The organism is Gluconobacter sp. OJB (assembly GCF_039638275.1).
Classification (GTDB): Bacteria; Pseudomonadota; Alphaproteobacteria; order Acetobacterales; family Acetobacteraceae; genus Gluconobacter; species Gluconobacter cerevisiae.
The window spans coordinates 631,796-689,466 of record NZ_JBDIWH010000001.1; the positions used below are offsets into that span (position 1 = coordinate 631,796).

General features: G+C 57.9%; 48 protein-coding genes (2 of these 48 running past the window's edge). 29 read left to right on the forward strand and 19 right to left on the reverse strand.

Going from position 1 to position 57,671, the window contains the following annotated elements:
- On the reverse strand, positions 1-163 hold the 5' portion of the coding sequence (locus tag ABDK74_RS02880) for an antibiotic biosynthesis monooxygenase (protein WP_346002631.1). It extends 152 nt beyond the left edge of the window; 163 of the gene's 315 nt are visible here — the first part of the coding sequence; the start codon lies at positions 161-163; its stop codon lies beyond the left edge, outside the window.
- A 240-nt stretch (positions 164-403) separates the two neighbouring features.
- Here ABDK74_RS02880 and ABDK74_RS02885 point away from each other — a divergent pair, with 240 nt between their 5' ends.
- Positions 404-1,561 carry an iron-containing alcohol dehydrogenase gene (locus ABDK74_RS02885; protein ID WP_346002632.1) on the forward strand — a complete coding sequence of 386 codons (1,158 nt, stop codon included), beginning with the start codon at positions 404-406 and terminating at the stop codon, positions 1,559-1,561.
- A gap of 30 nt (positions 1,562-1,591) precedes the next feature.
- Here ABDK74_RS02885 and ABDK74_RS02890 read toward each other — a convergent pair whose 3' ends face one another.
- Positions 1,592-2,182 carry an NAD(P)H-dependent oxidoreductase gene (locus ABDK74_RS02890; protein ID WP_346002633.1) on the reverse strand — a complete coding sequence of 197 codons (591 nt, stop codon included), beginning with the start codon at positions 2,180-2,182 and terminating at the stop codon, positions 1,592-1,594.
- 123 nt (positions 2,183-2,305) lie between these two features.
- On the opposite strand from ABDK74_RS02890, the gene ABDK74_RS02895 reads away from it, so the two are divergent.
- Entirely contained in the window at positions 2,306-3,229 is a 924-nt protein-coding gene (locus ABDK74_RS02895) for a LysR family transcriptional regulator (RefSeq protein WP_346002634.1), read from the forward strand.
- A 14-nt stretch (positions 3,230-3,243) separates the two neighbouring features.
- Here ABDK74_RS02895 and ABDK74_RS02900 read toward each other — a convergent pair whose 3' ends face one another.
- Positions 3,244-4,212, reverse strand: a complete 969-nt coding sequence (locus ABDK74_RS02900) for a LysR family transcriptional regulator (RefSeq protein WP_346002635.1) — start codon at positions 4,210-4,212, stop codon at positions 3,244-3,246.
- Positions 4,213-4,381: 169 nt separating this feature from the next.
- Between ABDK74_RS02900 and ABDK74_RS02905 the strand changes: the two genes are divergently transcribed.
- Genes ABDK74_RS02905 through ABDK74_RS02915 form a run of 3 tightly spaced genes read left to right on the forward strand, consistent with a single transcriptional unit; the run spans position 4,382 to position 8,645 of the window.
- Positions 4,382-6,046 carry an MFS transporter gene (locus tag ABDK74_RS02905; RefSeq protein WP_346002636.1) on the forward strand — a complete coding sequence of 555 codons (1,665 nt, stop codon included), beginning with the start codon at positions 4,382-4,384 and terminating at the stop codon, positions 6,044-6,046.
- 14 nt (positions 6,047-6,060) lie between these two features.
- Positions 6,061-7,137 (forward strand): HlyD family secretion protein, encoded by a 1,077-nt coding sequence (locus ABDK74_RS02910; protein ID WP_346002637.1) that lies wholly within the window; start codon positions 6,061-6,063, stop codon positions 7,135-7,137.
- Complete coding sequence (locus ABDK74_RS02915) at positions 7,134-8,645, forward strand: efflux transporter outer membrane subunit (protein WP_346002638.1); 1,512 nt, start codon at positions 7,134-7,136, stop codon at positions 8,643-8,645. The genes ABDK74_RS02910 and ABDK74_RS02915 overlap by 4 nt, the downstream gene beginning before the upstream one ends.
- Before the next feature lie 24 nt (positions 8,646-8,669).
- Here the strand turns inward: ABDK74_RS02915 and ABDK74_RS02920 are convergent, their stop codons facing one another.
- Positions 8,670-9,572: a S1/P1 nuclease gene (locus ABDK74_RS02920; RefSeq protein WP_346002639.1), complete on the reverse strand. Its 903-nt coding sequence runs from the start codon at positions 9,570-9,572 to the stop codon at positions 8,670-8,672.
- 538 nt (positions 9,573-10,110) lie between these two features.
- Here ABDK74_RS02920 and ABDK74_RS02925 point away from each other — a divergent pair.
- The 4 genes from ABDK74_RS02925 to ABDK74_RS02940 all read left to right on the forward strand — a co-directional run bounded on the left by ABDK74_RS02925 (position 10,111) and on the right by ABDK74_RS02940 (position 15,770).
- Positions 10,111-11,757, forward strand: coding sequence for a lactate permease LctP family transporter (locus tag ABDK74_RS02925; RefSeq protein ID WP_346002640.1), 1,647 nt, complete (start codon positions 10,111-10,113; stop codon positions 11,755-11,757).
- Between the two features lie 428 nt (positions 11,758-12,185).
- Positions 12,186-12,803, forward strand: coding sequence for a sorbitol dehydrogenase family protein (locus ABDK74_RS02930; protein WP_346002641.1), 618 nt, complete (start codon positions 12,186-12,188; stop codon positions 12,801-12,803).
- A 20-nt stretch (positions 12,804-12,823) separates the two neighbouring features.
- Entirely contained in the window at positions 12,824-14,461 is a 1,638-nt protein-coding gene (locus ABDK74_RS02935; protein WP_346002642.1) for a GMC family oxidoreductase, read from the forward strand.
- The gene (locus ABDK74_RS02940) at positions 14,454-15,770 is read left to right on the forward strand and encodes a cytochrome c (RefSeq protein ID WP_346002643.1); all 1,317 of its coding nucleotides are present in this window, start codon (positions 14,454-14,456) and stop codon (positions 15,768-15,770) included. Before ABDK74_RS02935 ends, ABDK74_RS02940 begins: the two co-directional genes overlap by 8 nt.
- A gap of 83 nt (positions 15,771-15,853) precedes the next feature.
- On the opposite strand, the gene ABDK74_RS02945 is transcribed toward ABDK74_RS02940, so the two are convergent.
- The 5 genes from ABDK74_RS02945 to ABDK74_RS02965 all read right to left on the reverse strand — a co-directional run bounded on the left by ABDK74_RS02945 (position 15,854) and on the right by ABDK74_RS02965 (position 21,307).
- Positions 15,854-16,117, reverse strand: coding sequence for a hypothetical protein (locus ABDK74_RS02945; RefSeq protein WP_228121156.1), 264 nt, complete (start codon positions 16,115-16,117; stop codon positions 15,854-15,856).
- 203 nt (positions 16,118-16,320) lie between these two features.
- Positions 16,321-17,850: a glycerol kinase GlpK gene (gene glpK, locus ABDK74_RS02950; RefSeq protein ID WP_346002644.1), complete on the reverse strand. Its 1,530-nt coding sequence runs from the start codon at positions 17,848-17,850 to the stop codon at positions 16,321-16,323.
- Between the two features lie 40 nt (positions 17,851-17,890).
- A complete protein-coding gene (locus tag ABDK74_RS02955; protein ID WP_194255064.1) occupies positions 17,891-18,787 on the reverse strand; it encodes an MIP/aquaporin family protein in 897 nt (298 codons plus the stop codon).
- Between the two features lie 35 nt (positions 18,788-18,822).
- The gene (gene glpD / locus ABDK74_RS02960) at positions 18,823-20,403 is read right to left on the reverse strand and encodes a glycerol-3-phosphate dehydrogenase (protein ID WP_346004145.1); all 1,581 of its coding nucleotides are present in this window, start codon (positions 20,401-20,403) and stop codon (positions 18,823-18,825) included.
- A 118-nt stretch (positions 20,404-20,521) separates the two neighbouring features.
- Positions 20,522-21,307, reverse strand: coding sequence for a DeoR/GlpR family DNA-binding transcription regulator (locus tag ABDK74_RS02965; RefSeq protein ID WP_346002645.1), 786 nt, complete (start codon positions 21,305-21,307; stop codon positions 20,522-20,524).
- 230 nt (positions 21,308-21,537) lie between these two features.
- Here ABDK74_RS02965 and ABDK74_RS02970 point away from each other — a divergent pair, with 230 nt between their 5' ends.
- A complete protein-coding gene (locus tag ABDK74_RS02970; RefSeq protein WP_408874458.1) occupies positions 21,538-21,954 on the forward strand; it encodes an RcnB family protein in 417 nt (138 codons plus the stop codon).
- A 9-nt stretch (positions 21,955-21,963) separates the two neighbouring features.
- On the opposite strand, the gene ABDK74_RS02975 is transcribed toward ABDK74_RS02970, so the two are convergent.
- On the reverse strand, positions 21,964-22,908 hold the full coding sequence (locus ABDK74_RS02975; protein WP_346002647.1) for a ribokinase: 945 nt from the start codon (positions 22,906-22,908) through the stop codon (positions 21,964-21,966).
- A gap of 284 nt (positions 22,909-23,192) precedes the next feature.
- Here ABDK74_RS02975 and ABDK74_RS02980 point away from each other — a divergent pair, with 284 nt between their 5' ends.
- Genes ABDK74_RS02980 through ABDK74_RS02990 form a run of 3 tightly spaced genes read left to right on the forward strand, consistent with a single transcriptional unit; the run spans position 23,193 to position 26,348 of the window.
- Positions 23,193-23,468, forward strand: a complete 276-nt coding sequence (locus tag ABDK74_RS02980; RefSeq protein WP_077802577.1) for a YtcA family lipoprotein — start codon at positions 23,193-23,195, stop codon at positions 23,466-23,468.
- 2 nt (positions 23,469-23,470) lie between these two features.
- Positions 23,471-24,520, forward strand: a complete 1,050-nt coding sequence (gene mdtN, locus ABDK74_RS02985) for a multidrug transporter subunit MdtN (protein ID WP_346002648.1) — start codon at positions 23,471-23,473, stop codon at positions 24,518-24,520.
- Positions 24,501-26,348, forward strand: coding sequence for an FUSC family protein (locus ABDK74_RS02990; protein ID WP_408874459.1), 1,848 nt, complete (start codon positions 24,501-24,503; stop codon positions 26,346-26,348). The genes mdtN and ABDK74_RS02990 overlap by 20 nt, the downstream gene beginning before the upstream one ends.
- Before the next feature lie 65 nt (positions 26,349-26,413).
- On the opposite strand, the gene ABDK74_RS02995 is transcribed toward ABDK74_RS02990, so the two are convergent.
- Positions 26,414-27,499, reverse strand: a complete 1,086-nt coding sequence (locus ABDK74_RS02995) for a glycosyltransferase (protein ID WP_346002649.1) — start codon at positions 27,497-27,499, stop codon at positions 26,414-26,416.
- A 308-nt stretch (positions 27,500-27,807) separates the two neighbouring features.
- Between ABDK74_RS02995 and ABDK74_RS03000 the strand changes: the two genes are divergently transcribed.
- Positions 27,808-30,015, forward strand: coding sequence for a TonB-dependent receptor (locus ABDK74_RS03000; protein WP_346002650.1), 2,208 nt, complete (start codon positions 27,808-27,810; stop codon positions 30,013-30,015).
- Between the two features lie 7 nt (positions 30,016-30,022).
- Here ABDK74_RS03000 and ABDK74_RS03005 read toward each other — a convergent pair whose 3' ends face one another.
- Entirely contained in the window at positions 30,023-30,664 is a 642-nt protein-coding gene (locus ABDK74_RS03005; protein WP_346002651.1) for a TetR family transcriptional regulator, read from the reverse strand.
- 79 nt (positions 30,665-30,743) lie between these two features.
- Positions 30,744-31,106, reverse strand: coding sequence for a hypothetical protein (locus tag ABDK74_RS03010; protein WP_346002652.1), 363 nt, complete (start codon positions 31,104-31,106; stop codon positions 30,744-30,746).
- A gap of 205 nt (positions 31,107-31,311) precedes the next feature.
- On the opposite strand from ABDK74_RS03010, the gene metH reads away from it, so the two are divergent.
- The 6 genes from metH to ABDK74_RS03040 all read left to right on the forward strand — a co-directional run bounded on the left by metH (position 31,312) and on the right by ABDK74_RS03040 (position 40,347).
- Positions 31,312-34,818: a methionine synthase gene (gene metH / locus ABDK74_RS03015; protein WP_346002653.1), complete on the forward strand. Its 3,507-nt coding sequence runs from the start codon at positions 31,312-31,314 to the stop codon at positions 34,816-34,818.
- 39 nt (positions 34,819-34,857) lie between these two features.
- On the forward strand, positions 34,858-35,736 hold the full coding sequence (gene purU, locus ABDK74_RS03020) for a formyltetrahydrofolate deformylase (RefSeq protein WP_346002654.1): 879 nt from the start codon (positions 34,858-34,860) through the stop codon (positions 35,734-35,736).
- A 101-nt stretch (positions 35,737-35,837) separates the two neighbouring features.
- Complete coding sequence (locus ABDK74_RS03025; RefSeq protein ID WP_346002655.1) at positions 35,838-36,284, forward strand: hypothetical protein; 447 nt, start codon at positions 35,838-35,840, stop codon at positions 36,282-36,284.
- A 148-nt stretch (positions 36,285-36,432) separates the two neighbouring features.
- Positions 36,433-37,851 carry an FAD-linked oxidase C-terminal domain-containing protein gene (locus ABDK74_RS03030; RefSeq protein ID WP_346002656.1) on the forward strand — a complete coding sequence of 473 codons (1,419 nt, stop codon included), beginning with the start codon at positions 36,433-36,435 and terminating at the stop codon, positions 37,849-37,851.
- A 56-nt stretch (positions 37,852-37,907) separates the two neighbouring features.
- Positions 37,908-39,407, forward strand: coding sequence for a malate dehydrogenase (quinone) (mqo, locus tag ABDK74_RS03035; RefSeq protein WP_346002657.1), 1,500 nt, complete (start codon positions 37,908-37,910; stop codon positions 39,405-39,407).
- Positions 39,408-39,528: 121 nt separating this feature from the next.
- Complete coding sequence (locus ABDK74_RS03040; protein ID WP_346002658.1) at positions 39,529-40,347, forward strand: DeoR/GlpR family DNA-binding transcription regulator; 819 nt, start codon at positions 39,529-39,531, stop codon at positions 40,345-40,347.
- A gap of 23 nt (positions 40,348-40,370) precedes the next feature.
- Here ABDK74_RS03040 and mntR read toward each other — a convergent pair whose 3' ends face one another.
- Complete coding sequence (gene mntR, locus ABDK74_RS03045) at positions 40,371-40,862, reverse strand: manganese-binding transcriptional regulator MntR (protein ID WP_346002659.1); 492 nt, start codon at positions 40,860-40,862, stop codon at positions 40,371-40,373.
- A 167-nt stretch (positions 40,863-41,029) separates the two neighbouring features.
- Between mntR and ABDK74_RS03050 the strand changes: the two genes are divergently transcribed.
- Positions 41,030-42,364 carry an Nramp family divalent metal transporter gene (locus ABDK74_RS03050; RefSeq protein WP_346002660.1) on the forward strand — a complete coding sequence of 445 codons (1,335 nt, stop codon included), beginning with the start codon at positions 41,030-41,032 and terminating at the stop codon, positions 42,362-42,364.
- Positions 42,365-42,368: 4 nt separating this feature from the next.
- Here the strand turns inward: ABDK74_RS03050 and ABDK74_RS03055 are convergent, their stop codons facing one another.
- Positions 42,369-43,325 carry a glutaminase gene (locus ABDK74_RS03055; RefSeq protein ID WP_346002661.1) on the reverse strand — a complete coding sequence of 319 codons (957 nt, stop codon included), beginning with the start codon at positions 43,323-43,325 and terminating at the stop codon, positions 42,369-42,371.
- Positions 43,326-43,467: 142 nt separating this feature from the next.
- Positions 43,468-44,907, reverse strand: a complete 1,440-nt coding sequence (cysG, locus tag ABDK74_RS03060) for a siroheme synthase CysG (RefSeq protein ID WP_408874460.1) — start codon at positions 44,905-44,907, stop codon at positions 43,468-43,470.
- Positions 44,908-45,283: 376 nt separating this feature from the next.
- Here cysG and ABDK74_RS03065 point away from each other — a divergent pair, with 376 nt between their 5' ends.
- Together ABDK74_RS03065 and ABDK74_RS03070 are read left to right on the forward strand one after the other, a co-directional pair.
- On the forward strand, positions 45,284-45,871 hold the full coding sequence (locus ABDK74_RS03065) for an HD domain-containing protein (RefSeq protein WP_346002662.1): 588 nt from the start codon (positions 45,284-45,286) through the stop codon (positions 45,869-45,871).
- A gap of 152 nt (positions 45,872-46,023) precedes the next feature.
- The gene (locus ABDK74_RS03070) at positions 46,024-48,684 is read left to right on the forward strand and encodes a hypothetical protein (protein WP_346002663.1); all 2,661 of its coding nucleotides are present in this window, start codon (positions 46,024-46,026) and stop codon (positions 48,682-48,684) included.
- A 6-nt stretch (positions 48,685-48,690) separates the two neighbouring features.
- On the opposite strand, the gene alr is transcribed toward ABDK74_RS03070, so the two are convergent.
- On the reverse strand, positions 48,691-49,794 hold the full coding sequence (alr, locus tag ABDK74_RS03075; protein ID WP_346002664.1) for an alanine racemase: 1,104 nt from the start codon (positions 49,792-49,794) through the stop codon (positions 48,691-48,693).
- 226 nt (positions 49,795-50,020) lie between these two features.
- Here alr and ABDK74_RS03080 point away from each other — a divergent pair, with 226 nt between their 5' ends.
- From ABDK74_RS03080 to ABDK74_RS03105, 6 genes are all read left to right on the forward strand, one after another.
- Positions 50,021-51,388, forward strand: coding sequence for a lipopolysaccharide biosynthesis protein (locus tag ABDK74_RS03080; protein WP_346002665.1), 1,368 nt, complete (start codon positions 50,021-50,023; stop codon positions 51,386-51,388).
- On the forward strand, positions 51,385-52,515 hold the full coding sequence (locus tag ABDK74_RS03085; RefSeq protein ID WP_346002666.1) for a sensor domain-containing protein: 1,131 nt from the start codon (positions 51,385-51,387) through the stop codon (positions 52,513-52,515). Before ABDK74_RS03080 ends, ABDK74_RS03085 begins: the two co-directional genes overlap by 4 nt.
- Positions 52,515-54,326 carry a fatty acyl-AMP ligase gene (locus ABDK74_RS03090; RefSeq protein ID WP_346002667.1) on the forward strand — a complete coding sequence of 604 codons (1,812 nt, stop codon included), beginning with the start codon at positions 52,515-52,517 and terminating at the stop codon, positions 54,324-54,326. The genes ABDK74_RS03085 and ABDK74_RS03090 overlap by 1 nt, the downstream gene beginning before the upstream one ends.
- A 128-nt stretch (positions 54,327-54,454) precedes the next feature.
- Positions 54,455-54,709, forward strand: a complete 255-nt coding sequence (locus ABDK74_RS03095) for an acyl carrier protein (protein ID WP_099285040.1) — start codon at positions 54,455-54,457, stop codon at positions 54,707-54,709.
- Entirely contained in the window at positions 54,706-55,899 is a 1,194-nt protein-coding gene (spt, locus tag ABDK74_RS03100) for a serine palmitoyltransferase (RefSeq protein ID WP_346002668.1), read from the forward strand. The genes ABDK74_RS03095 and spt overlap by 4 nt, the downstream gene beginning before the upstream one ends.
- 63 nt (positions 55,900-55,962) lie before the next feature.
- On the forward strand, positions 55,963-56,724 hold the full coding sequence (locus ABDK74_RS03105; protein WP_346002669.1) for an energy transducer TonB: 762 nt from the start codon (positions 55,963-55,965) through the stop codon (positions 56,722-56,724).
- 6 nt (positions 56,725-56,730) lie between these two features.
- Here the strand turns inward: ABDK74_RS03105 and ABDK74_RS03110 are convergent, their stop codons facing one another.
- Together ABDK74_RS03110 and ABDK74_RS03115 are read right to left on the reverse strand one after the other, a co-directional pair.
- Positions 56,731-57,669, reverse strand: a complete 939-nt coding sequence (locus ABDK74_RS03110) for a hypothetical protein (RefSeq protein ID WP_346004148.1) — start codon at positions 57,667-57,669, stop codon at positions 56,731-56,733.
- Positions 57,662-57,671 carry the final stretch of a diacylglycerol kinase family protein gene (locus ABDK74_RS03115; RefSeq protein WP_346002670.1) on the reverse strand. 956 nt of this gene lie beyond the right edge of the window, so 10 of the gene's 966 nt are visible here — the last part of the coding sequence; its start codon lies beyond the right edge, outside the window; its stop codon occupies positions 57,662-57,664. Before ABDK74_RS03115 ends, ABDK74_RS03110 begins: the two co-directional genes overlap by 8 nt.

Here is a 57,671-nt window from a genome sequence, read left to right on the forward strand (position 1 = left end):
GGGACGCGTACAGAACATATTCCTCAAGAACCGGCCCCCGCAGAAACTGGAAGCTGACAAACCCGGGGACGGTTCTGAGCAGGACATCCCGGCTCAGCCATTTCTGACGAAAGGCCTCTTCGCTGTCAGGCCGAACCTTGAAACGATTCATGGCAATGTACATCGCAATACCCTCATTTCGCGCTTCGCAGGATATGCCCATGCGCCCGGAAACAACGAACTGTCCGCAATGCGGTTTCCTTTCTGACAGAATGCACAATCCAAGACACTACGTCTGATGGTGATATTTTCCCGTCTGTGTCGAAACAGCGAAAAGCGTTAGGATCACGTCAGGTACATTCAGGCCGTAACGATCGCATTGATGACGGCGCAATCAGAAACACCCACTCTGAAGGCAGAAACCATGCAGAATTTTGAATTCTACAATCCCACGCGCATTATCTTCGGTGAGAACACGATCCCGAAGCTGGCGGAACAGATCCCGACCGATGCCCGCGTCCTGATCCTGTTTGGCGGCGCAAGCGCAGAACGCAACGGCACACTTCCAGCCGTCCGCGAGGCGCTGGATGGCCGCTTTACACGAGAATTCGGCGGCATCGAAGCCAATCCGACCTTCGAGACGCTGATGAAGGCGGTCGAACTGATCCGGAACGAGAAACTGGACTTCCTGCTGGCCGTAGGCGGCGGCTCCGTCATTGACGGCACCAAGTTCGTAGCTGCGGCCGTGGATTTTGAAGGCGATCCGTGGAGCATCCTCACGACGCATGGTGCAAACGTCAAAGCTGCGATGCCACTGGGAACGGTTCTGACGCTACCGGCGACCGGTTCGGAAATGAACAGCTTCAGCGTTATCACCCGGCATGCCACCCGCGAGAAACTGGCTTTCGGCAGTCCACACGTCTTCCCGCGCTTTTCGGTTCTGGACCCAACCCGCACTTATTCCCTGCCCGTCCGGCAAATTGCGAATGGCGTCGTGGATTCCTTCGTCCACATCATGGAACAGTATCTGACCTATCCGGCGGACGGTCTGGCTCAGGACCGCTTTGCCGAGGGGCTTCTGCTCAGCCTGATCGAAATCGGGCCACAAGTCGTTGCAGAGCCCGAAAATTACACGCTTCGCGCCAACTTTATGTGGATCGCAACACTGGCGCTCAACGGCATCATCGGCGTCGGTATGCCGCAGGACTGGTCCACGCACAGCATCGGCCACGAACTGACGGCGCGTTACGATATCGACCATGCCCGGACGCTGGCCATCGTCCTGCCGTCCATGCTGCGTGTCCGGAAGGACGCCAAACGCGGCAAGCTCCTGCAATATGCGGCTCGCGTCTGGAACCTGCATGAAGGCACGGAAGACGAGCGGATCGAATCTGCCATTGTACGGACAGAGAAATTCTTCGAAAGTCTCAACATTCCGACCCGCCTCTCCGCTTACGAGATCGGCGAAGACGGCATCGCCCCACTGGTCGCACAACTCGATGCCCACGGCATGACCGCACTGGGCGAACAGGCTGAAATCACGTTGGATGTCAGCCGACGGGTGCTTGAACTGAGCCTGTAAGGCAAGGGGCGGCTCAGGCCGCCCCTCCTCTCAAAACGCCGTCCCAATCACGTCTTTCAGATGCTGGTGATAGGCCGCGAGCGTCGCATCTACATTTGGCGCCTTCATCACGTCTGTCGCCAGAAACGTCGGCAGCGCGGACATTCCCAGAAATTCATGGGCCTTGTGAAACGGGAAATAAACCCCATCCACGCCACGCCCCTCGAAGAACTGATCCGGGTCCGTAAACGCGTCTTCCGGCGCGTTCCAAGTGGCTGACAGCATGTAATGCTTGCCCTGTACCAGACCGCCAGAGCCATATTTACGCTCGGGATGTGCACGGCTGCGGCCATCATTCGCATACAGTTTCCCATGACCAGCCGTCATGATTTCGTCCATGTATTTCTTGACGATCCAAGGCACGCCCATCCACCAGCCGGGGCACTGATAGATAATCAGATCAGCCCACAGGAAGTTCCCGACTTCCTGCTCCACATCGTATCCGTCATCGATCTTTGTCTGGCGGATATCGTGCCCGCTTTTGGACAGGATGTCGGCGGCAAAGGCCTGAAGTGTATCGTTCAGACGACCGTGAGAATGAGCAAAAACCTTGCCGCCATTCAAAAGAAGAATTCTTGTCATGATTGCATATCCATTATTGCCCCAGATCGGAGCTATTGGGCCATCATGAACTCCTGATACCCACTTGATAAGCGCCACGATCTCCACAAAATCTGTGAAGCAGTTTCACAGATGAGGCAGAAAATGGACAACCGTCTGGGCGAGATGAAAATCTTTCTCCGCGTCGTGGAGAGCGGCAGTTTTTCCGAAGCGGCGCGCCTCTCCATGATGACGCCCTCCACAGTCAGCAAACTGATCGGACGCGTCGAAAGTCGCCTTGGCGTTCAGCTTGTGGAGCGCTCGACCCGAAAACTGTCCATCACGTCTGAAGGACTGGCTTATTACGAACGGGCGCAGGCCTTGATTGCGGAACTGGACGATCTGGAGGGCTCCCTCTCCAGAAAAGCCGTCCAGTTGACGGGAATCATCCGGATCAATGCTTCCGTGGCGTTCGGAGCGCTGATGCTGGAGCCGCTGCTGCCGGAGTTCTGGACGACATATCCGGATATCGTCGTGGATCTGTCACTGTCTGACGAGATGGCAGACCTGTATCTGGACCGAACGGATGTTGCGTTTCGAGTGGGAAAGCTTCAGGATTCCAGCCTGATGGCCCGACATCTGGGAACCGTACCGCGGCTGATCGTCGGTGCGCCTGAGTATCTGGAACGCTTCGGACAGCCTGAGAGCGTGGACGATCTGGAGCGTCATCGATGTCTGGGTTTCAATTTCCAGCGCGCGGCTCCGGTCTGGCCATTGCAGGAACGCGGGCGGGTCGTGGATCGGATTATTCGAGGGCCGCTGCTCGCCAATAATGGTGAGACTGTCCGACGCGCGGCGATCCGGGGCGCTGGACTGGCACGGCTGGCGGAATATCATGTGCGCGACGATCTGAACACAGGGAGACTGGTGGAGGTTCTGGCAGATCGTGGTACGCGGGACGAAGAAGCCATCCACGCGCTTTATCAGAGCGGAAAACAGATCCCGCAACGCATCCGGGCTTTTCTGGACTTCGTGGTTCCACGTCTTCAGGTAAAACTCAAACCGACGATATCTTGTAAAAATCTGTGAAGAAAATTCTCTGATCAGGATTCAGGCGGACGCAATGGCTCATTTCTGAAACGGACGAGCTCGCGACGGATGACCTGAAACACCGTGTCGCGCAACCAACGATGAACGCCATCTGTGTCCACTCGGGGATGCCAGGCCTGAAAGGACGTAACGGGAGGAAGGTCGAACGGAAAATCGAACGCTTCGAGCTGGATTTGCAACAAGGGAAGACGGTCAATCACGATATCAGGCAACGGAAGGATCATGTCCGTCTCTCGCATGGTTTCAATCATGGAATGGTAAGTCGGGACAACCATGGCAATGGGTCGGGTTAGGCCGTAACGCTCCCGCAAAACAGTGTCGATCGGGCCATGGAGCCGCCCTTTTCGGGAGACGCTGATATGATCATATTCGACAAGCGTCTGCGGCGTGATCCCGCGTGCGAAAATGGGGTGTCCTTGGCGCACCATGGCGCGGAATGACGTCAGAAACAGGGTCTGGCGCATAATTTCGGGCCGCAGATCATCCGTAGCGCCGACATAAAGGTCGATCCTGCTGTTGCGTAGGGCGTCACTGGCCGGTTCTTCCGTTTCAGGAGCGAACACAACGCTGCAATTTGGGCACTCTCGCTTGAGGGCCATCAGGATGACATGCCCGAACGCACTGACGACAAGGTCATTGGCGCGGATCGTAAAGCGGGGCGAGAGATGGCGCAGATTAAGCGTTTCACTGTCATTCACCAGGGCATCGGCCTCACGCACGATGTTCTGGACCCGGTCACGAATGCGGCTGGCGAAGGCTGTGGCCATCATTCGGCGCCCGGACAGAACCAGAATAGGATCTCCGAACACGGTGCGCAGCGTTGCAAGATGGCGGCTCATGGCCGCGTCGCTCACCTTCAGCCGACGGGCTGCTTGCGAGACGCTTTCTTCTTCCACAAGAACCTGAAGATAGCGCAGCAGGTCGAGATCGTAGCGTCTGTGACTGTCAGTTCGTTTAGCCATCGCTCTCTCCGTTTCCTGCGGCTTTCTGGTATATTCCGTGCCTTTGCGCCGAAATGGAAGGGTTTTTTATAACCCTTGCGGAAAGTGAAAACGTCACCTGCTGCAAACGTGGGTTTTCGGACCACTCCGCTCTGGATAGTGGCTTTGGGGCAACGAAAGAGACCCCATAATGCAACCAGCAGCCTCGCCTTCGACGGGTGCGCCGCCCGCGCAGCCGTCTTACATTCCGCCTTTCGGCATGCGGACGATCGTCGGCTGTCTCGGGATGCTGCTGGCCGTGCATGTTGCCGGATTCAACGAACACATTACCGAAATCGGCCTCGCCGATATCCGCGGCGCAATGCATATCGGGCACGATGAGGGCACGTGGTTCACCTCGATCTACGAGGCCTTCAACATTGCGGCCATGGCGTTCACGCCCTGGTTCTACATGACGTTCTCGATCTATCGCTTCTCGATCTTCATGACCGCCGTATTAGCGCTTCTGTCGATCCCCCTGCCCTTCATGCCGGACATGATTTCGCTGTGCTTCCTTCGCGCAGCGCAGGGGCTGAGTGCGGGCTGTCTGCCACCCGTCCTGATGACGGTCATGCTCAAATACCTGCCTCCCCCCATCAAGGTGTTCGGCATTGGCGGCTATGCCATGAGCGCAACATTCGGCCCTAATCTGGGAGGTCCATTGGAAGCCATGTGGTTCGAGCATGTCGGCTGGCGCTGGCTTTACTGGGAAGTCATTCCCTTCAGCATCATCGCCATTGCCATGATGGCCTACGGACTGCCGCGCGATCCGGTGCATCTCGAACGGTTCCGGAATTTCAACTGGCGTGGCTTCTTTATTGGAGTTCCGTCCATCCTGTGTGTGGTGACGGTGCTGTACCAAGGAGACCGGCTGGACTGGTTTCGCTCGCCGATCATCTCCCATCTGACATTCTGGGGTGGTGCGTTGTTCGTGGGATTCCTGTTCCATGAATGGCACCATCACAGCCCGTTTTTCCGGCTTCAGTACTGGAAAAACCGCAACATCACGATGTCTCTGCTGACACTCGTAGGCGTGCTCATCATCTGCGGGCTGATGATGGAAGTCCCGATGACATATCTGGAAGCCGTGCGGGGATACCGACCGATCCAGGCAGCTCCGGTTGCGCTGACAGTCGCCCTGCCCCAGCTCATCATGCTGCCGCTGACGGCTGCGCTCTGCAACTCCGCGCGGGTGGATTGCCGCTATGTTCTGGCATTCGGCATGTCCTGTCTAACGCTTGCGGCCTTCCTCGGAACCTGGCTGACGCCGGATTGGGTGCGGGATAATTTCTATCTCCTACAGGCGCTTCAGATCCTTGGTCAGCCGATGGTCGTGATCCCGGTTCTGATGCTGGCGACCATGTCTCTCGGCCCCGCGGACGGGCCGTTCATCTCGGGCATGGTCAATATGCTCAAGGGAATGGCCAACGCGTTTGCAGCGGCCATTTTCGAAATCCTGCTCCGCCGTCGGGAACAGTATCACTCCACAATGCTGCTGGACCGGTCGGGCAATAACGCCACGGCTCTGTCCGGTATGGGCGATCCGATCCACGGAGTGATCAGCAACAGTTCGCCTGACGGCGACCATGTGGCGCGCAATACGCTTCAAATCTTCCACACCTATCTGCACGAGCAGTCGATCACGCTGGCACTGGTGGACATCTACTTCGTCGTGATGTGCCTCTGCATCGCCTATGTCGCGCTGACCGCCGTGCTGCCGAAACGGGTTTATCCGCCCGGCAAGGGGCCTGCTCCGGCCATGCCTGCTGCCGCCCGCGAACCCGATCCCTCCTCCCTTCCCGCCACCGCGCACTGACGGACCTGCCTCATATGATTTACGGAAAACCCCTTCTTCTGGCCGGATGTGCGGTCGTCCTGCTGACCGGCTTCGCCTGGACGGCGGATCGTTTCTTCGTGGGCGACGGTATCCGTCAAGAGACCAACGATGCCTATGTCACGGCCGATTTCACGACCGTAGCGCCGAAAGTCTCGGGCCGCATCGACCGCGTGCTGGCCGAAGACAACGAATATGTCCATGCCGGGGAAGAACTTGCCCATATCGAGGACGACGATTACCGCGCGGCTTTGGATGCCGCGCGTGGCGATACGGCTGCGGCTGAGGGCGATGTGAACAATCTTCAGGCCCTGCTGGACCGTCAGGGTTCTATCGTCGACGCGGCGAAATATACCGTGCAGTCCGACGAAGCGGCGCTTGCTTTTGCGCGGCAGAATGCGGCCCGGTATCGCAATCTGTCAGCAGGGGGTGCCAGCACGATCGAACAGCAGCAGGGTGCGGAAGCCCGACAGCTTGAAGCGGTTGCGGCCCTTGCCCGCGACAAGGCCGGAACCAGTACCGCTGAACAGCAGATCGGGGTGCTGAAGGCTCAACTTGAAAAGGCTCAGGGTACGCTTCTGAAGGCAAAAAGTGCCGAGCATCAGGCCGAACTGAACCTCTCTTACTGCACTATTCCCGCGCCGGTGGACGGCGTGGTGGGCGAACGCGGCGTGCGTGTCGGTGCCTATGTCCATCCGGGCACGGGGCTTCTGGCGGTCGTGCCGGTCCGCAAGGCCTATGTGCTGGCGAATTTTCAGGAAACACAGTTGACGAAAGTCCAGACCGGACAGAGTGCGACGGTCTGGGTTGATACGTTTCCCGGTCATCCGCTCAAGGCCCATGTGGACAGTCTGGCCCCGGCCACAGGTGTCGCATTCGCAGCCATCCAGCCCGACAACGCGACCGGAAACTTCACGAAAGTGGTCCAGCGCGTCCCCGTCAAGCTGACTTTTAATCCCGACCAGCCTCTGGCGGAAAAGGTTCGTGTCGGCATGTCGGTCGAAGCGCGTATCGACACCTCTTCCACGCCCGAGGGCACCCATTCCCATGATGCACGGTATCTCTGGAAATGAGATATCCCCTGTCCCACACCTCACGTTGCCTTCTTCTGGCACTCACCGCGCTGTCTGCCTGTACGGTTGGGCCAGACTATCACCGCCCCGACACGCAGGCGCCCGCGCACTGGCATCAGAGCCTCTCTCCCGAAGCCAGTCATCCGCAGGAGACATCCATTGTCGATGCACAATGGTGGCGGATCTATCGCGACCCCACGCTGACGGCGCTGGAAGAAGACGTAGCACGCAACAATCTCGATCTGCGTGAAGCCGCCCTGCATTTCACGGAAAGTCAGGCGGAGCGGCGGATCGCCAGTGCGGCCCAGATGCCACATATGGAGGGTGCTGCCTCCTATGCCCGTGAACGCGCCAGCACGAACGGTATTCTCGGCCTTCTGGGAACCATGCAACAGGCCGGGCCCGGCGAGATTGCCAGCGGTCAGCAGGGCTTTGGACCGGCTGCAATGGATGGCGCGAAAGGCAATCCGGCATTCAACCTCCCGCAATACGGGCTGAGTGCGTCATGGGAGGTCGATTTTTGGGGACATGTAAGGCGACAGGTCGAGGCGGCTACCGCAGCCATGCAGGAAACGGAAGAACTGCGCCGCGATGTGCTGGTCTCCCTCATGGCGGAAACTGCGCAGGATTATCTGAACCTGCGAAATATCCAGACGCAGATCGGTATCACGCAGCAGAGCATCGCTATTGCAGAACACAGTGTGAAACTGACGGAGCTGCGTTTTACTCAGGGTACGGCTACGAAGCTCGACGTCGCCTATTCCCACGGTCAGATGCATGGTTTTGAGGCGCGGCTTCCTGTTCTGAAAAATCAGGAAGTGCATCTCCTGAACGCATTAAGTTTCCTGACGGCACAGCAACCGGGCGCGCTGAAAGACACGCTCGGGTCTGTTCAAGACATCCCGTCCGTCCCTGCTGAGATTCCGGTCGGTCTGCCCTCCGAACTGGCTGAACGCCGACCCGATGTGCGAGCGGCAGAAGACCACCTCCATGCCGCGACGGCGAGTATCGGCGTGGCAGTCGCGGATTTTTTCCCGCGCGTAACACTATCTGGCAGTCTGGATATTCAGGCGTTGCAATTCAGCGGGCTGGGCTCATGGGCATCGCGTCAATACGGGTTCGGTCCGACCATGACGCTTCCCTTGTTCGAAGGCGGTCGCCTGACCGGACAGCTTCATCTGCGCCGCGCCCAGCAGAAGGAAGCGGCGATTGCGTTGCAGTGTACGCTTCTGAAAGCATGGGAAGAGGTCGATGACTCAATGGCGGATCTGAGCGCCGCGCAGGAGCAGCGCAACAGGCTCGCAGAGACGGTCGCGGAAGACGAAACCGCCGTTCATATCGCGCAGCTCCAGTACGGTCAGGGAGCCGGAGACTTCCTCAACGTCCTGACGACGCAGAATGCCCTTCTGGCCAGCCGAAGCGCTCTGGCTGATTCGAGCGCGAACGTCTCGATCTCCGTCGCCCATCTATACCGGTCTCTGGGAGGAGGCTGGATGCAGAAACCCTGACATCCAGCGAATGCAGCGTCGTCCTCAGCCGTTATTCAGAGCGGAATTGAGAACGGCTGCCAGACGCACACCAGCCTGTTCGAGACGCAGTTGCATGATCGGCCATGTCAGCTCGGTGTAGGCCTTGCCTACATCGGCACCCTTGTTTGCCGGAAGCGCACCATAAGCCACGCTGCGGGCCAGTGAATGGCTTTCATCGGCCCAGTTGACGGTCGCGTCGTGAACGTCGCCGCCTTCCAGATCCTGCACCCAGTATTGCGCTTCATCAGGCGTAATCAGGGCACCGAGACGATCCGCCTCCTGCTTCGCACGGGCGGGATCGATGCTGTAGAACGGCCCGACATGCAGGTTCGCTTCATGGTCGATCACTCCTTCATCCCACAGGGAATGCAGGTTCATGTGACCATTGGCGTTATTACCGAAATACGTCAGGTGAATTGCGTTGCCGCCCATATCCTTGTTGCGCTCGGCGGCATGCAGGGGTTGATGGATATCGCCCATCAGATGAACGACCCATTTCAGAGCGGTCAGACGGTCCTGAGGCGATGCATGCGTATCGGCGAGGATTTTGATTTCTTCAGGAAGCTTTTCCACAACACAGGCATGGTCCGGACAGTCGCGGGCCTGATCATAAGCCGGATGAGACACGTCGATATCAACGTAATGCCATTTCAGCGTCTCGGGCGCGCCTCCCTTCTTCTTGGGAACATGGCCGATCGTATCGGGCCATGAGGCGACCTGATCAAGGGTCTGGTGGTTTTCAAGCTTCAGCAGGGCTGTCGCCGCTTTGCTGGCCTGAGGCGTCAGGCGCTCCTGAGCGATATCCGCCACGATAGCGTGACCATAAGGCCCCCAGGCAAATGCACTGGAAGAAAAGGCAAGCATGCCTGCCCCGATCAGGGACGCACAGAGAACACGAAACTGCATGGAAAACCTGACTGCCCATTGCTGGAAATAATGTTCCCTCTGTTTCTCACCCTTTCGGGAGCACCACAAGGCATTCCAGCGCGACGTCATACCTCGCGTTCGACCTGCGATCACAGGAAAGAAATTCTACAATAAAAATCTTTGAAATTTCCTGATTTCATTTAAGTTTTTAATTTTATAAACTAACTTCTCTCCCATGAGAAATTATAACGCTCAATATTCCACATTAGACCATAATTTTTATTTCATATCATCCAATTTTACTTCATAATTTACAATGATCGAGATGAAATAATTCATAAATTCTTCAATCTCAAACTACAAACTTTACCGATAAACATCATGGTTTATTCGAATTTATCAAAGGATGTATTCTCATTTATCCAACTATTAAAAACAGTATGTCATAAAATTTACCATAACTTTCGAAATACCCTCATTGCTATTATTATTCCCAAAAAATACGATCCATTTGTGAATGCAAGAGAAATACAAATTTTTCTTAAGATCACTTAATTTCTATTTTGGAGGCTCCAGAATGTCATCCTGGGCACAGGTTTACGATCCAATAGGCAACATCTGGATTTCTGGAGCAGTCGCCCTTATTCCAATCCTGTTTTTCTTTTTCGCCCTTCTTTACCTGCATATGAAGGGCCATATTGCCTGTACCATTACTGTGGGAATTACTTTTGCACTGGCTGTCCTGTTTTATGGCATGCCTTTCCTCACGGCTGTAGCAGCCTGTCTGTATGGCTTTGCTTACGGATTATGGCCGATTTCCTGGATCATTATCGGGGCGGTCTTTCTGTACAAGATTTCCGTCCGGACGGGTCAGTTCGACATTATCCGCCATTCCATTTCCACGGTTTCAAAAGACCAGCGCATTCAGCTTCTGCTGGTCGCCTTTGCTTTTGGGGCCTTCCTGGAAGGAGCTGCCGGTTTTGGCGCGCCTGTAGCTATTACGACAGCACTGCTCGTCGGGCTTGGTTTTCCGCCGATCTACGCCGCCGGGCTGTGTCTGATCGCCAATGCGGCACCTGGCGCATTTGGGGCCATGGGCATTCCCGTAATCGTCGGCGCGCAGGTCATCGGGGCCGAGCCTTATGCCGTGGGCCGACTGGTCGTGATGCAGTTGCTAGCGATCGGCATCATCATTCCATTCTGGCTGGTCGCGGTTGTGGACGGGGTGCGGGGCATCCGTGAAACGTGGCCCGTTATTCTTGTTGCAGGAGTAACCTTCACCGTCACACAGTCTCTGACAGCCCTGCTGATCGGGCCGGAACTTCCTGATATTATTGCGCCACTGGTGACGATGGTTGCCATCCCGGTCTTTCTGCGCTTCTGGAAGCCGAACCGGGTTTTCCGTTTCGAAACCGGAGATGTCCCTGCCGATGCCGTGATTGACAACACGTCTTACACCTCATCGCAGATTATGCGGGCCTGGTCTCCGTTCATCATCCTGACGGCCTTCGTTGCAATCTGGAGTATCAAGCCCTTCAAGGCGCTGTTTGCCGCTGGTGGCCCGCTAAACTGGACGGTACTCGTCATCCAGTTTCCAGGACTGCACAATCTGGTCCTGAAAACGGCCCCGATTGTCCCCAGCCCGACCCCGTATGCCGCAATTTTCAAGCTAGATTTCATTTCTTCGGTCGGAACAGCCATTCTGCTGGCCGGCATTGTGACCGTCCTGTTCCTCAGGATGCGCCCTACAGACGCCTTGGCGACATTCCGCGACACCCTGCGTGAACTGCGCATTCCAATCTATGCCATCGGCATGGTGTTGGCTTTTGCGTTTCTCGCAAACTACTCCGGCCTTTCCACCACGCTGGCTCTGGTCCTCGCTATGACCAAGGGTGCCTTCACGTTCTTTGCACCGCTTCTCGGTTGGCTCGGAGTGTTTCTTACGGGGTCCGACACGTCTTCCAATGCGCTGTTCGGCGGTCTTCAGGCGGCAACCGGACGGCAGATCGGAGTCAGTGGAGAGCTTCTGGTAGCCGCAAATACGGTAGGCGGCGCTGTGGGAAAAATGATTTCCCCACAATCCATCGCTGTAGCCTCGGCAGCCGTCGGGCTGGTGGGACGCGAAGGCGAACTGCTTCATTTCACACTGAAATGCAGCATCATTCTGGCCGTTCTGGTTGGACTGGTCACGACGGCGCTTGTTTTTATGGGGGTGGGCGCCTGATCCTTTATTGATCTGAAAGCTATGATGATCGGGCGCAGGAATATTTCTGCGCCCGTTTTCTTGTTCAGGGCCTGATGAGATTGCGAAATTCTGCTTCTAAAAATTAATTAAGAAGCATTCGCAACAACACTAAACACTGCTGCGGAAGCATCTTGGCGAATCCCCTCTTCTGCACGAAGAATCACCACAATAGAGCTCGGTAAAAATCTTCAACATTCTTCGGAAACCACAATAAGACAACAAGCGTTTTCGATTTCTATCCTTTCGCAATATCGTTCGAAAACTTTGTTTTTCAGGAGATTATTTACCGATAATAAGCTCTCCGTGGTTGCATGATCACACGACGTCTGTAGGTTGCGGACCTTTGTAAGGTGACACTGATCACGGTCATGTCATCCGTCTCGAGTGTATGCGAAGAGTGATTTTACATGACGAAAGATCGTCACTGCCCTCTTGTTGACCTCCATACGTCCTCCCCCAATGCCATGCGTCTGAACCGGCTGACGCGAATGTCGCGTCGCGATACGCTGATGACGGGCATGGCGGGCGTAGGCGTTCTGGCGGTTGGAAATGTCGCGGCCGCAGACCCTGCGACTGGCGCCGATCCAGAACTTGAACGCTTCATGAAGGTGTCAACGCGTCTGACCGATCGCGCCTCTCTCGATCCCCGGATCGGAAAGGCTCTGTACGAGCGCATTCTTCAGTCTGGGCCAGAGCGCAAAGCGCAGCTTTCTAAGCTGGCGACGCTGCTGGAAAGCGGAAATTACGAAAACGCCTCCGCGTTCGCCAAGGCCGCCGAACAGGCTGATCCGGCGTTCAAGGATGTCAGTCATGATATCATGACTGGCTGGTATCGCGGTGTCGCGGACGGCAAGGTTGTGGTCTATCGCTCCGCCCTCATGTTCGACGTCACCAAGGACGCGATCTATCCCAAGACCTATGCCGCAGGCGGCCCGTTCTACTGGACGACTCAACCGCCTGATGTCGACAAGCCGACTGGCGCCCCTGCGCTGTCGCCGTCCAAGTTCGACGTGGAACCTACCTGAGAGCGGGAAAAGCATCTCCTATGTCTTCTGATCAGAATCTCTCCGCCGATGTCGTGATCGTCGGCTCCGGCGTCGCTGGCAGTTCCATTGCGAACGAACTGGCGCGTGCGGGCATTTCCGTCATCGTGCTGGAAGCCGGACCACGTGTGGACCGGCAGCATTTCGTGGATAATTTCCGCAATCTGGAAAACAAGCCGTCCTATCAAGGCCCCTTCCCCTCCACGCCCTGGGCTGTGCATCCGCCCAACCAGATGACGCCGAACGACTATCTGCATACGAGTGGCCCGAATGCTGAAGCCTATCAGCAGGTCTATCTGCGGATGATGGGTGGCACGACCTGGCACTGGGCCGGATGTGCATGGCGTTATCTGCCGTCGGATTTCGAACTCAAAAGCCGCTATGGTCAGGGCCGCGACTGGGCACTGAAATACGACGATCTCGAGCCGTTCTATTATCAGGCCGAAGTCATGATGGGTGTGTGCGGGCCGGACCCGAAGGTCGAGGATCTGGGCTCCCCCCGCCAGCAGCCCTATCCGATGGAAGCGCTGCCAATTTCCTATGCAGCGCAGCAGTTCCGCAAGCTCATCAACGAAAAAACACCCTACCGTGTCGTACATGAGCCACAGGCCCGCAACACGCGGCCTTATGACGGCCGTCCGACCTGCGAGGGGCACAACAACTGCATGCCGATCTGCCCGATCGGGGCGATGTATAATGGCGGCTATTCCGTTTATCACGCCGAGGCTGCCGGGGCGAAGTTCGTACCTAATGCTGTAGTGTACAAAATCGAACGTGACAGCGCGAACAAGAAGGTGACGGCCGTTCACTATTACGATCCGGACAAGGGATCGCACCGCGTGACGGGCAAGTATTTCGTTATCGCGGCGCATTGCATCGAGACGGCCAAGCTGCTTCTGGTTTCGGCCGACGAACAAAGCCCCGATGGTATTGCCAACAGTTCGGGCCATGTCGGCCGGAACATGATGGATCATACGGGCGTACAGGTGACGTTCATCAGCGGCGATAAGGCTCTGTGGCCGGGACGTGGGCCACTTGAAACCAACGTGATCGACAATTTCCGCGATGGCGACTGGCGTGGCGATCGCGGCGCATATCTCGTGCACATGGTTGACGACAATCAGGTCGATTTCGCAACGCAGCTTGCAATTTCAAAGGGTTATGTCGGCAAGGATCTGGAAGATCAGATCCGTTATCTGGCCTCCCATACCGTCCGCCTGTTCAGCCATAACGAAGCCCTGCCCGATCCGGACAACCGCCTGACGCTGAGCACGACACACAAGGATGCGCTCGGCATTCCGCACCCGGATGTCTATTACAAGCTGCCGGAATACACCGTCCGCAGTTGCGAGCATACGCGCGGACTGTTCAAGAACCTCATCGGCCTGATGCATGGCACGGACGAGCAGTGGACGCCGGGCTATTTCCCGCAGGATCATCCCTCCGGCAGCACCATCATGGGTGTGGACCCCAAGGATTCCGTCGTGGACGGGCACTGCCGGACGCATGACCACGAAAACCTGTTCATCGCAAGCTCGTCCGTGTTCTCCACGGTCGGGACCGGAAACATCACCCTTACCGTCGCAGCCCTTGCGCTTCGTGTTGCCGATACGCTGAAAAAAGAACTGCTCCATGCCTGATTTCAAAACCGTTTTCTGGTCTTTTCTTGTTGGTGGAACGGTTCTGGGCGGACTGTCTTCTTTCGCTGCGCGGGCGGCGGATGTGGATCAGGACGTCATGAACCGTGGCGCCTATCTCGCCACGGCTGCGGACTGCATCGCCTGTCACACCAAGCCGGGCGGCACGCCGTTCGCGGGTGGTCTGAAGATCGCCACACCCATGGGCGACATCATTTCCACGAACATCACGCCCGATACCGATCATGGCATCGGGAAATACTCCGAGCATGACTTCGAACAGGCCCTGCGTCGTGGCAAACGTCGTGATGGCGAGAACCTGTATCCCGTAATGCCGTATGTCTCTTACGCGGCCATGACGGATCAGGACGTTCATGCGCTCTATGTATGGTTCATGAACGGGGTCAAACCTGTCGCGCAGACGCCCCCCGCAACCCAGCTCAGTTTCCCAAGCAATATTCGCCTAACGCTCTCAGGCTGGAACATGCTGGCAGGAACCGAGACGCAGGAAACGGGCGATTCTGCGACTTACGACAAAATGCGGCGCGGTCGATATCTGGCCACAGCGCTCGAACATTGTGGAACATGCCACACACCACGCAATGTCATGCTGATGGAGAAATCCGACCAGTATCTGGCGGGTAGCCCGCTATCTGGCTGGTACGCGCCGAACATTACACCAAGCAAAACGGGCGGAATTGGAGACTGGAGCGAAGACGATCTCGTCCAGTATCTGCGTACCGGTCGGGTTAAAGGCAGGAGTCAGGCGGCTGGACCGATGGGCGAAGCTGTCGAACACAGCACGAGCCATCTGACAGACGAAGATCTGCACGCTCTCGCGGCGTTTGTCCTTCAGGTCAAACCGATCGACGATGCGGCTGACCATCAGCCGCGTGACGGTTTTGGCAAAGCGAACGATATCCCCGATCTACGCTCGGGCGAGCTGACCCGCATCGACAACCTGTCCCAGAAAGCCCCGGAGAACCTGTTCGATGCCAACTGTGCCGCCTGTCATGGGCAGAACGGCGCGGGAACCGTCGATCAGTATGCGCCGTCGCTCTATAAAAACTCCGTGGTCGGTGCAGGACGCCCGGATAATCTGATTATGACGATCCTGACGGGTGTGAACCGCAAAACGGCGGACGGTCACGCGAGCATGCCAGCTTTCGGCAGCACCTCGGATGTACAGCGTCTGGACGATGCGGAAGTCGCCAGTCTCGTGAACTATGTCAGCAAGACCTTCGGCAGCGGCACCTACACCGTAACCGCAGATCAGGTCGCCAAGGTTCGTAAAGACCACACACCGCACTGACCCTGCGTCAGTCACACATGTTCATCAAAAAAGGGGGGAGCCGGATCTGATTCGGCTCCCCCCTTTTTTATGAAAACCCAGATTCACCCTTCGCTGGAACGACGCTTCATCAACAGCAGGACGAAATACGGCACGAAAAAATAAAGGCCAATCATCACCATGAGCGGACCAAGTAGCCAAGCCATGTTTTCGTGAAACAGCGACTGGCTGAAGAGGTTGCCGAGCCCCATCATACAACTGACGCAGAAAAAGCCACCCAAATTTGCGAGAAATCCGCGGTCCCCATTAATTTGACGCAGCTGGTTGAAAACGGAACTGGATTGCTGCGGGACGGTCATTGCGGACATGCTTCCTGTTTCCCAGCAGAAAATAGAAAAAGAACACGCCAGTCGTGGCTTTCCATCCTGTTGGAGTGTCGGGAAGGATACTGCCAAGTCCCGCAAGATCAAAGCCTCAACTCCACAAAGAAGAGCCGCACGCGGTTCTGTCCGACATTCAATAAAAAACCGGCGCCTTTGCAGGCGCCGGTTTCCGAAAAATTATTGAACGCTCAAGCGGCCTGACTGGAAACCGCGGCGGCAGTCGGCTCGGCCGGAGGCGTGAGCGTGCGGCGGACCGCGTCATGCCAGCCATCGATCATGATACGACGCTGCGCCGGGTCCATCTTCGGTGCGAAAACACGCTCCTGTTTCCAGGTCGCCGCAACTTCGTCCAGACTCTTCCACAGCCCGACCTGCAATCCGGCGAGGAACGCCGCACCGAGAGCCGTGGTCTCGATATTGACCGGACGTTCGACCTCAGCCTTGAGCATGGAGGACAGGAACTGGGCGAACCAGTCATTGACCGCCATGCCACCATCGATACGCAGAATGCTGGTGCGCATAGCACCATCTTCACGCATGGCGCGGATCAGGTCATAGGTCTGGTAGGCCACGGATTCCAACATGGCACGTGCAATATGCGCCTGCGTGGAGCCGAGCGTCAGGCCGCAAATCAGGCCGCGTGCGTCGGGGTCCCAGTGCGGAGCGCCAAGGCCTACGAAGGCCGGAACCATATAGACGCCGTGGCTATCGGGAATACGCGTTGCCATGTCGTCGGTCTGGGAGGCGTGCGTTATCAGTTGCAGGCCATCACGCAGCCACTTGATGCCCGCCCCAGCCACAAAAATGGAACCTTCCAGCGCGTAAAAGGTCTTGCCGCCGATGCGATAGGCAATCGTGGTCAGCAGACGGTTGTTGGACATGATCGGCTTCTCGCCGGTGTTGAGCAGCATAAAGCAGCCCGTACCGTACGTCGCCTTGGCCATGCCTTCATGGAAGCACGCCTGTCCGATGACAGCAGCGTGCTGATCGCCTGCCATGCCGCCAATGGCAATCTTCTCACCAAACAGCTTGGCTTCCGTCTCTCCAAAATCGCTGCTGTTGTCGCAGACTTCCGGCAGAAGGGCGCGCGGGACGTTGAAAAGCTCCAGAAGTTCATCATCCCACTGCTGGGTATGGATGTTGAACAGAGACGTGCGGCAGGCATTGGTAATGTCGGTCGCGTGTTTGCGTCCGCCCGTCAGGCGCCACAGCAGGAAGCAGTCGATCGTGCCCGCTGCGAGTTCTCCGGCTTCCGCACGACGACGCGCCTCGGGAACGTGATCGAGAAGCCACGCGATCTTGCTTGCCGAGAAATACGGGTCCAGCAGCAGTCCGGTTTTGTCACGGACGACGGCTTCCTTGCCCTGCTGGCGCAGAGCGCTGCATTCATGGGCCGTCCGGCGATCCTGCCAGACGAGCGCACGATGGATGGGGCGGCCCGTTTCGCGGTCCCAGATGACGACAGTTTCGCGCTGGTTGGTAATGCCCAGAGCCGCAATCCGCTCCGGACCGCCGACATCGTCAATGGTCTCCCGCGCCGTGGCGAGCACGTCACGCCAGATGTCCTCGACGTCATGCTCCACCCAGCCGGGCTCAGGGTAATGCTGCGGAAACTCACGGCGGGAAATGGCCAGAGCCTGCGCATCCTTTCCGAAAATGATGCTACGGGTCGAGGTCGTGCCCTGATCAATGGCGAGGATGCAGTCTTTCTTGTTCATGATAGGCTCTCCAATAAAGGTTCAAAAATTCAGACTGATGTCAGGACACTCGGTTGACGACCGGGAAAGCAGGGTCGCCAGGATTGGACACGACCAGAACCGGCTCGGCGGGATTAATCCCCTCGGGCGCTACGATGACGGTCTGCTCCAGGTAGCGTGGCATGAACGGACGCAGGCCAAACTGGTAAATGGCGGCACCGATCGGACCACCGATCAGAGGAGCAACGATGGGCACCCAGAAGTAGTTGCCCGGTGCTGGCAGTGCGCTCTGTCCCCATCCCGCGAAGAAGCAGAACAGACGCGGGCCGAAATCACGGGCCGGATTGATCGCCCATGCGTCCAGATAACCGCAGGATGCACCGATGATCGCGACGAGCAGACCAATGATCAGCGCGCTGGAATTCGCCTGCGGAGCCTGCGTGTTGTACTGGCAGGTAATCGCGAAAATCCCGAAAACCAGCACAGCCGTCAGAACCAGCTCGTCCCAGAACGCATGCGACACCGTGACGAAATCGCCGGGATGGGTGAAGAACACGCCTGCAGCACCGCCATCGACGGCACGCGTCAGATTATGCGCCAGATTGAAGTGGTCGATGACCGGCACATACAGCGAGTAAATCACTGCCGCACCGGCAAAACCGCCCAGAACTTGAGCGCTAATGTACGGAAGCACTTTCTTCCACGAGAAGCCGCGGAACATGGCCAGAGACAGCGTAACAGCCGGGTTTGCATGCGTTCCGCTGATCGCGCCGGTAGCATAAATCGCCACCGTCACGCCCAGACCCCAGACGATACACACGCCCCAGTAGGCCGTTTTGTACGGACTGGGATCATAGAGCGAGTACATGGCCGCAACACCGTCTCCGAAGAGGATGATGATTGCGACTGCGAAGAACTCCGCAAGGAGCTCACCAAGGTAACGTCTGTTTTCTGACATGACTGATATCCGCCATGAAAATGAAGCAAATGTGGTCAGGCGACGTTCTGGCGCGCGACCGGATCGGAATTGGAAACAGAGGCGACGACCGCTGGCAGGCGGCCCTCGACATAGGTCTGAAGGGCCGCGCGATCAGCATCGTTGACGAACAAGCCAAGCCGTGAACGACGCCACAGGATGTCCTCGGCAGTACGGGCCCATTCGTTGTCGATCAGGTAATCCACTTCCCGCGCGCTGAGCGTATCGCCGAACATCTGGCCCATGCCCTCGGCATCGGCAGTGGCGATTTCGAAAGCCCGGAGCCCATAATTGCGCATCAGGCGCCACGAACTGCGCTCGGACAGATGCGGTGCGTATCCCCGGAAGCGACGAAGCTGTGCGTCGAAATCCTTTGGCGCGAACTCTCCACCGGGAAGCGGGGTGCCATCCGTCCAGCCCGCCTTGTGCAGGACGGGAAGATGTGGCGCGAGCTTCTCCACGGCATGTTCGGCCAGCTTGCGGAACGTCGTGATCTTGCCGCCAAAAACGGACAGGATTGGCGCGGCTGTCGCGTCCACATCCAGCACGTAATCACGCGTCACGGCCGAGGCATTACCCGAATTGTCGTCATAAAGCGGACGCACGCCCGCATAAGTCCAGACGACGTCATCAGGGCTAACGGTTTTTGTGAAATAGCGATTTACGCTCTCGCACAGATAGCTGATTTCTTCAGGCGAGATGTCGACCTTCCCCGGGTCCTTCTCCCACGGAACATCCGTTGTGCCGATCAGGGTGAAGTCCTGCTCGTAGGGAATAGCAAAAACGATCCGCTTATCCGGGTTCTGGAAGATGTAGGCCTGCGAACCCTCAAAGACGCGCGGAACCACGATATGGCTTCCCTTGACCAGACGCACCTTGTTGCGGCTTGGCACATTCAGGCGATCCTGAAGCAGCTCGGCTACCCAAGGACCGGCAGCGTTTACGAGCGCTTTGGCCTGAACCGTATGCTGCTCGCCCGTCTGGGTGTTTTCAATCGTGGCTGTCCAGACCTGCGGACCACGGACGGCCTTGACGAGACGTGTGCGTGTCTGGACATTGGCACCAACGCGCACGGCATCCATGGCGTTGAGAACCACGAGCCGACTGTCCTGCACCCAGCCATCCGAATATTCGAAACCACGCACATATTCCGAACGCAGCGGCTTGCCCGCCGGAGCCGAACGCAGGTTCAGCGCCTTCGTCTTGGGAAGCGTCATGTTCGGGCACAGATGGTCGTACAGGAACAGTCCCGTACGCAGGAGCCAGGCCGGACGCAGCATTTTCGAGTGCGGCAGAACGAAGCGCATCGGCCAGATGATGTGCGGTGCGATCTTCAGCAGACGCTCACGCTCCATCAGGGCCTCGCGGACCAGCCGGAATTCGTAATATTCAAGATAGCGCAGACCACCGTGGATGAGCTTGGTGCTGGCAGATGACGTATGACTTGCAAGATCATCCTGCTCGACGAGAAGCACATTCGCCCCCCTGCCCGCGGCATCTCTTGCAATCCCGCAGCCATTGATCCCGCCGCCCACAACCAGCAGGTCGTAAGGCACGGACGGATTGGCCGCAGATGAAACCTCGTGAATCGATGACATCATGATCTCCTGTCATCACGCTCCAAAACGAGCGGTCGATGTTCGTTTTGGAGCATGTTGAGCGATAAAGAAAGGGGTTAACGTGATTCGTAACGTAATAGTGTTAAAGAGTTTTGGTTTATCCGTGATTTTCAGCCACGTGCAGCGTGACGCCCGCACTGTCCAAAAGCCGCTGAAAGGATTCGGAGACCGGGCGATCGGTGATCAGGTCGTCGATGTCGCGCAGATCTCCCACCCTGCCCAGTGGATGACGCGCGAACTTCGTATGATCAGCCAACAGCAGAACACGGCGTGAGTTCCGGATAATTGTCCGTGCGCACTGGATTTCCTCCAGATCGAAATCCAGTAACGTACCATCTTCCTCAATTCCGCTGATCCCGATCACGCCGAATTCCGTGCGAAACGAAGACAGGGTTTCGATGGCTGTGGCACCGAGAATAGCGCCGTCCTGCGGGCGCAACTGTCCACCCGCAATAATGGTATGAAAATCTGCCCGCCCCGAGACAAGAGACGCCACATGCAGGTTATTCGTCACGATCCGCAGATCCCTGTGGCCCGTTAGAGATCGTGCAAAAGCCTCCGTCGTGGTGCCTATGTTGATAAACAAGGACGAACGATCGGAAATCAGGGCCGCAGCATAACGCCCGATCGCATCCTTGGCAGAGGAATTGAGGATCTGGCGTGCATCGTAATCCAGATTTTCAACCGTGGAGACGGGCGTCGCGCCCCCGTGATGGCGGCACAGCAGACCAAGCTCCGCAAGATGGGTCACATCACGGCGAATGGTCTGAACCGCAACGCTGAAATGCTGCGCCATCTCTTCATTGGCCATATAGCCCTGACTGCGAACCAGACGCACGATCTGGTCCTGTCTTGGGCTGGTGGAGGGTGGATCGTGAGGCATAATGGAATATCCGGGCGCGGAATGTAAGAAAACGAACATAAGCGCACATTTACGCACACGGAAAGCCCGTTACACTCTGCAAGACCCTTTATTACGGAAACGGCAAAGCAAATCCGAAACATTACAAGCCGTTACAGATCGTGCCCCAAAAGCCATATTCCGGCCATGTCAGAAGACTTACCTAAAACCGTACGTGCCCGGAATAAAACAATCGGGCCTGAAGGTGAGTTATGAAGACAAGAGTATTCGCAGGACTGATGGCCGGTTGCCTCCTTGCCGCAGCCCCGTTCGCTTCCGCTGATCCGCGAAATTCCGGCCCTCAGGGTGGACCCGGATGGCATGGTGGTCCGGGAAGGAATGGCGATTATCGCGAAAGCGGGCGGCGCGGTAGTCCTGACCGGGTGTGGCGTCGTGGAGACCGTTATGATGGTCCCCGTGGTAATCGCTGGGCCGTCAATAACTGGCGCAGCTATCGTGGTCTGTATGCCCCGCCGCCCGGCTATTACTGGACACGTTATGGAAACCAGTTTCTGCTGACAGCTCTGGCAACGGGTCTGATTGCGGGGGTTGTCAGCGCCAATGTGATGGCCCCACCGCCAGGATCGCCCCCGCCACCTCCTCCCGGATATGGACCGGGACCACGCTGAAAGAGTGACTTACTGCTGAATAAGCGCCGCGACCTCACTCCATTCCGGCGCGGCGTCTGCGGCGCCCCGGCGGGTCGTGGCCAAAGCCCCACAAGCGGAAGCAACCCGGGCCGCTTCCGGCAGGCTCTCTCCGCGGGCCAGTGCAACCGCCAGCCCTGCATTAAAGCAGTCTCCGGCAGCCACGGTATCGATCGGAGTTACCTGAAATGGTGGAATATGGCCTGATGATGTTCCATCGTGCCAGAACACGCCTTTCGCTCCCATCTTCACCAGAACGGCGCGAACACCTTTCGCCAACAGAGCTTCTGCGGCCTTCTTTGCCTCTTCAATGGTTGTAGGCCGTATGCCGGTAAGGCTGAACGTTTCGCTTTCATTCGGCGTAATGATATCGACCTCGGTCCACAAAGCATCGAGAAGCCCGTGTTCGGGCGCAGGGGCCGGATCAAGCACGACGAAACCGCCCGCCCGCTTCGTCCGGTGTGCAGCAGCCAAAACGACTGTCTGCGGAATTTCCAGCTGAAGCAGCAGAACCGCTGCCCTGTCCAGCCAGGGCGATGCCGCTCTGACATCCGTTTCGTCCACCGCCATATTTGCCCCACCAGCGACGATGATGCAGTTCTCCGCCGATGCATCGATCCCGATCAGGGCAATGCCAGTCGGATGATCAGGGTCATCACGCAGCGGAGACAGATCCACACCGAAACCCTCAAGACTGACCCGCGCCTGCGCCCCAAAAGCATCACATCCCACACGTCCGGCGAGAGCGACATCCACGTCGAACGCTTGCGCAAGCCTCGCAGCAGCGGCGGCCTGATTACTGCCCTTCCCGCCCAGCCCGATCGCATAACTGTCGGCGTGAACGGTTTCTCCCGGTCGGGGAAGCCGCTGGCTGCGGGCCGTCAGATCAATATTGATACTGCCGAAAGAAAGGATCATAGGCGTCCGCAAGGTCATGTCCATCAGGCCGGGAGCTGGAGAATAGGAAGATTTTTCAAGCCTGCTTATCGGATGCCTCAACACCCTTCAAGCAGATCAGCGGGAAGATCCGTCGCAATGAAGCATCAGAGCATCATTGCCCGGCCCAAATCCGGATTCGTTTCTTCTCTGTGCAACTTTTCGCAGAAGCAGAAGTTTTCTTGGCTCGACTTCCATACCGGGTCGACAGGACTGTGCCTTTCACAAATGAATGTGATAGGCTCCACGCCTCCTGATGGCCGCGCGAAAGTTTCCTGTCCCCAATGCGACCTGCCCGCCTCCGATCCTGCATTTCCGGCCCCGCTTTTCTCCTGACGGGCGGATGCACTCTTCGCGGCGCTCCGGCCTTTCCGATCATGGGAGCCTATTTCCCAGGCTGGATGGCCTGCGCCCTGATCGGCGTGGCAACGGCTGTCGGCCTGCGTGTCCTCTTTCTGCTGACAGGGCTTGATGCGCTGCTCAGCTTTCGTCTCTTCACCTATGTCGCCCTCGGCGTCATCGCCGCACTCACGGTGTGGACGCTGGTATTCGGACCCTGATCGTGCAGCGCATCCCTGTCTCCAGCAAAAAACCAGTCGGCATCATCATCGCGGTCCTGTGTGTGGGAGCGGCCACTGCTTTTGGCATCCACGTCTCCCATGAGGACAGTGCGCATCCCTCCTCCGATAGCGGCATCATTGATGCAGAAGTGGTGCATATCGCTTCGGTGGTGGGAGGACGCCTCAAAGCACTGAACGTGTCGGTCAACCAGCGTGTGCACAAAGGCGATGTTCTGTACCAGATCGACCCCGAGCCTTATGAACTGACGCTTCGACAGGCAAAGGCCAATCTGGATCTGGCCAATGCGGAAGTGGAGAACCAGACGCGTCTGCTCAGCGTCAAGACATCCAACGCCGCCACGGCCGGCGATCAGGTCTCCCGCGCCCAGACCAACCGGGATCTGGCAGCACGGACAGTAGAGCGGCTTCAGCCTCTGGCGGGAAAATCCTATATCCCCTGGCAGCAATACGATCAGGCCCGCGTCGCCCTGCATGACGCTGAAATCTCGCTGGCCCAGTCCCGCATCCAGTCCACAGCAGCCACAACTGCGATTGGTGATCTGAAAAGTTCGATCGCCGCACGCGATGCCAGTCAGGCAGCGTACGACCGCGTCCGGTATGAACTGCGACAGACCACGGTCATTGCCCCTGCGGACGGGTATGTCACGAGCCTCCGCGTCAAGGTCGGTGAGGTTCTGGCGCCCTCACAGTCTTTGTTTACCCTGATCGCGGATAATGAGTGGTATGCGATGGCGAATATCCGGGAAGGCGATCTTGAGGCCGTAGGGGTTGGGGATTGCGTGACAGTTCACTCCATGATTGATCGGAACACACCGATCCGAGGCCATGTCGAGAGTATCGGCTGGGGTGTTCTTTCGATGGATTCCTCCGGGATCGCCCGTTCGCTTCCCCTCGTGCCACGACAGATGGACTGGGTGCATGTGGCGCAGCGTTTCCCGGTTCGTATCCAGTTGGAGAAAGCGAACCCGCTTCTGCTGCGGCTCGGTGCCACCGCGACAGTCGAGGTCCGGCATGGCGCTGCCTGTCCCTGAAACCTCCCCTTCCCCGGACGTTTCGGATCGGGACGTGATCCAGTCCGCATCGCCTCTTCGCACCCTTGGGCTGGCGCGGATCTGGCGTCTGATATGGGACCCGGCTCCGGGGCGTATGGGCTATGCGCTGCGCATGGCGGCTGGCTGCACGACCACTGTTCTGGTCGGAGAAATCTGGCAGGTTCCCGATCTGGGTGTTCCAGCACTCGTGACGATGGCGCTGTGGCAAAAAGACCGAGTCACCAATGCCCTCGTCGGGGTGCTGGTGAACATCGTGGTGGTGTTTCTGCTCCTGCTTATCTACGGCCTGATCAAAATTACGCTGGATCATGCGATGGAACTGGTGATCGTGATCGCCCTCCTGTCGTTCGGGTTTTTCTTTCTGGGATCAGCCAGTAAACTTAAACCCGTCGCCTATATGTTCGGCCTGATTACGGTGTTCGGACTGGTCGTGATTGACCAGGTCCCGGTCGGGGAAGTCATCACGCGGGCTATTCTCTATACGGATCTGTTCCTGGCTGTGCCGGGCGCCGTCATGATCATACTCGGTCTGCTGATCTGCCCGTCTCCCCGCAGGGTGCTGACCGATGATATTGCGGCCCGTCTCCGCATGGCATGTCGTCTGTTGCGCGGCGCAGATGATCGCACCTACGAGCAGGCAACGGACATGCTGCGTAGTGGTACGACAGACATGATGAAGTCTGCGAAGATGGCCAGTCTGGAAAAAATCTGGGCTGCCAAGGATCTGGCCTGTCTCAGACAGTCCGCCAGCAGCAGCGTGGCTGTCCTCGCCCTTGCCGATGAAGCCAGTCGAAACAGAATATCAACCGAAGACGCAGTCTGCCTGATAGAAACTCTTGAAAAAATGGCCGCCATTTTCGCGGATGGTGACTATCCTGCCGCTATCGAAAGGCCGGCCGTCAGTTCAGGCTCCCCCGCAGGTGCCGCTCTGGCCGATATACTGCCGGATTTCGCGACGCCATCCGCGGAAGATGAAAAAACTGCTCCAAAAGAGAAAAAATCCGGCTTCTTTGCAGACGACGCCTTCAGCAACCCCGAGCATGTGCGTTTTGCAGTCAAAGGCACGGCAGGGGTGATGCTGAGCTATCTGGCGTTCATGGTACTGGACTGGCCCGGCATCCACACCTGCATCATCACCTGTTTCATCGTTGCACTACCGACGATGGGGGAAATGGTTTCCAAGCTGACTCTGCGTATCTCAGGAGCACTTGTGGGGGGCGCGATTGGCATTGGCTCCATCATTTTCATCATGCCTCAACTGGATGGAATAACCGGTTTTCTGATTCTGATTTTCGTGGTGTCCCTGCTCGCGGCATGGGTCAAAACCGGCGATGAACGCATTGCCTATGCGGGATTTCAGATCGGTCTCGCCTTTTACCTATCGGATCTGAAAGGCTTCGGCCCCACCAGCGATATGGAGACTGCACGAGACCGGATCATAGGAATCATGCTGGGCAATTTCATCACCTATGCCATGTTCACGAGCTTCTGGCCGGCCACCGCCCGGGACAGAATTGGAGAAGTTCTGCGCAAGCTGGCGCAAGCCCTTCAAAGACAGTCTCAGGCCTTCACACCTCAAGCCCGCGCAGAGGCCATTGCCAACACCCAGTCCGCCCTTTCGGAAAGCGAACGCACGCTGGAATATATCATGGCGGAACCGATCAACACGCGCGTTGACCTCCCCCGCCTGAGAGAAACGAAACATGCGCTTGATGACGCGGGGTGCCTTTCGGAAGACCTGCTTGTTACCCCCGAGAGAACAGACCTGTCCGATCACACCGCGCGCCTGGAACGACTTGCCGGGTAAAGAGCAGTAGTGTTGCCATAAGGTGGTTTCCACTCACGTGAGAATATCCCCATGGAAACCAAAGATTAAGCGTCTAGAAGTTCTTTTGAAAGCTCCACATGCTTCCGGGCATATTGCACGGAATTAATGGTATTTTTTACGCGCTCCTGAGCAGTTTCAGTCCTTTGCAAAGCGCCAGACGGGTCGGCACGCACAGCAGAAATCGCCTCCGCAAGCGCTTTCGGATTCTTCGTCGGCACATAAAGCACGGAATCTGAGTCGAAATAATCCGTCAGCCCACCACAGTCTGAAGAAATGACCGGGACCCCAAGAATAATGGCTTCCTCTACCACTGTGATTCCAGAAGCATGTCGATTGGATTGGAGAGGAACAACAACGATATCAGCCTCAGAGTAAAGACCAATCAACTCGACATTATCTTTCGCACGCACAAGTGTGACGTTTGAAATATTCTTCGATGCCTCAAATGCAGCGCGGGCACTGCTCGCAATACTGAATTCAACATCCGGTAATGCCTTTGCAGCAGCACAGAAGGTTTTCCAGTCTCTATGCTCGTCGTTGCCAAGCGAAAGAACCTTGAGCTTTTTGCCTTGGCAGGTTTTGCGAGCAGGCTTCATATCATCTGCTCGGATACCGAAACGCACCTGCTCGATCCACAGATTTGGAAACAGGCGCTGTCCGTCTTCCAGATTGCAGACTGAATGGACCGTCAACAGATCGAGATGTTGCATAAGAAACCGAAAGAACCACCGTCTCCAGAAAGGCTGTTTGCGCCACCGATCCATCAACCAGACGACCTGCCCAAGAATTTTCGGTCTGTGTACAGGTTTCAGAATTCGAAAAAGCAGAAGAACAGACAAAGTCTGCGATTCTGTATGTGTCCAGACCACATCAGCTGCGAGCATTTTTTTGCGATTACGCCATGCGTGGACGAAATCGAAACCGAATACGGCTCGCACACTATAACGTAATAATTTCTGAAATGGATTTTCGTGCTGGTCTTCTGAATAGACGATTTTTACGTCGTCTGAAGCAACTCGGGAATAGCCATAAGCCTGTTCCTCGTTCAGCCCCAGAATGCGGCCTGCTTTCCACCTCTCTCGCCAGGTTTTTCCTCCGAAACCGTACGCAAGCTGCACAAAAACTTTCATAAACAATATCCAGTTGTAATACCTAAAAAAATGCTTAATTTTTACGATAACATCAACAAGAAATCATAGGAAATATAAATCCCATCCGGTTTTGCCGAACGCTGAATGGCCTCATTTTCTGACTGGAATGAAAACCAGATTCGTTTTTTTGTGTTCAGGCTGGCTGTTCGTGTCTGTGTCTTTAGAGAAACAGTCGTAGCGAAACGTACCGCATATCAGCGCTAAAATTGGCGAATCATTTTGACACTCAGTGCCATAATGTGGACAGGAGACTTCAGCCTACCCATACCGACTGATCAGGATCGCTCATGAAATCCGCACGCCTGCTGCTTTGTCTTCTTTCCGGATCTGTCCTGAGCAGTATGCCCGCTTTCGCAGCGGAGACACAACCATCCTCCAAAACCAAAACAGCCGTCCCCGCACCCGCATCTCGTGCCGGATTGCGAGCGCCCAAAGCCGAGACCATCACAGTTCGCAGCCGCAACGGCTCTGGCACCGCTGCGGATTATCTGAACAAAGACGTGGCTCTGGGGCCGCTCGGCACGCGCTCCGTACTCGATACGCCGATGTCCATCATGGCTGTGCCGCATGATGTTCTGGTGAACCAGCAGAGCCGCAACATCAATGATCTTGTGGCGTATGTGCCGTCCGCACAGCTTGAAATGCGCGGCGATCCGAACACCAGCCGCCCGCAGTCCCGCGGCTTCGAGGGCGATGTGATTGCCAACACCCGCATGGACGGGTTGAACATGGTCATCACCACCCCCTACGCCGCCGAACAGTTCGACAGCCTTCAGGTTCTGAACGGTCTGGCGGGTGCGCTTTACGGACCACAGAACCCGGCGGGTACGTTCGACTTCACGCTCAAGCGCCCGACAGACCGCATGACCGAACGCTTCGTTGTAGGAACGGATTCCATCGGCTCTCCGCTGGAAAGTGCCGATGTTTCAGGACGCGTCGGCAAGAACAAATGGTTCGGTTACCGCCTGAACCTGCTGAACCAGAACGGCGAAGGCTATGTCGAAGGTTCGCATCTGCGGCGCGATCTCGTCAGCGGCGATTTCGACATTCACCTCTCGGACAAGACCGTCATCCAGCTTGATGCCAGCCAGTACACCTATGCCGAGCGCGGCTATCCGGGCGGTTTCGCCTACAGCACCGCGATCCAGCTGCCTCAGGCACCGGATCTGAGCCAGAAAGGTTATGGCCAGCCGCAGGCGGGCTACAATATGGAAACCGATACGGCCATGGCCAAAATCATCCATAATTTCAATGACAACTGGAGTCTCAAGCTCGGCGGACTGTGGCAGAATGCGGCGCGCAACGTCTTCAGCACGTCCAACCAGCTCCTCAATTCCTCAGGCCTCTACCGCCAGACGATTTCAGCAGCTCTCACGGCCAATGATTTCGTCGCGGGCAGCAACATGGCCTATTTGAACGGTAAATTCCGCACCGGATCGCTACGACACCAGATCGAACTCGGCACGAACGGTTATATGATGGGGAATTACAACCCCACCTCCTCCACCGGAACCATCACTCTTGGGGAAGCCACGATTGGCCACCCCAAGAGCTTCTCAAGCGTGCAGCCTTATTATTCCGGTCGCTACAAATCCGCTGATACGATGAACCAGTCCCTGCTGGCAGGCGATACCATTTCGCTGGGCAAACACTGGTCGATCATGGGCTCCCTCGCCTGGAGCTGGCTGAGCACGAACAACTACGCCAAGACCGGCACCAAAACATCCAGCTACACCCGCTCGGCCGCCTTCAGTCCGATGACGAGCCTGATGTACAAGCCAACGGACAGCCAGACGTTGTATTTCACATGGGGGCGCTCCCTTCAGGCGGGAACGACCGCACCCGTGGGGTCGGTCAACGTGAATGACGTCACGGCGCCGCTGCGCTCGGAAGAATATGAAGTCGGCTATAAAATCCTGATTGCCAAGCGCATACAGGTCAATATTGCCGGTTTCCGCATGTCCCGTCCGTTCGGCTTCACGGACCCGGTCACAAAAGTCTATGCCAATTACGGCACACAGCGGAATTATGGCGTCGAATTTCAGGCATCGGGCAACATTACCGATAACCTGACATTTCTTGGTGGCATGACATGGCTGGACGCGCAGATGCTGGGCACAGGTTCGTCGCTGACAACCAACAAGCAGGTCGTGGGCGTGCCTCCGCTGATGGCGAACGCACTGCTGGATTATCGCCTGCCGTTCCTCAAGGGCGCGGCCGTCAACGCGAATGTTCATTATATGGGCCGTCGCGCTGCCAATGTTTACAACACGACCTTCGCGCCGTCTTACGTCACGCTGGATCTGGGCGCACGGTATGCGACACATGCCTATGGCCAGCCGCTGGTGTTCCGCTTTGGTGTGAACAACGTGACGAACCAGAGCTATTGGGCGTCCGTCTATCCGTCCAGCATCAACGGCGTCAGCAACGCCACGAACTCCGCCGTGGCCGGTCTGCCGCGGACATACCATTTCAGCATCGAACTGGACCTCTGAGCGAGGTTCAGCCTGAACTCATCGGGAAATCGTTCTGCCACAGCAGAGGCTGAAGCGTGAATGTCCGGCGCAGGATGGTTTCCAGATCCGACCGGCCTTCGGTTTTGACCCATTCGTCCAGAGCCGTCCGGAACGTCGCAATCGCCGTCCGGGCCAGCAAGCGGGCCACGAGGGACGGCATTTCGGTGGCGGGCAAGCGGGCGATCAGGGCGGAAGCGAGCGTTTCCTCCCATTCGGAATAGCGACGCAGGGCCATGTCACGCAGCGCGGGCGTCTGTTCCACCAGCCTGACGACCCCATAGGCATCCATCCGGTCGGACGAATAACAGGCGACGACCGGCACAAGCCCTGCCAGAACGGCGTCCTGTAGCGGAACATCCAGCGGCACGGCGCGAATGGCATCGGTCAGGATCGTGGTAACGCCGTTGGTCCAGGCGAGAATGATATCGGCCTTACCCGGAAAATAACGAAAGAGCGTCCGACGCGAGATCTGCGCGGCTTCTGCGATTTCATCGACGGATGTTTCTTCATAACCATAAGTCGAAAACAGGCGCATGGCTTCGCGCACCAACGCGGCATGGGTGCGGTCCTTCTTGCGCTGCCGCAGCGGTCCGTCCTGTTCGCCATGCTCTTGTGCGTCTATCGTCATGCCGTCCAGTTATCCCGAAGTCCGCAACCAGCATAGACCCGAACTGCTGAAGCGTTCCAGCAGGCAGAAACCACCGGCTTCAGGACACGAGCCGGTAACGCGCCCGGACCAGCACGTCATTTTCAAGCTGCTGCCGGAGCGCCGACATCTCCTGCGGGGCAGTCAGAACCGCCACCTCGTGAAAAAACGGACGCCTGCCCGTCACGCGGTCCTGAAAAACCTGCGCCAGAACCATGGCCACCGGATCACGACTGCAACACAGGCACCCCGTAGCGTGGCGGTTCCTAAAGGGCGACGGCGCTGAAATGGCGGCGACATCGCCCCATACCTCCTCAGGCCGTGCGTCGCCGATGAGCAGCGCATGACGTCTACGCTCTTCCGGCCATGAAGAGGCTCCGGACAGGAAACTCAGGGGGATCAGAGACGTGCGGAACGAGGTCATTCCGTCCTCTGTAGCAGGCCCGGCACACCCGGGCAGCATTTTCATGTCCCGATTTTATGCCCCGTTTTTCCCGCTCAGGATTCTTTGCCGCCTCGCAGGCGTTTTGCTACACCGTCCCTGCCTCTCGCTGCGTATGGAGGCGCTGCCTTGATCGCGGGTTCCCGAACCCGCCTCCCGTCCTTTCCAGCTACAGAGCCTGCTGCCCATGTCTTCACGCCCCCATCTGCTTGACGCCCTCACCGATCAGGTCCTGCTCTGTGATGGCGGTATGGGGTCCCGGGTGCAGATGCTGGATCTCGAAGTCGAGCGCGATTATTGGGGACAGGAAAACTGTACGGAAATCCTGAACCTCTCGCGCCCGGAACTCGTCCGCGAAATCCATCGCGGCTATTTTGAAGCCGGGGCGGACATGGTGGAGACCAACACATTCGGCGGCTCCATTGTCACGCTGGCGGAGTTCGGACTTCAGGACCGCACACGCGAAATCAACCGCACGGCTGCCACGCTGGCCCGTGAAGCGGCCGAAACCTTCTCCGACGGACGGTACCGGTACGTCATGGGTTCCATCGGTCCGGGCACAAAGCTGCCGACGCTGGGCAACATTGCCTATGACGACCTCGAAGCCGGTTTGGTTGAACAGTGCCGCGGCCTGATCGACGGCGGCGTGGACGGATTCCTGATCGAGACATGTCAGGACACGCTTCAGATCAAGGCGGCCGTGAATGCTGCCAAGATTGCGCGGATCGAACTGGGTTCGGATGCGCCGATCTTCGTGCAGGTGACGGTCGAGACCACTGGCACGCTGCTGGTCGGCCCCGATATCGCTGCCGCCGCCACAACCGTTCAAGCGCTGGACGTCCCCTCGCTCGGCCTGAACTGCGCGACCGGTCCACAGGAAATGGGCGAGCATGTCCGCTGGCTGTCAGAAAACTGGCCTGGCCTCATTTCCATGCAGCCCAATGCCGGTCTGCCGGAGCTTGTGGACGGCAAGACCGTCTATCCGCTCAGCCCCGAGGAAATGGCCGTCTGGATGGAGCGCTTCGTCAAGGAAGACGGGCTGAACCTGATCGGCGGCTGCTGTGGCACGTCCACGCCGCATATTCAGGCGCTGGACGGGATGCTGCGTCGCCTTGGCGGCACGAAGCTGCGCCCTGCCCCGGTCAAGCGTAGTACGGTCTGGATGCCGTCGGTCTCCAGCCTTTATACCCAGACGCTGCTGCGTCAGGAAAACAGCTATTTCTCCATCGGCGAGCGCTGTAACGCCAATGGCTCCAAGAAATGGCGCGAGCTTCAGGAAGCCAACGACTGGGACGGCTGCGTCGCCATCGGGCGCGAACAGGCCGCCGAGGGTTCAAACGCGCTCGATATCTGCACGGCGTTCGTCGGACGGGATGAAGTCCGCGAAATGAACGAGGTCGTCACGCGTTTCACGTCGTCCGTGAATGCGCCGCTGGTGATCGATTCAACCGAAACCCCCGTTATTGAAGCTGCGCTCAAGCTGCATGGCGGCAAGCCGATCATCAACTCGATCAATTTCGAAGACGGTGAAGAACAGGCACATGCCCGCATGGAGCTGGCGCGCAAGTTCGGCGCGGCGATGATTGCACTGACGATCGACGAAGTCGGCATGGCGAAGGAGCCGCAGGACAAGCTGCGCATTGCCGAACGTCTGGTCGATTTCGCCTGCACCCAGTACGGCCTGCCACAGTCTGATCTGATGATCGACCCGCTGACGTTCACCATCGCAACGGGCGTGGAAGAAGATCGCAAACTCGGACAGTGGACGCTTGAGGGCATCAAGCTGATCCGCGACAAGTTCCCCGACATCCAGATCATTCTTGGCCTGTCGAACATCTCCTTTGGCCTGAACCCGGCCGCGCGTGCGGTGCTGAACTCGGTGTTTCTCGACCATGCCGTCAAGGCAGGCATGACGGGCGCGATCGTGCATGTCTCCAAGATCCGTCCGCTGCATCTGATCGCGGCTGAAGAGGTCAAGGTCGCGGAAGACCTGATCTTCGACCGTCGCACCGAAGATTACGATCCGCTTCAGAAGCTGCTGGAACTGTTCGCGGGCCGTAAAGCCGCCGATGCCGTCAAAAAGCGCCGTGCGGAAACACCCGCAGGGCGTCTGAAGGACCGGATCGTGGACGGTGACCGCAAGGGCATCGAGCAGGATCTGGAAGACGCAATGGCGGAAATGCCCGCGCTCGATATCATCAACAATGTTCTGCTGGACGGCATGAAGGTTGTGGGCGAGCTGTTCGGTTCGGGCAAGATGCAGCTTCCGTTCGTGTTGCAGTCCGCCGAAACAATGAAGACCGCCGTTGCATGGCTTGAGCCTCATATGGAGCGCACGGAAGGCCAGCATCGCGGCACGATGGTGCTCGCGACTGTCAAGGGTGACGTGCACGATATCGGCAAGAACCTTGTGGACATCATCCTGACCAATAACGGCTACCGGGTCATCAATCTGGGCATCAAGGTGCCATTGGCGGACATGATTGCGGCCGTAAAGGAATACAACGCCGATGCGCTGGGCATGTCCGGGCTTCTGGTGAAATCCACGGTTATCATGCGCGAAAACCTCGCGGAGATGCACCGTCAGGGTTTCGACCTTCCCGTCATTCTCGGCGGCGCGGCCCTGACGCGCAATTACGTCGAGGAAGAATGCGCCCGCTCTTATGGCGCTGGTGAACCGGGACGTGTGGCCTATGCGCGCGATGCGTTCGACGGTCTGGGCCTGATGGACAAGATCGCGCATCAGGGAATCGACAGTTATCTGGGCGCCATCCAGACGCGACGCGCCAGTCAGGCGAGCCGAAAGACTGAACGCGCACCGGAAATCGCAGAGACGCGGGGCTTTGGTGAGGTGGATCGTGAGGCCGCAAAGGCCCGGCGCGAGCGCGTTTCAGGCTCCGAGCCTGTCATTACGCCGCCTTTCTGGGGGGCGCGCGTTCTGGAAGCGACGCCGAATGCGGTTCTGCCGTTTCTCAATGAACGGTCGCTGTACCAGTTTCAGTGGGGCTTCCGGAAACAGGGCCGCTCGCTCGACGAGTTCATGGAATACGCCAAAACTGAGCTTCGTCCCGTGCTCAAGCGGATGCTGGCGCTGAGTGCTGAACAGGAGATCATCCGACCGCAGGCGATTTACGGCTATTGGAAGGCGGCGGGCGATGGGAACGATCTCGTACTGTTCGAAGAAGACGGCAGGACGGAAGCCGCACGGTTTGCCATGCCCCGCCAACCCAAGGATGACGGCGAGTGCATCGCTGACTTCGTGCGGGACATCAGCGATGACGTCCGCGATGTGATCGGGCTTCAGGTCGTAACGGTCGGGCAGAAAGCGTCCGATCTGGCGCGGGTGTGGTTCGAGGACAACCGCTACCAGGACTATCTGTACCTGCACGGCCTGTCGGTCGAGATGGCGGAAGCGATGGCGGAATACACCCACAAGCGCATCCGCGCCGAACTGGGCTTCGCGGGCGACGACAACCGCGACATGGAAAAGCTGCTGTCGCAGTCCTATCGCGGCTCTCGCTACTCTTTCGGCTATCCCGCCTGCCCGCGGCTTGAGGATCAGGAACCGATCCTGAAAATGCTGGATGCCGAACGCATCGGCGTGTCGCTTTCGGACGGCTATCAGTTACACCCTGAACAGTCGACATCAGCGCTCGTGATGCTGAATCCGCGTGCAAAATACTTCACCGTCTGAAGACGGCAGATTTTAATTAAAGACGGGAAAAGACCTTCCATGACGGCCTCTTCAGTTGCGCAGACGACCTATGTTTTGACGCTTTCCTGCCCCAACCGCCCCGGTATTGTGGCGGCCATCAGCGGGAAACTTGCGGAACTGGACGCCAACATCACGGAAGCTCAGCAGTTCGATGACCGGGACAGCACGGTCTTTTTCATGCGGATCGTTTTCGAAGTCGCACAAGGCCGGACCAGCATGCAACAACTCCGGGAGGCACTGGCCGTTCTGGGAAACATCTTCAGCATGGACTGGGCCCTGCATGACCGGAGCGTAAAGCCGAAGGTCCTGCTGATGGTCTCGCGCTTCGATCACTGTCTGGTTGATCTGCTGTATCGCTGGCGCATTGGAGAACTGCCGATCGAGCCCGTCGGCATCGTATCGAACCATCCGCGCGAAGTTTTTGCGGATCTGGATTTCTACGGCATTCCGTTCCATCACGTCCCCGTCACGAAAGACACGAAACCCGCGCAGGAAGCCCATGTGCTGGATCTGCTGGCATCGAGCGGTGCCGAACTGGTCATTCTCGCGCGTTACATGCAGGTTCTGTCAAACGAAATGGCCGCCAGCCTGTCCGGTCGCTGCATCAACATCCACCATTCCTTCCTGCCCGGCTTCAAGGGCGCGCGGCCCTACCATCAGGCTTTTGCCCGCGGCGTGAAACTGATCGGCGCGACGGCCCATTACGTCACGCGCGATCTGGATGAAGGCCCGATCATCGAACAGGATGTGGAGCGTATTTCCCATGCTCACACGCCCGATGACCTGATCCGCAAAGGACGCGATATCGAACGCCGTGTTCTGGCACGTGCCGTCCGATATCACATCGAACGCCGGACCATTATCAACGGTAGCCGCACAGTCGTCTTTACAACCTGAACGCGGCTTTTCTTCAACACGACACATAAATTTCGCACGACACCTGGAATATTCTCTCATAGATTTGGCTCGGCATTTTCACATCCGGCAGCAATATTCAGATGACTTTCCGCAAATCCTTATTTTCGATAGCCCTATTCACCTCACTTGTCGCACAGACAGCCTGCTCGGGAGATGTGGTCCTCGAGAAGAGACTGACACCCGCGGACACCCTGCTGGAGACCACGAACCGGACTGTCGTCCCCGGCACGTTCGTCATGACTGTGAAGAACGTGAACGTGTTCAACAAGATGGTCTTTCTCAATTCCGAGGACACCTATCTGGACCGGGCCAATGTCGCCGTACAGATCACATCGGCCGTCGCCTATAATGCCGATATCCGGTTTGGTGGCGATTTCCGTAAAATGGTGTTGAACAAGAAAATTCTGGTGATCGGATCAGCCATGAAAGTCGGGGCAGATCTGGAACAGGGGATCATCGTCAACACCAAGGGTGACGAACGGACATATATTTTCGTCAGCCGGGCGAGCAATATTTTCTTCGAATAGGCCCCGCAGGAACCCTGCCTGATCTTACCATGAAAACCCATTTTTCGACAGATTGTTTCATTCCATATCCCCATATTGATCCGAAGATATTTCCCAAGTCTGCAATCCGGCCTATGAAGAGCGCCCTTTCTTCATGCCGGACCCAGTCATGACCGCTTCTTCCATTTCTGCTCAGGACCGCTTGCAGGCCGTTCTCAAGGCCCTTCAGCCCGTCATGGGACAGCAGATCAGCACGGCCCCTTCCGTTCGCGAAGAACACAGCCACGGCGAGGCCATGAATGCCTCCTGTCTGCCCGAAGCCGTCGTGTTCGCGCATAGCACAGAGGATGTGGCGATCGTTCTTCGGCACTGTCACGAATGGCGGGTTCCGGTCGTAGCGTTTGGAGCCGGCACTTCGGTGGAGGGTCATGTCGTGCCACCCGAACAGGCCATCAGTCTCGACCTGTCACGCATGACCGACATCGTGGAACTGAACGCCGAGGATCTGGACTGCCGGGTTCAGGCAGGGATCACGCGCCAGACGCTGAATGTGGAAATCCGTGACACCGGTCTGTTCTTTCCGGTCGATCCGGGTGGAGAAGCGACAATCGGCGGCATGTGCGCTACCCGCGCCTCCGGCACGGCCGCCGTGCGTTACGGCACGATGAAAGAAAACGTACTCGGCCTGACGGTGGTGCTCGCAACTGGCGAAATCATCCGTACGGGCGGACGCGTCCGCAAGTCCTCCACCGGTTATGATCTGACCTCATTGTTCGTCGGCTCGGAAGGGACGCTCGGGATCATCACGGAAGTCCAGCTCCGTCTGCATGGACGCCCCGAGACCGTATCCGCGGCCATTTGCCAGTTCGAGAGCCTGCATGATGCGATCCGAACGAGCATGGAAATCATCCAGTGCGGCATTCCCATCACCCGCGTGGAACTGATGGACAGCGTGCAGATGGCGGCCTCCATCGCATATTCCGGTCTCACGGAATATGCACCGCTGACCACTCTGTTTTTCGAATTCACCGGCTCACCTGCGGCAGTGCGCGAACAGGTCGAGACGACCGAAGCTCTGGCATCGGGCAATACCGGGCTGGGTTTTGCTTGGGCAGAAAGCGCGGAAGACCGCACCCGTCTGTGGAAGGCGCGACATGACGCCTATTGGGCAACGAAAGCCATCGTTCCGGGCGCACGCGTCATTTCCACGGACTGTATTGTTCCGATTTCGCGTCTGGGCGAGTTGATCGAAGGCGTGCATCGTGACATCGAAGCGTCCGGCCTGCGCGCACCGCTTCTGGGCCATGTTGGGGACGGCAATTTTCATACGCTCATCATTACGGACGACACAGCCGAAGGGCATGACCGCGCCCTCGATCTGGACCGGAAAATCGTTGCCCGCGCCCTGTCGCTGAATGGTTCGTGCAGCGGCGAACATGGTGTCGGCATGGGCAAGCTGGAATTTCTGGAAACCGAGCATGGGGCTGGAAGCCTGAGCGTGATGCGGGCGCTGAAAAATACGATGGACCCACATCATATCCTCAATCCCGGCAAACTCATCCCCGCAGGCCCGGTTTACACGGGCTGAACTTTCGGGGATCTTTCGCCCTCTTTTCTTTCCAGCCCTTGCCGGATTTCAGCCTCATGCCGTCAGTTTCCAGCCTCTGCCCCGATGTCGCTCTGATCGGTGCGGGGATCATGAGTTCCACACTTGCGGCCCTGCTGCGCGAGCTCGATCCATCGCTGTCGATGATGATGTTCGAAACGCTGCCGGATTGCGGGCAGGAAAGTTCCTATGCCTGGAACAATGCCGGGACCGGACATGCCGGGAACTGCGAATTGAACTATACGCCCCAGCGCACGGATGGCAGCATCGACATTTCCAAGGCGCTGGCGATCAACACGGAATTCGACCTCTCAAGGCAGCTCTGGGCGCACTGGGTCCGCGAAGGCCGCATTGCCGATCCGGCCTCCTTCGTGCAGCCCTGCCCCCATATCAGTCTGGTCTGGGGGGCAGAGAACGTCGCTTTTCTCAAGGCCCGTTACGAAGCGATGCTCGCCCATCACTGCTTTGCAGACATGGAATACACCTTCGATCCGACCGTCATCGCGCAATGGGCCCCTCTTGCGATGGCGGAGCGCGATACGTCCCAACCCGTTGCGGCCACGCGCATCAAAGAAGGCACGGACGTCAATTTTGGTGCCCTCACTCACGCTCTGACGGACTCTCTCAAGTCAGATCGCAACATCGCCATCCACTATAATCATCGTGTCACCGGCCTGACGCGCACAACGGACGGTCGCTGGCGCGTGACGGCTACCGATACCGAAAGCGGCCACACGACCACGGTTCTGACGCGCTTCGTCTTCATCGGCGCAGGGGGCAACGCGCTGCCACTGCTTCAGACATCCGGCATTCCCGAAGCGGCACATTATGCCGGTTTCCCTGTCAGCGGCCTGTGGCTGCGCTGCATGGACCCGGCCATTACCGGGCAACACCACGCCAAGGTTTATGGCAAAGCCCCTGTCGGTTCGCCCCCCATGTCAGTCCCGCATCTCGATACGCGTGTCATTAACGGTAAATCCTGCCTGCTGTTCGGGCCCTATGCGGGATTTTCCACGAAATTCCTCAAAAGCGGTTCATGGACGGATTATTTTCGCTCCCTGACGCCCAAAAATATCATTCCCGCCCTGACCGCCGGGAAAGACAATCTCGGATTGCTGGACTATCTCGTGCGTCAGGTACTCCAGACAAACGAAGACCGCTTCAAAGCCCTTCAGGACTTTTACCCAACAGCCAGACCCGAGGACTGGACGAAAGTCGTGGCCGGGCAGCGCGTGCAGATCATCCGGCCGGACAAGGGGCTGCACGGAACACTGCGCTTTGGGACCGAGCTTGTAAAAAGCGCCGACCGCTCCCTCATGGCCGTCCTCGGTGCATCGCCTGGAGCGTCGATTGCTGCGTCCGTAGCTCTTCAGGTCGTCCAGAAAGTCTTCCCCGAACGACTGACAGAGGCTGACTGGCTGCCCCGCCTACGTCAGGTGTTTCCGGCCTACGGAATTGACCTGATAAAAGACGCCCAAGCCTGCGCGGCACTCCGGAAAGAGACTGCACATGTTCTGAAAATCACGGCAAAAGCGTAATAGTCACCTTTTTGGCGCCGGATTTCGCTCAACGGACGTTACACGTCCATGCGACTCTGATATGCTCTGTGTGATTTTACACTTGTCTGTTTGCTTTCACGCTCAGGAATCGATTTGACACATGACTGATGGTTCGGGCTCCGTGATCACCGCCGCCTCGCCGCAGAGTTCGAAACGGCGGGATAATTCGGCCCGGCAGAAACAGATCCTCGACGTTCTCCTCGAAGCCGGTAGCGCCACAATCGAAGGTCTGGCAGAGCGTTTCGGGGTCAGTCGCATGACGATCCACCGCGACTCTCATGCCCTCGTGCAGCAGGGTCTGATCGACAAGCTGCATGGCAGCATCGTTCTGCGCAACAAGGTCACGACCCAGAAAACGGTCAATTTCCGCCGCTCGCGCGCGACGGATCTCAAAGACGCGATCATCCAGCGTGCTGTCTCGCTGATCCAGCCAGAGCAGGTTCTGGTTCTTGATGACTCCACGACGGTCGCGGCCATGCTGCCGCTCCTGCCCGCTCTCGCGCCGTTGACGATCATCACCAACGCAGTCGGTGTGATTCAGGCTCTGTCGCCCTACCCGAACCTGAAACTGATCTGCCTTGGCGGCGACTACAATCCGCCACGGAATGCGTTTTTCGGGCTGGTCTGTGAACAGGCTGCGCAGTCGTTGCGGGCGAACATGATGTTCCTCTCGACGTCCATCATCCATAACGCCACCGCGTTTCAGAACGATCAGGACGTGGTCAAGGTCAAGCGGATCATGATGGATATGGCGGATCAGTGTGTTCTGCTGGTGGACAGCACGAAGTTCCGTAAGGGCGGCCTGCACCGTCTGGCATCCCTTTCGGAATTCGATCACGTCCTGACAGATTCCCATCTCAAGCCGTCCATCGCAAAAGCTCTGGCACAGGAAGACGTCAATCTCGAAATCTGCACCTGAGCGCAGATTTCAGACACGGAATATCAGGCGTCTGGTAAGCCCTGCATGAACTGTTTCAGGTTGCCCCGGATCGCCTTTTCAAACAGCATCAGGGTTTCGCTTCCCACATAATGCTCTACGCCTTCGGAATCGACGCGGGCATTTTCCTCGCTCACGCCGAGCGCCAGCAGAAACGCTTCCACAATCCGATGCCGGTGCCGTGCCTTGTCTGCCATTTCCTGTCCGGCGGGCGTCAGGAAAACCCCTCTGTAGGGCTTCTGTGTGACGTAACCCTCCGTCGCGAGACGGGCGAGCATTTTCGCCACTGTCGGCTGTGATACACCCAGACGCCCGGCAATATCGACCTGCCTGGCCTCCTGCCCTTCCGACAGCAGATCCGAAATCAGCTCGACATAGTCTTCCACCAGCACATTGCGCCGCGCCTCGCGATTGGCCCGGAAGCCTTCGGAATGGGTTTCGACATCAGGCAGCGTTTCCTTGGGCGCGGTATCCTTCAGGCGCTTTTTCCGTTCCATTCCCGTCCTGTACCTCTACCAAAAACATTATTCACGGCGGAATAAAACATTCCCGACCGCCGTGCCAGTCCGGGCGATCACGATTTCCAGATATTCCATATTTTTCATGATGCTCATCAATATAGCATATTGAATATAAATTGCAGATGGGATTGAATACATCCCCAATGCCAGACGCAAACACACCCCGTACACCATCCCCGGCCATGCGCCCGAGCCTTCCCGATGTGTTCTCCAGCATCCGTGTTCCGGGTGCGGAAGCCTCGTGGTTCAGCCGCTTTATGGCGTTCGTCGGGCCGGGATTTATGGTCTCCGTCGGGTATATGGACCCCGGAAACTGGGCCACCGACCTTCAGGGCGGCGCGCGGTATGGCTATACGCTGCTGTGCGTCATCATGCTGTCGAACCTCATGGCGATCCTGCTTCAGGCACTCTCCGCCCGTCTCGGGATTGCGACGGGTCAGGATCTCGCACAGGCCTGCCGGAACCATTTTTCTCCGCGCGTCAACATCGTGCTGTGGCTGGCCTGTGAACTGGCCATCATTGCCTGCGATTTGGCGGAAGTCATCGGCACGGCCGTGGCTCTTCAGCTTCTGTTCGGCCTGCCTCTTCTCGCCGGTGCTCTGCTGTCCATTCTGGACGCGCTGATCGTGCTGATGCTGATGAACCGGGGCTTCCGGTATCTGGAGGCGTTCGTCATCGCGCTATTGGGGATCATCGCGCTCTGCTTCGGGATTCAGCTTGTGGCGGCCGCCCCGCCTGTTCACAGCGTTCTGGCCGGGCTGATCCCCGATCCAAAAATCGTGACGACACCGGGAATGCTCTATATCGCCATCGGCATCATTGGTGCCACGGTCATGCCGCACAACCTGTATCTGCATTCCTCAATCGTCCAGACCCGCGCCTATGAACGCATCCCTGCCGGACGTCGGGATGCCATCCGCTGGACGACATGGGATAGTACAATCGCCCTGACGCTGGCGCTGTTCATCAATGCGGCCATCCTGATCGTGGCAGCAGCGGCGTTCCATAATTCCGGCCATCAGGATGTGGCTGAAATTCAGGATGCCTACAGGCTGCTCTCCCCGATCCTGGGACTGGGCATCGCCTCCACGCTGTTTGCACTGGCACTTCTGGCGGCAGGTACGAACTCCACGATCACCGGCACGCTGGCCGGACAGATCATCATGGAAGGCTTTTTGCACCTCCGCATCCCGCACTGGGCACGGCGGCTGCTGACACGCGGGTTGGCGATTATTCCCGTAGCGATCGTCACGCTGATCTATGGCAATCGGGGCGTAAGTGATCTGCTGATGGCCAGTCAGGTCATCCTGTCGCTACAACTGCCCTTTGCCGTTATTCCACTCGTCATGTTTGTCTCGGATCGGCGCAAGATGGGCGAGTTCGTGATTTCCATGCCCATCCGCGTTCTGTCATGGGGCGTGGCAGGACTGATCCTGCTACTGAATTTCAAACTGCTTTACGACACTCTGGCGGGCTGAGGCGTCAGGTCGGGTTGGCGACCCACGGACTGGCCCGAAACACCGACCAACCCGTATGCTGCACAAGCCGCTCCAGTGCGCGCGTTCCCAAAAGGGAATTGCCCTGCGCGTTCAACCCCGGTGACCACACCGCAATGGACGCCACACCCGGCGCAATGGCCAGAATTCCACCACCAACGCCGGATTTTCCCGGCAGGCCCACACGAATGGCAAAAGCGCCAGAGCCGTCATAATGGCCACACATCATCATCAGCGCGAGGATCGTCTGGGCATTACGCTCTGACATGACGCGTTCGCCGGTCAGCGGGTTCAGTCCACCCGTCATGAGATAGGTTCCAACCTGCGCAAGCTGCTGGCAACTCATAGTGAGCGCGCATTGATGGAAATAGAAATCCAGCGTGTCTTCAACCACGTTGCGGATATTGCCGAAGGTCCGCATGTAGTTCGCAAGCGCCATGTTGCGAAACCCGGTCTCGCGTTCCTGCCGCGCAACATCCGTGTCGATGTCGATCGAGGCCGGATCGTCCACCAGCGGACGCAGAAAATCCAGCAGGCGCGTCCGGGCATTTTCACGGCCGTAGCGGGACACCAGAATGTCGGCAATCACGATGGCGCCGGCATTGATGAACGGATTGCGGGGAATACCGTGCTCGTTCTCAAGCTGGATGATGGAATTGAACGCGCTGCCTGACGGTTCCTGACGCACGCGCCCCCAAAGCTCCTCCCCCATCGCATTGAACGCCATGCTGAGGCTGAACACCTTGGAGACGCTCTGCACCGAAAACGGAACTGCCGCATCGCCAACCGTGTGCGTCTCCCCGTCCATTCCTACGACCGCCATTCCGAAACGGTTCAGGTCCACCCGTGCGAGCGGAGGAATGTAATTGGCAACGGCCCCCCTTTCGGAAGCCGTCCGCATTTCCTCTGCGATCGAGACGATAATGGACGCAAGTGTGGTCATGGAGCCTCGGTGTGTGGAACGCGATGTGACTGAAAGGACAGGAGTTTCACAGGCTGCCCTAGCCGCGGACAACCCGCGCAGACATGAAGAGGGATATGCGTTCAAAGCATGGCTGAAAACGCGTACCTTCTCCTCATGCAGATCAGGGGGAAACCACCCGGTGCCGCACCACTTGCCCCACGATCACCAGCGCGGGCGATTTTACCTGTGCCTCTGCGGCCTGAAGGGCGATCGTGCTCAGCGTCCCGGTCAGCACGCGCTGGGACGGCTGCGTCCCGCGCTCCACGATCGCCACAGGCCAGTCTGCGGGCAATCCTTTGTCCAGCAAGCCGCGGGCAAGCTGCGTCAGAGTCGAAATTCCCATATAGATCACGACCGTCTGTCGACGATCCGCCATGTCTTCCCACGGCAGATCCAGAACCCCGTCCGCTTTCGCATGTCCTGTTACGAACAAGCAGGCCTGCGCACAATCCCGATGTGTCAGAGGAATGCCAGCATAGGCCGCACACCCATTTGCCGCAGAAATGCCCGGAACCAGCCGAAACGCGACCCCAGCCTCGACCAGCGCCTCGATTTCCTCTCCGCCTCGTCCGAAAATGAACGGGTCGCCGCCTTTGAGGCGCAGAACGCGCTCGCCGGCCTGCGCGCGGCGGATCATCTCACGATTAATGTCGTCCTGCGGTAGGGCATGCCGATCCCGCTGCTTGCCAACAAACACGAGTTCGGCGTCCCGACGGACCATGTCGAGCAATGCCGGAGACAGAAGATTGTCGTAGAGAACAGAATCCGCATTCTGCATCAGACGTAGCGCCTTGAGGGTCAGCAAATCCGGATCGCCCGGCCCTGCTCCAACCAGCCAGACCTCGCCCGGTTTACGCTCTGCGTCCAGAAGCGCGTTCAGTCGCACATCCGCGCGAACATCGTCGCCGTTTCGTGCCTCTTCTGCCCCCGGACCGTCGAGAAAATCCTCCCAGATACGCTTGCGGTCCTGAACCTGCGGATAGCGCCCCGAGACCTGCGCCCTGCGAGACTGCATATAGGCCGCCAGCCGCCCCGTTCCTTCAGGCAAAAGTGCTTCGATCTGCTCACGCAAACGACGGGCCAGAACAGGAGCCGCCCCGCCCGTTGAAACAGCCACACGCACGGCACCCCGACGGACCTGCGCGGGTGTGATGAAGCTCGACGGCTGCGGATCATCCACCGCGCAGACGGGTATATTCAGCGCATCGGCCAAAGCTGCCACCTGCCGGTTGACGTCCCGATTGTCGGTCGCGGCATAGACCAGTCGACAACCCGGAAGATGCTCCCTCAGGGCCGCCTCATCCGCCCGTCCGGCAACATGCCTCACCCTGCCGTCCTCAACCCAGCCCTGTACAACCGGATTGAGGCTCTCAGCCAGAACATCAATCCGCGCACCATGATCGAGCAAAAGCCGCCCTTTGTTCACGGCGATTTCTCCGCCACCCACGAGCAGAACCCGCGCGCCTGCAAGCCTGAGCGCGACCGGGAACCAACCGGTCTGCGGGTCTGATTCCGAAATACCTCCTGCAACGGGACCAGAAGAAATGGGCGACATATTCATCAGAGAGCGAGTTTCCGGATTAAAGGCTGTGACAGAGAAGTGTACCGTATTCAGCGACAGGCCGAAGGCAACGTCAAACCGGGAGTTGCGTCGGCAAGCGCAATAGTGACGCATGAAGAAATTCAAACAGAACAATTCATTAAAATGCTATGGTCCTGCACGAACTGGAAGCGCTCTGCTGCCCTTCCGAGATTGCATGCCCTGTTAAGGAGAGATGTCTCATGGCTGGATTGATGGTCAAAATCTTCAGATCTCTTCAACAGGGTCCCGGCTTTCTCATCCTGCTCGTGCTGCTGGCCGTTGCCTGCTTTGTGGGGTATTCAATCCTGTACGCGCTTGTCGGATAAGGCGTTCACCACAGACTGGATTTTGCTTCATGACGAAAGGCGATCTTGAAAAGCGCCTCGATTTTCTCCGGGAAGCCTCCCGGCTGAAGGATATCCTCAGACGGACCTATACCCACGGTGGGCAGACCGAAAGCACGGCGGAACATACCTGGGCGCTCTGCCTTCTTGTCATGACTTTCGCCGACCAGCTTGAAGGCATTGACCTTCTGAAGCTCCTCAAAATCTGCATTCTTCATGATCTGGGTGAAGCCATTCATGGCGACGTCCCCGCAATCTCGGCCCACGCCTCCGCCAACAAGGCAGCCCAGGAGCGCGAAGACCTGCTGACGATCATGGGCCCCCTGCCTGACGATCTGCAGGAGGAGTTTCTGGCGCTGTGGGACGAGTATGAAAACGCTGCCTCCCCCGAAGCGCGACTGGCAAAGGCGTTCGACAAGATCGAAACCATCAGTCAGCATAATGCCGGCCTCAACCCGGATGATTTCGACCACACGTTCAATCTGACCTATGGCCGAAAATACACCGACGCGACCGAACTAACGCGACAGATCCGTGACATTCTGGACGAAGAAACACGTCGCAATATGATGCGGAACCGGAACATGGTCGTGGGCTGAACGGGCGTTTCTGCTCGACATCTGAAAGCAAATCCGCCAAAATCGGCGTTAAACGGCCTTCCGTGTCGCGAAATCCTTACAGATTCGTGACAATCTGCATCCAATATGGACGTTCAGGCCCTCACGGAATGCAGAAGGATGCAGAAAAACGCATGGCAGATCGTGACCTGAAAACCGGCACCCTTCCATCCGTGAGCCGCCCCCTGCTCTACCCGACGCTCGGGCTGGTCTGTGGCCTCGGCGGTTTTCTGGTGGCGACATCTGCAACTGCACAGACGTCGAAAACTTCCGTTACGGCTCTGCCAGCAGCTCAGAAAAACGGCACAAGCGTTACAACCTCCACCACCTCCGTAAACGGCGGCGAGAAAATCGTCGTCAAAGGCCATAAACCCGCCGGGGCCGTGCTGGGGGACGCCAAAGCGATCATGCAGATCCAGTCTGATGAGATCCGCTCCTATGGCGTCGATACCGCAGCGGATCTCCTGACAGCCATTGCTCCCGAAACCCGTTCAGGCCGGGGCGCCACTGGAAATACGCCGGTTGTTCTGCTCAACGGCAAGCGTATTTCGGGCATGCAAGAAGTCAACGACCTGCCCTTCGAAGCCATTGCCCGGATCGAGATTTTCACCGAAGAAGAAGCCCTGCGCTACGGCTATCCCGCTGACGAGCGCGTGGTGAACATCATTACCGTGAAGAATTTCCGTGCCGTGCGACTGCGCGCTTATGGCAGCACGTCCACCGATGGCGGCGGAGACGATGGTGTTCTGGGCGCCAGCTTCACGAAACTCTCGGGCGAACGGCGGATCAATCTGAGCGCGCGTTATGAGGCGCAGGCCCGTCTGCTTGACATTGACCGCGGCGTGACGCCCCCCTCCGCAAGCGGCCTGTATTCCAACGCGGGCAATGTCACGTCCGTCAACGGTGGCAGCCTTGATCCGGTTCTGGATGCGCTTGTCGGGCAGAGCGTCACATCCGCAGGTGTGCCGTCACTGGCAGCAGGACAGACCCCGACGCTTCAGGATTTCACGGCCTATGCCAATGCGCCGCATGTCAGTTCAAACGCTTCCGATTACAGCCTGCAGCCCAGAACGCATGAACTGAGACTGAACGGCGTCTATGCCGATCAGATCTTCAAAACCGTGTCGGCATCATTCAATGCCAGCTACACCCACAGCAATTCCGAAAGCCTTCAGGGACCGGCACGCAGCATCCTCACCCTTCCGGCTGACAGCCTTTATTCGCCGTTTTCTCAGGACACGCTGCTCTACCGGAACTACACCACCGTCCCCGCCCTGCAACACACGGCGCATACAGACACCGTTCATGCCGGACTGAATTTCAACGGCGATGTCGGAGACTGGAAGTGGAACAGCACAGGAAGTTTCGACCGCTCAACCACGTCCACCAACAGCCAGACCGGCCTTGACCTGAGTGCCGCCCAGACAGCCCTGACCAGCGGCCTCAGCAGTTTCGATCCATTCTCCGAAGTGGACCGGAGCTGGCTGAACAACCGTCTGGTCAATCGCGGCCACACCACGGGCACGAGCGGTGAGATCACGGGCCTGCTGTCGGGCTCGCTCTTCTCCCTACCTGCGGGAGACGTCTCGACCAGCATCGCGCCGACCGGCACCCTGACGGAACAGAACGCCACGTCTCTCAGTCAAGGCAAGCTGCAACGCACCCATATCAGCCGGGATGTCGGTACCCTTCAGATCGACGGCGATATTCCCATCGCCAATGCGCGCAAGCATGTCCTGTCATTTCTGGGCAAGCTCGATGCGAACATCAACGGCGCTATCAGTCAGGTGTCCCATTTCGGAACATTGGGAACGATCGGCGGCGGCGTGACGTGGGAGCCTGCGCCTTGGGTCCAGTTCCCGTTTTCTGTCACCGATCGCACCGAGGCCCCCGGTGCCACGGACCTCATTGCTCCCCGGATCGAAACGCCCAACGTCACAACCTATGATTACGTCACCGGACGTTCAGTACAGGTGACGACGATTTCGGGTGGGAACCGCAACCTTCAAGCCGCAGACCGCCACGAAATCAGCATCGGGACGATCATTTCCCCAAGCTTTCTCGACGGCGCCCGTCTGCATGTGAACTACGTTCGGGACCGCAACCACAACCCGGTGATGAGCCTGCCCACCGCGACCGCCGCCATCGAAGATGCTTTCCCAGACCGCTACCAGCGCAATTCGGACGGAATTCTAGATGTCGTCGATATCCGCCCCGTCAATGCGCTGATGGAGAAGCGCAACGAGTGGAACGCAACATTCTCGTTTTCCAGACCTCTAGGGAAAAAGCCTGAAGGCAAGGGCGGAAAACATGCTGCGGGAGGACGGTATTACATTGTTCTGACACAGGTCTGGCGCCTCAAGGACACCGTGCAGCTTCGCTCAGGCCTCCCCCCTATCGACCTGCTCAACGGCGGAACCATCGGCGGAACAGGCGGCCAGCCGCGGCATGAAGTCGAGCTTCAGGGTGGTGTCTTCAAAAACGGGTTCGGCTTCCGCCTCGTGACCAAATGGCAGTCCGCAACGTCAACGCTCGCCAGCACCCATGCCAGCAGCCTGTTCTTCAGCGATCTGGCCACGGTGGATACGACGGCTTTTGCCGATCTAGGGGAAATTCCGCGCTGGCAGAAGCGCAGCTGGGCCAAAAATTTCCGGGTCATGGTGTCGGTCAGCAATCTGTTCAACAGCCGTATCCGCGCCCGCAACGGCCTCGGCGTGACACCGGCAGGCTATGAACCCGCTTTTCTGGACCCGCTGGGCCGGACTGTCTCCATCTCGATCCGCAAATCGGTCTGAAACAGGTCAACCCGCCGGCACATAAACCCGATAAAAGCGGCTCCCCAGCGCGGTCAGGACTTCATATCCGATCGTCCCTGCGGACCGTGCCAGCGCATCCACATCCTGCTGCGGCCCGAGAACCGAGAGGACATCCCCTGCTTTCAGGTCCGCAGGCGCCTCGCTCAGATCGACGGAAATGCTGTCCATCGAGACGCGTCCGATGACCGGAAGTCGCGTTTGACCATGCCAGACGCTTGCCTGCCCCGCCTGAGCGCGGAAGAACCCGTCTGCATATCCGAGACCAAGCGTGCCAATGCGCGTTGGTTTCGAAGCTATCCAGCTTAAGCCATAACCCACACGGTCTCCTGGCTGGATCGTCCGGATTTGGGCAATCCGTGCATCAAGCGAGACAACAGGCGCAAGAACACGATGCCCTTCAGACGGCGCAATCCCATAAAGGGCCGCGCCCGGCCGGATCAGTTCAAAATGATAGTCCGGCCCAAGAAAAATCCCAGATGACGCCGCCAGAGACCGTGGAACGCCGGGAAAAGCCGACGCCATCGTCACGAAACGCTGTCGCTGCATCTCGTTTGCGGGGTTGTCAGGCACATCTGCACAGGCCAGATGGCTCATCACGAGTTGCAGATTCAGTCCTTCGAAAAGGCTTCGTTCCGCCAGATCCTCAAAGCTCAGACCGAAGCGCGACATCCCGCTATCGAACTGAAGCGCCGCCGGGAAAGCCTGTCCCGCCTGCTCACACAACTGCTTCCAGCTCCGCACCTGATCAAGGCTGTTCAGAACGGGCGTAAGACCATGCGCCTGCGTCCTGCTCTCACAGTCCGGCATGAAGCCATGCAGCACGAAAATCCGTGCATGAGGCAGGGTTTTCCGCAGCGTCATGCCTTCATCAAGATGCGCCACGAAGAACGTGCCAGCACCTCGTCCGGCCAAAGTCCGTGCGACCTGCGCCACCCCCAATCCGTAAGCATCCGCCTTGACCACCGCCGCGCACTCAGCGCCCGCGCCCAGGCTGGCGACGAGATCATAATTATCAACAAGGGCCTTCAGATTGACAGTAAGCCACGCGCCCGCTCTGGCGGATGCGTCGTCCTGAGAGAATATGTGCATGGAGCCGTCCGCAAGGATGCAATGCTCCTTTATGGCACTCCCGCCAAACGACGCAACGGTCGTCGCCCTCTTTTCAGATCGGACATTCTGCGCAACAAGACGCTCTGGTCCGTATATGAACGCAATTTTCCGTCACAAAAAGTGAGTTCAGATTTTCGGGGAAACGCCTATTTCTGTTCCGCACTGACGTTAACGACAAGCCTGTCACGAAAGTTTCCATACATTGATGTCAGACGACTCATCGTCTTCCCAGGCAGCGAGACCCGGCGGTATCCAGCGCGTCATGAGCAATCTGGGTGTCCTTCTGGGAGGACGTGCCGTGAATGCTCCGCTGAGCCTTCTTCACATCTGGCTAGCGACCCACCTGCTGGGAAGCTACGGCTTCGGGCTCGTTGCGATGATGTATGCCTTCGCACGGACGATGGGAGATATCGTTGACTTCCAGTCCTGGCAGACTGTTCTACACTACGGCCTGAAACCTCTAACGCAGGGGGATCGTCGCAGTTTCCAGAAAATCGTGTCCTTCAGCCTTCTTCTGGACATTTCGGGCGGATTGCTGGGCTTCGGTGGCGGCGTCCTCATCAGTCTTCTGGCCATGAATTTTCTGGGCTGGCCTCCCCAGATCCATATCATCGGCGTCGTTTACTGCGTCTCCATCCTTTTCATGGCGTCCGCAACCGCGACCGGCCTGCTGCGGGTGTTCGACCGCTACGACCTGCTGGCCGTACAGGGGACCGTCGCAACCATCGTCCGGGTGATCGGAACCGCCTCGATGGCTTTGGGGTGGGCTTCTGTGGCAGCACTCGCCAGCGTCTGGATTGTCGCCGAAGCCGCAGCCTGGGGTACGATCTTCTTCATGGCAGCACGGGAAATGTATCGCCGCGACCTGATCCGCGGGCTGTTTCAGGAAATGCGCAGCATCATCCCAGAGCTTCTGAACGGACAGTTTTTCCGCGCCTATCCGGGGATCTGGCGGTTTGCGCTGAATACGAACCTCAACTCCACGCTGGCCCTTGCTTTCGGTCATATCGGCACGCTCGTGGTCGGCGCATTCGTCGGTCCGACCAGCGCGGGCTATTACCGAATTGCAAGCCAGATTGCCGCAGGAATCGCCAAACCTGCCACCCTGATCCAGACGACCGTATATCCGGAAATGGCTCGGCTTTGGCGCGATCGGGCCATGAACCGTCTGTATCGCATGACGGGACAGATCGCCCTGATGGCCGGAGGAATCGGGACGGCCCTGCTCCTGCTGACACTGTTTGCCGGGCGTCCGCTTCTTCAGCTTTACATCGGACATACAGGCGCGACGGAGGCCCTGCCCGTCACGTTGTGGCTGCTCGCTGCCGAAGTCGTGACCGTGTGGGGCCTGCCGTTAGAGCCGCTTTTATTCACGACAAACCGCTCGGGTGCAGCAATCGGCGCGCGTATTCTGGAATGCCTGTTCTTTCTCCCGGCGCTTGTGATGATGGTGCGCCAGTACGGACTGAGTGGTGTAGGCCCGGCCACGTTCTGCGGCGTCACGCTTCTGATCATGACCCAGCTTGTTCTCGTGATCCGCGCGGCCCGCAGCCCCGATGGTCTTGCAGCATGAAGGTGGCTTTTCCCCTCATCGGTCAGCGTCATCAGACCCTTCATGCCCTGCCCGTCGCGCTGGAGATTTCCGCCCGCCATCCGGATGTGGCAGTCCACGTCTCATGTCTGACCGTCAGCCATCTGGAACTGGCCCGCTCCCTCGCGACCCTTTATCCGGAAGCCCGCGTCCAGTTCGATCTGCTGCCCATCTCTCCGAAGCTCCGCCGCCGCATCGAAAAGCACGGCCTGAGAGTGGTGGACCGACTGATCGGCCTGTTTTCCTCCCGACACTATTTTCGGGGCTTCAACGCCATCATCGTGCCGGAAGCAACATCCCTGCAACTCCGCCGGATGGGCGTGAGGCGTCCGAAAATGATCTGGACAGGACATGGTGCGGGAGATCGGGCCATCGGATTTGCCAACCACCTTGGAAAATTCGACTTTCTGCTGGTTCCCGGACGCAAGGTGGAGCAGCGTATGCTGGAAAAAGGCATCATCCGTCCTGATGCCTATCATCGCGGCACGTACGCCAAGTTTGATCTCGTACGACGCATGGATGTAAAGCGGCCGAAGCTTTTTAATAACAACCAGCCGACGATCCTGTATAATCCACATTTCGTACGCAGCCTGTCTTCGTGGCCTGGAATGGGGCACCAGATCCTGAAATTCTTTGCCGGACAGGACCGCTACAACCTTGTTTTCGCGCCTCATTTCCGTCTTTTCGACAATCGCCGCGAAGAAGGAGAGGCATTACAACGTCAGTACGGGCATCTCCCACACATGCTGATCGACCCCGGAAGCCACCGGAGCATCGACATGACCTATACAATGGGTGCGGACCTTTATCTGGGAGATGTCAGCAGTCAAGTGGCGGAATTCATGATCCGTCCCCGCCCTTGTCTCTTCCTTAACGCCCACCATGTGAAATGGCATGGAGATCCGGATTATCAATTCTGGACGCTGGGGCCAGTGACGGAAAATATGTTGAATCTGGGCGACAAGATCGAGAATGCCTTCGAAACGCATCCTCGTTTTCTTGAGGCGCAGCGCCAATATGTATTAGAGACATTCGAAACACTGGGTGATGAACCCACTGCTCCCGCTGCGGCGGACGCAATCGTCGATTTTCTGAAAAGGGCAGCCTGATGTCAGGCAACCCAAACGGAGCTAGTCCAGGTTTGACCGAGGCCAACCAGAACCCAACCGCCAATCCCGTTCCGACACCAAGCCGATCCGGCCTGGAACGACGTTACGGAGATTTCCCCAGCTTTGCAGCCGCACTCGACTACGCGGCGCAGGGTGAGAGCGGATTCAACATCTATTCCGGTCGTGGGCAGCTTCTCGAAGCACTCCCCTACCGTCTATTGCGCGAGCAGGCTCGTTCCATGGCTTGCCGTCTGCTGGGTCTTGGCCTCACGCCCGGTGACCGTGTTGCAATCGTTGCGGAAAGCGATGGCGATTTCGCCCGAATTTTCTTTGGCTGCCAGTATGCCGGCCTCGTTCCGGCGCCACTTCCCCTCCCCGTCGCATTTGGCGGCAAGGACGGCTATGTGGCGACCCTGCGTGGCATGATCCAAAGCGCCGCGGCCCGTGCCGTCGTGGTCCCCGACGTGATCGGAAGCTGGACCGGCGATATCGTCGAAGGTCTGGATCTGGTGTTCGGCGGCTCTCCTGCCGATCTCAACCGCCATGCCGAAGCCCGCGTCGACCTGCCGGAAATTTCCCCGACCGCCCTGTCCTATCTCCAGTTTTCCTCGGGCAGCACCCGCTTTCCGATGGGCGTTTCGGTCACCCAGGCGGCTGGCATGGCCAACGCCCGTGCCATCGCCCGCGACGGTCTGCACGTCCATCCAGCCGAAGACCCGCGCGATGACCGCTGCGTGTCGTGGCTGCCGCTCTATCACGATATGGGCCTTGTCGGTTTCTTCCTGACGCCCCTGACCTGCCAGCTTTCTGTTGACCTGCTGCCGACCCGCGAATTCGCGCGCCGTCCGCATGTCTGGCTGGACCTGATTTCGCGCAATCGCGGGACGATCGCCTACAGCCCGTCTTTCGGTTACGAACTCTGCTCCCGTCGTAGCGGTCAGGCCGATCTGGACCTGTCATGCTGGCGGATCGCAGGGATTGGTGGCGATATGATCCGTCATCATATCCTCGAAGGGTTTGCCGAGCGTTTCGCATCCAACGGGTTCCGGGCCAGCGCTTTCGTCGCAAGCTACGGCATGGCGGAAGCCACCCTCGCCATCAGCTTTGCACCGCTCGATACCGGCATCCAGACGGACACGATCGATCTGCGTCGCCTTGAAAAAGATGGCGTTGCCGAGCCTTCCAATGATCCGTCTCACCCACTGCGCACCTTCGTGCTGTGTGGTGCCGCACTTCCCGATCACCAGATCGAAGTCCGGGATGCGTCCGGTCGTGATCTGGCAGATCGGCAGGTCGGGACTGTCTATGTGCGCGGACCGAGTCTGATGTGCGGTTATTTCCGTCGACCTGAAGAGACCGGAGAGGTCCTCGACGCAGATGGCTGGCTGAACACAGGCGATCTTGGTTATCATCTCAACGGTCAGATTGTTGTGACCGGACGTGCCAAGGACCTGATCATCATCAATGGCCGCAACATCTGGCCGCAGGATCTGGAATGGTCAGCCGAGAGCGAGATCCCGACCCTGCGTTCACGTGACGTGGCCGTGTTCTCGATAGATGGAGAAGAGGGCGAAAAAATCGTAGCCCTCGTCCAGTGCCGCGCAAGTGAAGATGCAAGCCGCAACCAGCTTCGTGACGAAGTTACGAGTCTGTTCCGTCGCCAGCACGGGGTGGACGTTGATGTCATTCTCGTCCCGCCTCGCACATTGCCCCAGACATCCTCCGGCAAGCTGACCCGCGCCAGAGCCAAGACCATGCTGCTCTCCGGGCAATTTGAACAGCAACCCGAAGCCACGTCTTCGGCTGCCTAAGCCCAAGTCACCGCCAGCCCTCTCTCTTGATCAAGAGAGAGGGCTGGCGAACGGGACGGGTTTGGAGCATAAGCCTTGCCCAAGATTGCCTATATTCCAGCTTGCACAGACATCGAGAGTTGAAGTCCATGACTGACAGCATCACCGACATTTCCGCAATGATCATTGAAAAACTGCTTGCCAACCCGAAAGTTCCCCGGGACATTGATGGCAACAGCAAGATTGTCGAAGACCTTGCTTTTGACAGCCTGGCCGTCATGAATTTCGTCATGGAAATCGAAGATGAGCTCGACGTTTCCGTACCTCTCGACAAACTGGCTGATATCCGGACCATCAACGATCTGGCCGCCTGCCTGCTGACGCTGAAGGCCGCTCAGGCGTGATCGATATTTTTGCCAAACATGCGGGACTGCGCGCATCTTATGACGGCCTGACGGCGACGTCCCCGCGCAATCCGTTCGAAGTTGTGATTGAACGCCCGGTTTCCGCCAGCGTCGGCATTATTGAAGGCCGCGAAACGCTTCTGTTCGGGACCAATAACTATCTTGGTCTCAGCCAGTCGAAAAAAGCCATCGAAGCCGCTGTGGAAACAGCAGAAACGATGGGCGTCGGCACGACGGGTTCGCGCATCGCCAATGGTACTTTCGGCCTGCATCGCAAGCTGGAAGCCCGTCTGGCAGAATTCTTCCGGCGCAAGCACTGCATGGTGTTTTCTACCGGGTATCAAGCCAACCTGGGTACGATCTCGGCACTTGTAAACAAAGACGATGTTCTTCTGCTTGATGCGGACAGCCATGCCAGCATCTATGACGGTGCCAAACTGTCCGGCGCGCAGGTCATCCGTTTCCGCCACAACGATCCGGTCGATCTGGAAAAACGTCTGGCGCGCCTCAAGGACCATCCGGGCGCTAAGCTGATTGTCGCCGAGGGCATCTATTCCATGACGGGCAATGTCGCCCCTCTGGACAAATTCGTGGACATCAAGACGCGCCACGGCGCCTATCTGATGGCTGACGAAGCTCATTCGTTCGGTGTTATGGGCGCGCATGGCCGCGGTGTTGCGGAAGTTCAGGGCTGCGAAGACGGGATCGATTTCGTGGTCGGCACCTTCTCCAAATCGCTTGGCACCGTGGGCGGCTACTGCGTCACGGACCACGACGGCGTGGACCTGATGCGTCTGTGCTCGCGGCCTTACATGTTCACGGCGTCCCTTCCCCCTGAGATCATTGCCGCCACCATGGCCGCGCTCGAGGACATGCAGGAACACCCTGAACTGCGGACCAAGCTTCAGGACAACGCGGCGCGCCTGCATTCCGGACTTCAGAAGGCTGGTCTCAAAACGGGTGAGCATGTTTCGCCTGTCGTTGCTGTCACGCTTGAGACCGTGGATCAGGCTGTCGCTTTCTGGAACGCGCTTCTGGAAAACGGGGTTTATGTAAATCTTTCCCTCCCGCCAGCGACACCTGACAATCGTCCTCTGCTACGTTGCTCGGTTATGGCCGCCCATTCGCCCGAAGAAATCGATCGTGCTGTTACGGTCTTTGCGGAAGTTGCGAGACATTTCGGACTGTAATCGCATTTACAATCTGTAACATTTAAGGGAAGCTAGAACAGTTCACCATCACGGAGACCCTGTGTGAAACGGCTGCTTCTGGCTCTTCCTGCTCTTTTTCTTACAAACTGTCCGCTTCTGGCGGCCACTCCGCCAGATCACCCAGCGCGCCTGAACCAGGAAATTTCTCCGACATATCCCATGGAGATGGTGGAAGCGAACCAGGTAGGTGTCATGGAACTGACCTTTGACGTCCAACCGGATGGAACGGTCAGGAACGTCAGGGCGTTTGGTACGATGACCCCACAGCAGATCCGAAGCTCGCTAAGTAACATTTCTCACCTGAGATATGATCCAGCCGTTGTAGGCGGACAGCCGGTCGAAGAGAAAAACGTTCACAAAGAAGTCCGCCTTGCCCTCGACAATCCGGACGTCTCAATGCTGGAAGCGAATTCTTTCGCCTGCGATGTGACAGATAAGGGCATTCTGGAAAACTGTTCCTCCCCTCTGCCACCCAAGCCAGCGATGTTTATGGGACGCCCCCTCGTTGACAGCATTAATGGCTGGCAGGTCTCTGCCCGCCATCAGGAGGGGCATCCTGTCCGGGGTCATCAGATTTTTACCGTCGCCGTCGCCGCAACCAGACAGTCTCCCCTTCCTGCCCCGGTGAGCGAAATTGACCCATCCTGGAACGTGCACGCCTTTATCCAAAGCTGCCCTTCCGATCGAACACACATGCTGTGTCAGATCATTCCCCTTGAGGTTTCAGGAAACCATTATCGTCTTCCCGCTGGCGCAAGCCTCCCGGGAAACATGCCTGAAGAACTGATTATTGGGCTGCGGTAAAAATTTTCAGGGCCGGGAACGAAACAGAAGATGCCGCGCCCGCCATATGAGAGACGGCAGCATCACGAGGGGATGTCGACTCTCAAAAGGCGATAACTGCATATTGAAGCCGGTATGACGCTCTATTTTCCACGCCAGATAGGACGCGCCGTTTTCAAAGGTGAAAGCGGCTTTCAACAGTCTGGCTACATTGCGCGGACGACCGGATGCCTGCACCAATGTCCATCGACGCATTGCTTTTTGACGTAGCGCCGTACTGATAACGGGTTCCAGCGTATCGTCATTCGCCGAGAACTGAAGGCGTCCCCGTGCCCATCCCAGCGGCAGCAAAGCTGCATAACGCGCTTGCTGCCCTTCCAAAATACTACTACCTCTACCCTTTTGCTCTACTCGCAGTTCGGACGCATAAGTATGAGCAAACAGGGTTTTCCAAAACTCCTGTGCGGTCATGGAAGGTGCACCCAGAAGTGCAGCCCAACACGAAGCCGTCGTCACACATCCTGCAATCAAGGTAAGAAGACTGTCCGCACTCTCGGGCCCGCGCACCCAGACCAGCCGGACCGGCTGGCAGAAACGCGCCCAGATCGTCGTGTCCAAAGCGCCAAGACTGGTGCGTGCGGCGAACTGCTCACGGGAGAGCACTGCAATTTTTGCGCGCAGAACGCGGTCCTGATACCGGAATTCCGAATACCGAACATTGGGCGGCAACACGAGATTTCCGGTCCGGGCAATCAGTCCACCTGAAAAGCCTGCGGCATTTTCGGTGACGATATAGAAGTCAAGAATGCCGTCCGGATCGGACTTACGTAGCAACGAGCCGTAAAACAGCACACCAAGCGGCAGGACAGGGCAGGCTTGGGCCAAAGCATCGGCGAAAGCGCTGATACCGGGGTCGACAGGAGTGGTCAGTTCGCCAATCAGCCGCCTTTCGAGCGCATCAGGCATGG

What these genes read in the sequence shown, in the direction of transcription:
- ABDK74_RS02885 (WP_346002632.1), top strand. Translation starts at nt 404, where the DNA reads ATGCAGAATTTTGAATTCTACAATCCCACGCGCATTATCTTCGGTGAG.
- ABDK74_RS02890 (WP_346002633.1), bottom strand. Translation starts at nt 2,182, where the DNA reads ATGACAAGAATTCTTCTTTTGAATGGCGGCAAGGTTTTTGCTCATTCT.
- ABDK74_RS02895 (WP_346002634.1), top strand. Translation starts at nt 2,306, where the DNA reads ATGGACAACCGTCTGGGCGAGATGAAAATCTTTCTCCGCGTCGTGGAG.
- ABDK74_RS02900 (WP_346002635.1), bottom strand. Translation starts at nt 4,212, where the DNA reads ATGGCTAAACGAACTGACAGTCACAGACGCTACGATCTCGACCTGCTG.
- ABDK74_RS02905 (WP_346002636.1), top strand. Translation starts at nt 4,382, where the DNA reads ATGCAACCAGCAGCCTCGCCTTCGACGGGTGCGCCGCCCGCGCAGCCG.
- ABDK74_RS02910 (WP_346002637.1), top strand. Translation starts at nt 6,061, where the DNA reads ATGATTTACGGAAAACCCCTTCTTCTGGCCGGATGTGCGGTCGTCCTG.
- ABDK74_RS02915 (WP_346002638.1), top strand. Translation starts at nt 7,134, where the DNA reads ATGAGATATCCCCTGTCCCACACCTCACGTTGCCTTCTTCTGGCACTC.
- ABDK74_RS02920 (WP_346002639.1), bottom strand. Translation starts at nt 9,572, where the DNA reads ATGCAGTTTCGTGTTCTCTGTGCGTCCCTGATCGGGGCAGGCATGCTT.
- ABDK74_RS02925 (WP_346002640.1), top strand. Translation starts at nt 10,111, where the DNA reads ATGTCATCCTGGGCACAGGTTTACGATCCAATAGGCAACATCTGGATT.
- ABDK74_RS02930 (WP_346002641.1), top strand. Translation starts at nt 12,186, where the DNA reads ATGACGAAAGATCGTCACTGCCCTCTTGTTGACCTCCATACGTCCTCC.
- ABDK74_RS02935 (WP_346002642.1), top strand. Translation starts at nt 12,824, where the DNA reads ATGTCTTCTGATCAGAATCTCTCCGCCGATGTCGTGATCGTCGGCTCC.
- ABDK74_RS02940 (WP_346002643.1), top strand. Translation starts at nt 14,454, where the DNA reads ATGCCTGATTTCAAAACCGTTTTCTGGTCTTTTCTTGTTGGTGGAACG.
- ABDK74_RS02945 (WP_228121156.1), bottom strand. Translation starts at nt 16,117, where the DNA reads ATGTCCGCAATGACCGTCCCGCAGCAATCCAGTTCCGTTTTCAACCAG.
- glpK (WP_346002644.1), bottom strand. Translation starts at nt 17,850, where the DNA reads ATGAACAAGAAAGACTGCATCCTCGCCATTGATCAGGGCACGACCTCG.
- ABDK74_RS02955 (WP_194255064.1), bottom strand. Translation starts at nt 18,787, where the DNA reads ATGTCAGAAAACAGACGTTACCTTGGTGAGCTCCTTGCGGAGTTCTTC.
- glpD (WP_346004145.1), bottom strand. Translation starts at nt 20,403, where the DNA reads ATGTCATCGATTCACGAGGTTTCATCTGCGGCCAATCCGTCCGTGCCT.
- ABDK74_RS02965 (WP_346002645.1), bottom strand. Translation starts at nt 21,307, where the DNA reads ATGCCTCACGATCCACCCTCCACCAGCCCAAGACAGGACCAGATCGTG.
- ABDK74_RS02970 (WP_408874458.1), top strand. Translation starts at nt 21,538, where the DNA reads ATGAAGACAAGAGTATTCGCAGGACTGATGGCCGGTTGCCTCCTTGCC.
- ABDK74_RS02975 (WP_346002647.1), bottom strand. Translation starts at nt 22,908, where the DNA reads ATGACCTTGCGGACGCCTATGATCCTTTCTTTCGGCAGTATCAATATT.
- ABDK74_RS02980 (WP_077802577.1), top strand. Translation starts at nt 23,193, where the DNA reads ATGCGACCTGCCCGCCTCCGATCCTGCATTTCCGGCCCCGCTTTTCTC.
- ABDK74_RS02990 (WP_408874459.1), top strand. Translation starts at nt 24,501, where the DNA reads ATGGCGCTGCCTGTCCCTGAAACCTCCCCTTCCCCGGACGTTTCGGAT.
- ABDK74_RS02995 (WP_346002649.1), bottom strand. Translation starts at nt 27,499, where the DNA reads ATGAAAGTTTTTGTGCAGCTTGCGTACGGTTTCGGAGGAAAAACCTGG.
- ABDK74_RS03000 (WP_346002650.1), top strand. Translation starts at nt 27,808, where the DNA reads ATGAAATCCGCACGCCTGCTGCTTTGTCTTCTTTCCGGATCTGTCCTG.
- ABDK74_RS03005 (WP_346002651.1), bottom strand. Translation starts at nt 30,664, where the DNA reads ATGACGATAGACGCACAAGAGCATGGCGAACAGGACGGACCGCTGCGG.
- ABDK74_RS03010 (WP_346002652.1), bottom strand. Translation starts at nt 31,106, where the DNA reads ATGACCTCGTTCCGCACGTCTCTGATCCCCCTGAGTTTCCTGTCCGGA.
- metH (WP_346002653.1), top strand. Translation starts at nt 31,312, where the DNA reads ATGTCTTCACGCCCCCATCTGCTTGACGCCCTCACCGATCAGGTCCTG.
- purU (WP_346002654.1), top strand. Translation starts at nt 34,858, where the DNA reads ATGACGGCCTCTTCAGTTGCGCAGACGACCTATGTTTTGACGCTTTCC.
- ABDK74_RS03025 (WP_346002655.1), top strand. Translation starts at nt 35,838, where the DNA reads ATGACTTTCCGCAAATCCTTATTTTCGATAGCCCTATTCACCTCACTT.
- ABDK74_RS03030 (WP_346002656.1), top strand. Translation starts at nt 36,433, where the DNA reads ATGACCGCTTCTTCCATTTCTGCTCAGGACCGCTTGCAGGCCGTTCTC.
- mqo (WP_346002657.1), top strand. Translation starts at nt 37,908, where the DNA reads ATGCCGTCAGTTTCCAGCCTCTGCCCCGATGTCGCTCTGATCGGTGCG.
- ABDK74_RS03040 (WP_346002658.1), top strand. Translation starts at nt 39,529, where the DNA reads ATGACTGATGGTTCGGGCTCCGTGATCACCGCCGCCTCGCCGCAGAGT.
- mntR (WP_346002659.1), bottom strand. Translation starts at nt 40,862, where the DNA reads ATGGAACGGAAAAAGCGCCTGAAGGATACCGCGCCCAAGGAAACGCTG.
- ABDK74_RS03050 (WP_346002660.1), top strand. Translation starts at nt 41,030, where the DNA reads ATGCCAGACGCAAACACACCCCGTACACCATCCCCGGCCATGCGCCCG.
- ABDK74_RS03055 (WP_346002661.1), bottom strand. Translation starts at nt 43,325, where the DNA reads ATGACCACACTTGCGTCCATTATCGTCTCGATCGCAGAGGAAATGCGG.
- cysG (WP_408874460.1), bottom strand. Translation starts at nt 44,907, where the DNA reads ATGAATATGTCGCCCATTTCTTCTGGTCCCGTTGCAGGAGGTATTTCG.
- ABDK74_RS03065 (WP_346002662.1), top strand. Translation starts at nt 45,284, where the DNA reads ATGACGAAAGGCGATCTTGAAAAGCGCCTCGATTTTCTCCGGGAAGCC.
- ABDK74_RS03070 (WP_346002663.1), top strand. Translation starts at nt 46,024, where the DNA reads ATGGCAGATCGTGACCTGAAAACCGGCACCCTTCCATCCGTGAGCCGC.
- alr (WP_346002664.1), bottom strand. Translation starts at nt 49,794, where the DNA reads ATGCACATATTCTCTCAGGACGACGCATCCGCCAGAGCGGGCGCGTGG.
- ABDK74_RS03080 (WP_346002665.1), top strand. Translation starts at nt 50,021, where the DNA reads ATGTCAGACGACTCATCGTCTTCCCAGGCAGCGAGACCCGGCGGTATC.
- ABDK74_RS03085 (WP_346002666.1), top strand. Translation starts at nt 51,385, where the DNA reads ATGAAGGTGGCTTTTCCCCTCATCGGTCAGCGTCATCAGACCCTTCAT.
- ABDK74_RS03090 (WP_346002667.1), top strand. Translation starts at nt 52,515, where the DNA reads ATGTCAGGCAACCCAAACGGAGCTAGTCCAGGTTTGACCGAGGCCAAC.
- ABDK74_RS03095 (WP_099285040.1), top strand. Translation starts at nt 54,455, where the DNA reads ATGACTGACAGCATCACCGACATTTCCGCAATGATCATTGAAAAACTG.
- ABDK74_RS03110 (WP_346004148.1), bottom strand. Translation starts at nt 57,669, where the DNA reads ATGCCTGATGCGCTCGAAAGGCGGCTGATTGGCGAACTGACCACTCCT.